General features: G+C 57.4%; 52 protein-coding genes and 1 tRNA gene. 25 read left to right on the top strand and 28 right to left on the bottom strand.

Annotated elements, in window-relative coordinates; all coding sequences use genetic code 11:
- Window positions 1-26: 26 nt before the first annotated feature.
- The 4 genes from HZS81_RS18160 to HZS81_RS07480 all read left to right on the top strand — a co-directional run bounded on the left by HZS81_RS18160 (window position 27) and on the right by HZS81_RS07480 (window position 3,268).
- On the top strand, window positions 27-152 hold the full coding sequence (locus tag HZS81_RS18160; protein ID WP_277814978.1) for a hypothetical protein: 126 nt from the start codon (window positions 27-29) through the stop codon (window positions 150-152).
- A 602-nt stretch (window positions 153-754) separates the two neighbouring features.
- The gene (locus tag HZS81_RS07490; RefSeq protein ID WP_179929938.1) at window positions 755-1,846 is read left to right on the top strand and encodes a 3-deoxy-7-phosphoheptulonate synthase; all 1,092 of its coding nucleotides are present in this window, start codon (window positions 755-757) and stop codon (window positions 1,844-1,846) included.
- Window positions 1,847-1,979: 133 nt separating this feature from the next.
- Window positions 1,980-2,495, top strand: a complete 516-nt coding sequence (locus HZS81_RS07485) for a DUF3087 family protein (protein WP_179929937.1) — start codon at window positions 1,980-1,982, stop codon at window positions 2,493-2,495.
- 41 nt (window positions 2,496-2,536) lie between these two features.
- Complete coding sequence (locus tag HZS81_RS07480; protein WP_179929936.1) at window positions 2,537-3,268, top strand: MliC family protein; 732 nt, start codon at window positions 2,537-2,539, stop codon at window positions 3,266-3,268.
- A gap of 28 nt (window positions 3,269-3,296) precedes the next feature.
- Here the strand turns inward: HZS81_RS07480 and HZS81_RS07475 are convergent, their stop codons facing one another.
- Window positions 3,297-4,364 carry a metal-dependent hydrolase gene (locus HZS81_RS07475; protein ID WP_179929935.1) on the bottom strand — a complete coding sequence of 356 codons (1,068 nt, stop codon included), beginning with the start codon at window positions 4,362-4,364 and terminating at the stop codon, window positions 3,297-3,299.
- A 139-nt stretch (window positions 4,365-4,503) separates the two neighbouring features.
- Here HZS81_RS07475 and HZS81_RS07470 point away from each other — a divergent pair, with 139 nt between their 5' ends.
- From HZS81_RS07470 to HZS81_RS07460, 3 genes are all read left to right on the top strand, one after another.
- Window positions 4,504-4,908, top strand: a complete 405-nt coding sequence (locus HZS81_RS07470; RefSeq protein ID WP_241697418.1) for a DUF411 domain-containing protein — start codon at window positions 4,504-4,506, stop codon at window positions 4,906-4,908.
- A gap of 27 nt (window positions 4,909-4,935) precedes the next feature.
- Window positions 4,936-5,376 carry a VOC family protein gene (locus HZS81_RS07465; RefSeq protein WP_179929933.1) on the top strand — a complete coding sequence of 147 codons (441 nt, stop codon included), beginning with the start codon at window positions 4,936-4,938 and terminating at the stop codon, window positions 5,374-5,376.
- Window positions 5,377-5,448: 72 nt separating this feature from the next.
- Window positions 5,449-5,856: an META domain-containing protein gene (locus HZS81_RS07460; RefSeq protein WP_179930050.1), complete on the top strand. Its 408-nt coding sequence runs from the start codon at window positions 5,449-5,451 to the stop codon at window positions 5,854-5,856.
- On the opposite strand, the gene HZS81_RS07455 is transcribed toward HZS81_RS07460, so the two are convergent.
- From HZS81_RS07455 to HZS81_RS07415, 9 genes are all read right to left on the bottom strand, one after another.
- Window positions 5,853-6,995 carry an FAD-dependent oxidoreductase gene (locus tag HZS81_RS07455; protein ID WP_179929932.1) on the bottom strand — a complete coding sequence of 381 codons (1,143 nt, stop codon included), beginning with the start codon at window positions 6,993-6,995 and terminating at the stop codon, window positions 5,853-5,855. The two genes, HZS81_RS07460 and HZS81_RS07455, sit on opposite strands and share 4 nt — an antisense overlap.
- Window positions 6,992-9,148, bottom strand: a complete 2,157-nt coding sequence (locus tag HZS81_RS07450; protein WP_179929931.1) for an FAD-dependent oxidoreductase — start codon at window positions 9,146-9,148, stop codon at window positions 6,992-6,994. Before HZS81_RS07450 ends, HZS81_RS07455 begins: the two co-directional genes overlap by 4 nt.
- Complete coding sequence (locus HZS81_RS07445) at window positions 9,145-9,765, bottom strand: TIGR04282 family arsenosugar biosynthesis glycosyltransferase (RefSeq protein ID WP_241697416.1); 621 nt, start codon at window positions 9,763-9,765, stop codon at window positions 9,145-9,147. The genes HZS81_RS07450 and HZS81_RS07445 overlap by 4 nt, the downstream gene beginning before the upstream one ends.
- Window positions 9,755-10,474, bottom strand: coding sequence for a TIGR04283 family arsenosugar biosynthesis glycosyltransferase (locus tag HZS81_RS07440; protein WP_179929930.1), 720 nt, complete (start codon window positions 10,472-10,474; stop codon window positions 9,755-9,757). The genes HZS81_RS07445 and HZS81_RS07440 overlap by 11 nt, the downstream gene beginning before the upstream one ends.
- Window positions 10,471-12,150 carry an ABC transporter permease gene (locus HZS81_RS07435; protein ID WP_338401827.1) on the bottom strand — a complete coding sequence of 560 codons (1,680 nt, stop codon included), beginning with the start codon at window positions 12,148-12,150 and terminating at the stop codon, window positions 10,471-10,473. Before HZS81_RS07435 ends, HZS81_RS07440 begins: the two co-directional genes overlap by 4 nt.
- A 3-nt stretch (window positions 12,151-12,153) precedes the next feature.
- The gene (locus HZS81_RS07430) at window positions 12,154-13,371 is read right to left on the bottom strand and encodes an ABC transporter substrate-binding protein (RefSeq protein ID WP_179929929.1); all 1,218 of its coding nucleotides are present in this window, start codon (window positions 13,369-13,371) and stop codon (window positions 12,154-12,156) included.
- 24 nt (window positions 13,372-13,395) lie between these two features.
- On the bottom strand, window positions 13,396-14,430 hold the full coding sequence (locus HZS81_RS07425; RefSeq protein ID WP_179929928.1) for an aminoglycoside phosphotransferase family protein: 1,035 nt from the start codon (window positions 14,428-14,430) through the stop codon (window positions 13,396-13,398).
- A gap of 159 nt (window positions 14,431-14,589) precedes the next feature.
- Window positions 14,590-17,553 (bottom strand): valine--tRNA ligase, encoded by a 2,964-nt coding sequence (locus HZS81_RS07420; RefSeq protein WP_179929927.1) that lies wholly within the window; start codon window positions 17,551-17,553, stop codon window positions 14,590-14,592.
- Window positions 17,554-17,655: 102 nt separating this feature from the next.
- A complete protein-coding gene (locus HZS81_RS07415; protein WP_179929926.1) occupies window positions 17,656-18,831 on the bottom strand; it encodes an MFS transporter in 1,176 nt (391 codons plus the stop codon).
- A gap of 162 nt (window positions 18,832-18,993) precedes the next feature.
- Between HZS81_RS07415 and HZS81_RS07410 the strand changes: the two genes are divergently transcribed.
- Window positions 18,994-19,467, top strand: coding sequence for a Spy/CpxP family protein refolding chaperone (locus tag HZS81_RS07410; RefSeq protein WP_179929925.1), 474 nt, complete (start codon window positions 18,994-18,996; stop codon window positions 19,465-19,467).
- 148 nt (window positions 19,468-19,615) lie between these two features.
- Here HZS81_RS07410 and HZS81_RS07405 read toward each other — a convergent pair whose 3' ends face one another.
- From HZS81_RS07405 to HZS81_RS07395, 3 genes are all read right to left on the bottom strand, one after another.
- Complete coding sequence (locus HZS81_RS07405; RefSeq protein ID WP_179929924.1) at window positions 19,616-20,047, bottom strand: DNA polymerase III subunit chi; 432 nt, start codon at window positions 20,045-20,047, stop codon at window positions 19,616-19,618.
- A gap of 62 nt (window positions 20,048-20,109) precedes the next feature.
- The gene (locus tag HZS81_RS07400) at window positions 20,110-21,234 is read right to left on the bottom strand and encodes a branched-chain amino acid aminotransferase (protein WP_179929923.1); all 1,125 of its coding nucleotides are present in this window, start codon (window positions 21,232-21,234) and stop codon (window positions 20,110-20,112) included.
- A gap of 148 nt (window positions 21,235-21,382) precedes the next feature.
- Entirely contained in the window at window positions 21,383-22,903 is a 1,521-nt protein-coding gene (locus HZS81_RS07395; protein ID WP_179929922.1) for a leucyl aminopeptidase, read from the bottom strand.
- 178 nt (window positions 22,904-23,081) lie between these two features.
- On the opposite strand from HZS81_RS07395, the gene lptF reads away from it, so the two are divergent.
- The 5 genes from lptF (at window position 23,082) to bfr (ending at window position 26,721) form a co-directional block, all read left to right on the top strand.
- Window positions 23,082-24,158, top strand: coding sequence for an LPS export ABC transporter permease LptF (gene lptF, locus HZS81_RS07390; protein ID WP_179930047.1), 1,077 nt, complete (start codon window positions 23,082-23,084; stop codon window positions 24,156-24,158).
- Window positions 24,158-25,237, top strand: coding sequence for an LPS export ABC transporter permease LptG (gene lptG, locus HZS81_RS07385; RefSeq protein ID WP_179929921.1), 1,080 nt, complete (start codon window positions 24,158-24,160; stop codon window positions 25,235-25,237). The genes lptF and lptG overlap by 1 nt, the downstream gene beginning before the upstream one ends.
- A gap of 28 nt (window positions 25,238-25,265) precedes the next feature.
- Window positions 25,266-25,745, top strand: a complete 480-nt coding sequence (locus tag HZS81_RS07380; protein ID WP_179929920.1) for an RDD family protein — start codon at window positions 25,266-25,268, stop codon at window positions 25,743-25,745.
- A 135-nt stretch (window positions 25,746-25,880) separates the two neighbouring features.
- The gene (locus HZS81_RS07375) at window positions 25,881-26,087 is read left to right on the top strand and encodes a (2Fe-2S)-binding protein (RefSeq protein ID WP_179929919.1); all 207 of its coding nucleotides are present in this window, start codon (window positions 25,881-25,883) and stop codon (window positions 26,085-26,087) included.
- Between the two features lie 151 nt (window positions 26,088-26,238).
- Complete coding sequence (bfr, locus tag HZS81_RS07370) at window positions 26,239-26,721, top strand: bacterioferritin (RefSeq protein WP_179929918.1); 483 nt, start codon at window positions 26,239-26,241, stop codon at window positions 26,719-26,721.
- Between the two features lie 73 nt (window positions 26,722-26,794).
- Here the strand turns inward: bfr and sodC are convergent, their stop codons facing one another.
- Window positions 26,795-27,349, bottom strand: coding sequence for a superoxide dismutase family protein (sodC, locus tag HZS81_RS07365; protein ID WP_179929917.1), 555 nt, complete (start codon window positions 27,347-27,349; stop codon window positions 26,795-26,797).
- A gap of 162 nt (window positions 27,350-27,511) precedes the next feature.
- Here sodC and HZS81_RS07360 point away from each other — a divergent pair, with 162 nt between their 5' ends.
- From HZS81_RS07360 to HZS81_RS07350, 3 genes are read left to right on the top strand one after another with little or no spacing between them, the layout of a single operon-like run.
- Entirely contained in the window at window positions 27,512-28,285 is a 774-nt protein-coding gene (locus tag HZS81_RS07360) for a pseudouridine synthase (RefSeq protein ID WP_179929916.1), read from the top strand.
- A 10-nt stretch (window positions 28,286-28,295) separates the two neighbouring features.
- Window positions 28,296-29,189 (top strand): tRNA cyclic N6-threonylcarbamoyladenosine(37) synthase TcdA, encoded by an 894-nt coding sequence (gene tcdA, locus HZS81_RS07355; protein WP_179929915.1) that lies wholly within the window; start codon window positions 28,296-28,298, stop codon window positions 29,187-29,189.
- A complete protein-coding gene (locus HZS81_RS07350) occupies window positions 29,186-29,404 on the top strand; it encodes a DUF1653 domain-containing protein (RefSeq protein ID WP_179929914.1) in 219 nt (72 codons plus the stop codon). The genes tcdA and HZS81_RS07350 overlap by 4 nt, the downstream gene beginning before the upstream one ends.
- 9 nt (window positions 29,405-29,413) lie before the next feature.
- Here HZS81_RS07350 and HZS81_RS07345 read toward each other — a convergent pair whose 3' ends face one another.
- The 3 genes from HZS81_RS07345 to HZS81_RS07335 all read right to left on the bottom strand — a co-directional run bounded on the left by HZS81_RS07345 (window position 29,414) and on the right by HZS81_RS07335 (window position 36,576).
- Complete coding sequence (locus tag HZS81_RS07345) at window positions 29,414-31,039, bottom strand: ShlB/FhaC/HecB family hemolysin secretion/activation protein (RefSeq protein WP_179929913.1); 1,626 nt, start codon at window positions 31,037-31,039, stop codon at window positions 29,414-29,416.
- Window positions 31,039-35,493 (bottom strand): two-partner secretion domain-containing protein, encoded by a 4,455-nt coding sequence (locus HZS81_RS07340; protein ID WP_179929912.1) that lies wholly within the window; start codon window positions 35,491-35,493, stop codon window positions 31,039-31,041. The genes HZS81_RS07345 and HZS81_RS07340 overlap by 1 nt, the downstream gene beginning before the upstream one ends.
- A 90-nt stretch (window positions 35,494-35,583) precedes the next feature.
- The gene (locus tag HZS81_RS07335) at window positions 35,584-36,576 is read right to left on the bottom strand and encodes a helix-turn-helix transcriptional regulator (protein ID WP_179929911.1); all 993 of its coding nucleotides are present in this window, start codon (window positions 36,574-36,576) and stop codon (window positions 35,584-35,586) included.
- A gap of 204 nt (window positions 36,577-36,780) precedes the next feature.
- On the opposite strand from HZS81_RS07335, the gene HZS81_RS07330 reads away from it, so the two are divergent.
- The gene (locus HZS81_RS07330) at window positions 36,781-38,793 is read left to right on the top strand and encodes a RecQ family ATP-dependent DNA helicase (protein ID WP_179929910.1); all 2,013 of its coding nucleotides are present in this window, start codon (window positions 36,781-36,783) and stop codon (window positions 38,791-38,793) included.
- A gap of 7 nt (window positions 38,794-38,800) precedes the next feature.
- Here HZS81_RS07330 and zigA read toward each other — a convergent pair whose 3' ends face one another.
- The 4 genes from zigA to HZS81_RS07310 all read right to left on the bottom strand — a co-directional run bounded on the left by zigA (window position 38,801) and on the right by HZS81_RS07310 (window position 42,020).
- Complete coding sequence (zigA, locus tag HZS81_RS07325; RefSeq protein WP_179929909.1) at window positions 38,801-40,027, bottom strand: zinc metallochaperone GTPase ZigA; 1,227 nt, start codon at window positions 40,025-40,027, stop codon at window positions 38,801-38,803.
- A gap of 97 nt (window positions 40,028-40,124) precedes the next feature.
- On the bottom strand, window positions 40,125-40,400 hold the full coding sequence (locus tag HZS81_RS07320) for a TIGR03643 family protein (protein WP_179929908.1): 276 nt from the start codon (window positions 40,398-40,400) through the stop codon (window positions 40,125-40,127).
- A gap of 11 nt (window positions 40,401-40,411) precedes the next feature.
- Entirely contained in the window at window positions 40,412-41,053 is a 642-nt protein-coding gene (locus HZS81_RS07315; RefSeq protein WP_179929907.1) for a class I SAM-dependent methyltransferase, read from the bottom strand.
- A gap of 22 nt (window positions 41,054-41,075) precedes the next feature.
- Window positions 41,076-42,020 carry a helix-turn-helix domain-containing protein gene (locus tag HZS81_RS07310; protein ID WP_179929906.1) on the bottom strand — a complete coding sequence of 315 codons (945 nt, stop codon included), beginning with the start codon at window positions 42,018-42,020 and terminating at the stop codon, window positions 41,076-41,078.
- Window positions 42,021-42,229: 209 nt separating this feature from the next.
- Between HZS81_RS07310 and HZS81_RS07305 the strand changes: the two genes are divergently transcribed.
- The 6 genes from HZS81_RS07305 to HZS81_RS07280 all read left to right on the top strand — a co-directional run bounded on the left by HZS81_RS07305 (window position 42,230) and on the right by HZS81_RS07280 (window position 49,187).
- Window positions 42,230-43,645 (top strand): ethanolamine ammonia-lyase subunit EutB, encoded by a 1,416-nt coding sequence (locus HZS81_RS07305; RefSeq protein ID WP_179929905.1) that lies wholly within the window; start codon window positions 42,230-42,232, stop codon window positions 43,643-43,645.
- A complete protein-coding gene (eutC, locus tag HZS81_RS07300) occupies window positions 43,635-44,471 on the top strand; it encodes an ethanolamine ammonia-lyase subunit EutC (RefSeq protein ID WP_179929904.1) in 837 nt (278 codons plus the stop codon). Before HZS81_RS07305 ends, eutC begins: the two co-directional genes overlap by 11 nt.
- A 118-nt stretch (window positions 44,472-44,589) precedes the next feature.
- A complete protein-coding gene (eat, locus tag HZS81_RS07295; protein ID WP_179929903.1) occupies window positions 44,590-46,026 on the top strand; it encodes an ethanolamine permease in 1,437 nt (478 codons plus the stop codon).
- 85 nt (window positions 46,027-46,111) lie between these two features.
- Window positions 46,112-46,606 (top strand): CIA30 family protein, encoded by a 495-nt coding sequence (locus tag HZS81_RS07290; RefSeq protein WP_179929902.1) that lies wholly within the window; start codon window positions 46,112-46,114, stop codon window positions 46,604-46,606.
- Between the two features lie 71 nt (window positions 46,607-46,677).
- Window positions 46,678-48,444 (top strand): bifunctional isocitrate dehydrogenase kinase/phosphatase, encoded by a 1,767-nt coding sequence (aceK, locus tag HZS81_RS07285; RefSeq protein WP_179929901.1) that lies wholly within the window; start codon window positions 46,678-46,680, stop codon window positions 48,442-48,444.
- 29 nt (window positions 48,445-48,473) lie between these two features.
- Window positions 48,474-49,187, top strand: a complete 714-nt coding sequence (locus HZS81_RS07280; protein WP_179929900.1) for an SIR2 family NAD-dependent protein deacylase — start codon at window positions 48,474-48,476, stop codon at window positions 49,185-49,187.
- 4 nt (window positions 49,188-49,191) lie between these two features.
- Here HZS81_RS07280 and bioA read toward each other — a convergent pair whose 3' ends face one another.
- The 6 genes from bioA to bioB are packed head-to-tail and all read right to left on the bottom strand — an operon-like array spanning window position 49,192 to window position 54,870.
- Complete coding sequence (bioA, locus tag HZS81_RS07275; RefSeq protein WP_179929899.1) at window positions 49,192-50,463, bottom strand: adenosylmethionine--8-amino-7-oxononanoate transaminase; 1,272 nt, start codon at window positions 50,461-50,463, stop codon at window positions 49,192-49,194.
- Window positions 50,460-51,149 carry a dethiobiotin synthase gene (bioD, locus tag HZS81_RS07270; RefSeq protein WP_179929898.1) on the bottom strand — a complete coding sequence of 230 codons (690 nt, stop codon included), beginning with the start codon at window positions 51,147-51,149 and terminating at the stop codon, window positions 50,460-50,462. Before bioD ends, bioA begins: the two co-directional genes overlap by 4 nt.
- A complete protein-coding gene (locus HZS81_RS07265) occupies window positions 51,146-51,949 on the bottom strand; it encodes a methyltransferase domain-containing protein (RefSeq protein ID WP_179929897.1) in 804 nt (267 codons plus the stop codon). Before HZS81_RS07265 ends, bioD begins: the two co-directional genes overlap by 4 nt.
- The gene (locus HZS81_RS07260) at window positions 51,946-52,668 is read right to left on the bottom strand and encodes an alpha/beta fold hydrolase (RefSeq protein ID WP_179929896.1); all 723 of its coding nucleotides are present in this window, start codon (window positions 52,666-52,668) and stop codon (window positions 51,946-51,948) included. The genes HZS81_RS07265 and HZS81_RS07260 overlap by 4 nt, the downstream gene beginning before the upstream one ends.
- Complete coding sequence (gene bioF, locus HZS81_RS07255; protein WP_179929895.1) at window positions 52,650-53,822, bottom strand: 8-amino-7-oxononanoate synthase; 1,173 nt, start codon at window positions 53,820-53,822, stop codon at window positions 52,650-52,652. Before bioF ends, HZS81_RS07260 begins: the two co-directional genes overlap by 19 nt.
- Window positions 53,809-54,870, bottom strand: coding sequence for a biotin synthase BioB (gene bioB, locus HZS81_RS07250; RefSeq protein ID WP_089704289.1), 1,062 nt, complete (start codon window positions 54,868-54,870; stop codon window positions 53,809-53,811). The genes bioF and bioB overlap by 14 nt, the downstream gene beginning before the upstream one ends.
- Window positions 54,871-55,055: 185 nt before the next feature.
- Between bioB and HZS81_RS07245 the strand changes: the two genes are divergently transcribed.
- Window positions 55,056-55,142 (top strand) — tRNA-Leu (locus HZS81_RS07245).
- A 64-nt stretch (window positions 55,143-55,206) separates the two neighbouring features.
- Here HZS81_RS07245 and HZS81_RS07240 read toward each other — a convergent pair.
- Window positions 55,207-56,235: a tyrosine-type recombinase/integrase gene (locus HZS81_RS07240; RefSeq protein WP_179929894.1), complete on the bottom strand. Its 1,029-nt coding sequence runs from the start codon at window positions 56,233-56,235 to the stop codon at window positions 55,207-55,209.
- 393 nt (window positions 56,236-56,628) lie between these two features.
- On the opposite strand from HZS81_RS07240, the gene HZS81_RS07235 reads away from it, so the two are divergent.
- Window positions 56,629-56,976, top strand: coding sequence for a hypothetical protein (locus tag HZS81_RS07235; RefSeq protein ID WP_179929893.1), 348 nt, complete (start codon window positions 56,629-56,631; stop codon window positions 56,974-56,976).
- Window positions 56,977-57,081 lie beyond the last annotated feature (105 nt).

The following is a 57,081-nucleotide window of genomic DNA, read 5'->3' as shown; positions in this document are numbered from 1 at the left end:
ACGTCACATACGATAAGGAGGCCATCATGGCCCATGATGAAAACTTTAAAGATACCTCGGGATTTATTTCCATTGTAACGGGATTGATCGTGCTCGTCAGTATGAGCGCGCTTCCAGCCACTATTGGTTGGGTTCAGTACTTTAGCGGCTAATGGCTCTACCGCGTTGTTGATAACCAAAATTGCACGACAAGGGCTTGTCAACGAAGCCTAAAGCAGGCACGATTCAAACCATTGATGCATTACAGCAAGACGTAACCGTAAAACGCGGCACATAGAGCGCCTTCTAAACCAACGGAAATAGACGATGAACATGACTTCGCTTACACGCAATGTCGTAATCGCTCCAGCGAAAGCTGGCGTCTATTTTGGGTATTGGTTTAGCCAAGGTGTGCCCGTGGCCGACGCTTAACGTCGCGCCGACAGGCACACCCCACGGGTTGCCTGCCGCAAAGAAAGCCCCGGTTGGTAACCCCAGCCGGGGCTTTCGCGTTTTTGTCATCTGTCTCGACGAGACTGACAGACCTCAAACTATCAGCACGATCTCTCAGAGGAGCAGCACCATGACCTATCGCGAGGATTTTTTTGCCAGCGCAAACGGCGATGCATACAACAACGATGTATACGCAGGCGATGGCTGGCGATTTAACGCCGCGCGATCGGTCATCGCTGCCACCTCCGATCGCGTTCAGCTGGGTGGTGAATCACTCACACGATGTCATCTACACTGTTCCGCAAACACGGAGAGTTGATCCATGAATGCCCCTGCTAAAACGCTCGATACCGCGACAACACCTAAGACGACTTGTCAGTCAGCCGCTTCGCCGATAAGCGATGCCTCTACGGTGCCGCTCCCAACGCCTGCCGAGCTACGCGCCACCCTTCCGCTGGATGCCGCGCTAACATCAAACATTGCCGAACACCGAGAAGCGATCAACCGTATTCTACGCGGCGAGGATGATCGTCTGCTGGTCGTGGTGGGCCCGTGTTCCATCCATGACCCCAGTGCTGCCCTTGAATACGCCGAGCGCTTGGCGGCGCTGAGCGACGAAGTGAGCGAGCAGATCGTGCCGGTGATGCGGGTCTATGTGGAAAAACCGCGCACGACCGTCGGTTGGAAAGGGCTGGCTTACGACCCGGACCTAAACGGCAACGGCGATATGGCCAAAGGGCTTGCGCTTTCCCGTGAGCTAATGGGCCAAGTCGCTCAGCTGGGCCTTCCGGTTGCTACCGAGATTCTTCAACCGATGTTAGCGCCTTACTTGGATGATCTGCTGAGCTGGGTAGCGATTGGTGCACGCACGACGGAGTCGCAGCTTCACCGCGAGCTGGCCAGCGACTTGAGCGCCGCCGTTGGGTTTAAAAACGCCACTAGCGGGGATGTGCAAGTTGCGATCGATGCCATGCAAGCGGCGGCGCATCCGCATCAGCGCTTTGCGTTAGACACTCACGGACGCCCGGTAATGCAGCAAAGCGAGGGTAATCCGCATACACATTTGGTGCTCCGCGGCGGCCACGGTGAGCCCAACTACCAAGCAAGCCATGTGCGTGCGGCCACGGCAGCGCTACGCGACGCCGGGCAAAATCCTCGCCTAATGGTGGACTGCAGCCATGCCAATGCGCGCAAAGACCACCGCCGCCAGAGTGAAGTGATGCTTGACGTGCTTGCCCAGCGCCAGGCCGGCGATAACAATCTCGTGGCGCTGATGCTCGAAAGCTACTTGCATGAAGGTAAGCAGCCGCTTAAACCCAGCGCGCTGCGCCATGGCGTCTCGGTCACCGATGCCTGTATTGGCTGGGACTCTACGGAGCACTTACTGAAGACAGCTGCCGAACGCTTGGCTTAACGGTTTGCGTCAATGCTTGTGCGTTGTGGCCGGCCACGTATCATAGGCCAATACCGTCGCCAATACTTTCGCTAAGAAGGTCATTAAAGAAGGTCATTAAAGATAGTTAAATCGCCACGATAAGAGGTCGGCCATGGCAGTGTTTCAATTAGACAATTACGAGCCCGAAGTGTATCGCCGCAAAGCGCGGATGATCAGCTTTGCGATGGCAGGGCAGCTGATTATTTTCGGGATGCTGTTTGCCATGCTGCTTACCTCGGCGTTGGGCAATAGCATTTGGCTGAATGCGTTGGGCGTTTTTCTTGGGTTGCTTGCCACCAGTGCGCTTTTTGCCGTGCTGAAAGATCGCCCCTGGATGAACGAGGTACGTTACGTCTGGCAGCTTAAGCATCATCTTTCGCAAATTAGCGGCTACCTGCCGACGCTGCGCAAAGCCGTGAAAGAAGACAACCGAGTCGCGCTGGATATCCTGACCTTCTACCATCAGGGCATGACCCAATTAGCCGAGCTTAACGGACGTACGACCGATGACGACGCCGAGCGGTTGGCCGAGAAGATGGAAGTCAAACTTAAGCGTGAAGCGCTAGAACTACCTGAGACGGTAGATCAGTTTGACCCACAGGATTTGCATGCGTTTAAGCGCCGTTAGCCTATTTGTTAGTTCATAGAAAAAACAACAGGGAGCGTGCTATGCGTCACTTACTTACCCGAAATCTACTTGCCCTGAGTCTTGCCCTCCTGCTAGTGAGTGGATGTGCAACGACATCAGCGCCAATCGAGCCGTCGGAACAACGCGCGTCTGAAGGCAAAGCAACCGCGCCATTACTGCCCTCGGCACTCTTTGCAGGCGGTGCTGACAAGTTTGAGGCGTGGCGTTGTGAGCCGGCGAGCCAACATTTGGTGACAGCCTTTAATGACGAGACACTACGCCTGTGGTCGCTACATGGCGCATGGCAATTGCCCCAAGCGGTCGTGGCGAGCGGTGCGCGTTATCAAAATGGCAAGATCAGTTTCTGGAATCGCGGCGATAAAGCCCAGGTCGAGACGCCGCGCGGTCAGCTTCAGTGCCAACAGGCCATAACGCGCGAAACCTTAACCCGTGAAGCGCATCCGGGCGTTATGTTCTTAGGGCGCGGTAATGAGCCAGGCTGGTCAGTGGCACTTTCCAGCCGTACGCCAACGCTTACGCTTACCACCGACTATGGCGAGAAAACCCAACAGCTGCCGTATATGATGAGCGTAATGGATAACGACGCTGGCCGGGTCGTGCTCGAAAATGCGAACGCGGGCCGATTTTTCCGTGTGCGGATCGAAGCGAGCGCCTGCTTTGATGACATGAGCGGGCACCCTTACCCAGCGCGGGTCACGCTTTCCATCGATGGTCAGCAATATAGCGGCTGTGGCCAGGGCATCGCGCCCTAGTTATTTTGCTAACCGTCTTTGCTAAGCGCTAGCAAGCATGCGGCGCTAAGCGCCAGTGAGGCTCAACAAAGGCGGTGGCGCAAAGCGCGCGGCTATCGCCTAGCGCGCGCGCCGATAAACGCTTGAGCGTTGTTTGATCAACGCCACGCTCGCTATCTTGCTGTGTTGATACGCCAAGCGGGTTCCAGGCGGCTTGTTCGTTGTGGCGGTTGGCAACGGCATAGGTGAAAGGGTAAAAACCCGGGAATCCGAGGCGCACATCGGTGACTAGCAGCGTTTGCGTGTCGCTCTCAGGCTGAACGTCGTAGCGTAAAAATGGCCCGGCAAACCAACGTAGTCGCTGTACGTGGCGGCCGTTAACGGCGCTTCCGGCAAGGTCGGTTTGGCGGGTGAGCGGCTCAAGTACGGGCGGTTTTTGATCTAATAGGCTGATTAAGCTCTCATATTGCGTGTCGCCATCAATCACGGTGGCACGCCAGAGTAACGTCGTAAACGGGGCGGGCTGTACCAGCCGCGGCGCTTCCTCAATGCCTTGTGTGGCGAGTACCGGCTCAAGACGCTGTAGGACGAGGCCTTTTGCGCCAAGCGCAAACATCAGATACGCACAAGAAAGCGCGAGCCCCCATACGCAGCGGCGTTTAACGTTCGGAGTGAAAAGCGCGGCCACCAACGCAACCAGCAAGCAAAGCGAGTAGATCGGGTCGATAATAAAGACGATGGGCCAAGCCACGGGAGGCGTGTTCAGTGGCCAGAAAAGCTGAGTGCCGTAAGTGGTGAGCGCATCGAGCAGCGGGTGCGTCAGCAGTATCAGCAGAAAAAATGTCAGCCACTGCCGCAGCGAAATATCCCGCGCGTGGACAAAACGGGCACAGAGCCATGCGAGCAGCACGCCCAAGCCAGCGAGGACAAACAGCGAGTGGCTAAAGCCGCGATGCTGCGTGACATTGGCGACGGCATCGCCATAGTCGATCACCACATCCAAATCGGGCAGGGTACCTACTACGGCGCCGAGCAAGATCGCCTTACGCCCTAGGCGCTTTCCGAGTACGGTACCGCCGATGGCCGCGCCCAGTGCTGCTTGCGTGATAGAGTCCACCGCTTTCTCCTATCGATAAAGACAGCTAAGATATCGGTAATGTTAGTTGCTATACCCAAACGATTAAGAGGGTACCCAAATGTTACGAAGTTGTATAAGTAAAAAATGTCTTGGTCAGCATGTGTTGGGACTATCGCTTTTGTTTGCTGCTCCTTTTGCTTTTGCCGCGCCTGCGATTGATGTTCACAGTGATCCTAATTGCGGCTGCTGCGGCGCTTGGGTGGCGCACCTGGAAGAAAACGGCTTTGACGTCAATCACCATCGCGATGGCGATGTGCGCCAGGTCAAAATCGAACAGGGTGTAACGCCTAAGCTTGCCTCCTGCCATACCGCCATCATCGATGGCTACGTGATCGAAGGCCACGTGCCCGCAGACGATATCAAAGCGCTTTTAGACGAGCGCCCGGACGTGGCGGGCCTAGCCGTACCAGGGATGCCCCACGGCTCGCCGGGCATGGAAACGGGCCGTGTGGATGACTTTGCGGTGCTAAGCTTTACCCGTGATAACCGCGCGCCGGAAATTTTCCGCGAGTACACGCAGTAATTTTTATCTATAGCGACAGGAGTCGGCATGCAGTATCTACATACGATGGTTCGCATCAGTGATCTTGATGCTTCGCTACATTTCTACTGTGATCTTTTAGGCCTGAAAGAGGTGCGTCGCAAAGAGAGCGAGAAGGGACGTTTTACGCTTGTCTTTCTCGCTGCACCGGAAGATGAAGCACGCTCGACTGAACTCCAAGCACCGGAACTTGAACTGACTTACAACTGGGATCCTGAAGAGTACACCGGTGGGCGTAATTTCGGTCATTTGGCTTATCGAGTGGAGGACATCTACGCACTGTGTCAGAAGCTTCAAGACAACGGCGTGACGATCAACCGCCCGCCACACGATGGCCACATGGCGTTTGTGAAATCCCCCGACGGTATTTCCGTTGAGCTACTGCAAAAAGGTGACGCGCTGCCGCCCAAAGAGCCCTGGGTATCTATGGAAAAAACGGGAAGCTGGTAAGTGAAAAGAGCGATAGCTGAAGGCGCTAAAAGGGTAGGCATTAAGTGGCTGGGCCTTATCGGCTTGGCCGTGATGCTTGCCGCTTGCAGTAGCGCCCCCAAAGACACGGCAGAAACACCGGTGGCAGATGACGCGAAGCTATATGGGCCGGTGGTAGGTGAGCGCTGGAATTTACTGCTCGTGGGTACCAACGAGCGCCTCTCGTTACCTGAAACACCGTTTTTTCGTATTGGTAAAGACGGACGCGTTAGCGGTCATGATGGTTGTAATCGTTTTACGGGTCGCGTTCAGCTAGGTGATAACGAGCGCATCGCGTTCAGTGAGCTTGCCTCGACGCGAATGGCGTGTCCGGATCAGGAAAGCGTTCAGCGCGTGACCGCTATGCTGGAGAACGCTTACCGTTACCTGATTGACCATGATCGCTTGGTGTTTTTCGGGCCGGATAGCCGCGTGCTCGGTGGCTGGCGTCAAGCGAACTAATCTATTTCGTTGGAAAAAGGCGGATTGAAGCGGGCAATAAAGCGCGCATCAATCCGTTTTTTCCATTGCCAGACCCATTTACCTGCAAACCCTACCACCCCTCGGCTGGCAATGGCGCGACCATCGCCGGTGCCTATCAGCGCGAGCACCCGTTTGGGTGGCTGCCATTCATCCAGCGGTTGGCAACGGCAGGCAGCGCGTAGGTTATCGGCCAAGTGTGGCCCCATGCGTACGGCGTAAACCCCAGCATTGGGCAAGGGCGGGGTGAACGCCGCGCAGTCACCCGCCGCGAAGATGCCGGGCACTCCCTTCACCTCTAATGTTTTTTCTACCTGGATAAAGCCGAGTGAATCGAGTGGCAGTGCGGTATCGGCTAGCCAAGCGTGTCCTACGGCACCTGTTGCCCAAAGCGCGATATCTGCTGGAAAGTGACGGTTTGCGGTATCGAGTACGCCACCCTCAACCAGCGCTTCTCCTCGAACGCCGTTATGCACCGTGATGTTCGCCCGACGTAACGTGCGCTTTGTTAGCCAACGCGGCAGCCGTCCTGCACCGGGAAGTAGCGTATCAGAGGCACTTAATATCTCTCCCCGCCAGGTAATATCCGCTCGCTTTTTGCGTAGCTGGGCCAAAACGCTCATCAGCGTTTCGCAGCTGGCGGCACCGCTACCCACGCTGACCACGCGCTGTTCTCTCCCGGCGGAAAGTTGCGCCACCCTGTCTTGCAGCGCTTGCCAGCGTTCATGCAGCGAGCTTAACGGGCGCATGGCGAGCAGATAGGGCGCCTTGTGACTGCGAAGCGCCGGGAGCGCGAGCGTCGATCCGATATTGAGTGAGGCAATATCGAACGCGAGCTTATCACCGCTTGCCAGCACGACGTGATGCGTCTCAACGCTCAACGATGTCGCGGGCGAGGTGATCAAACGCGCTCCGGCTCGCTGGCACAGCGCCGCAATATCAATCTGTGTTTCACGCAGTGTGCATTCCCCTGCAAGCCATGCGGGGACGCTACCCGAGTACGCCGCATAGCGGCTATCACTGACCACGGTGATCTCGACCGACGGCTCGGGCTTTTCTGCCAAGGCTTCGAGCACGAACGCATGGGCGTGCCCGGCGCCGATAAGCAGTAGACGCTTCATTTGTGCTCCTTTTTGCCTTCACTCCGCCGCCAGGCGAAATAGCGCTTGAGCAGGGCCAATACTCGCTCGGGTTTGTGGGCGTTCTTCCACACCCCGGCCGTGGCCTTGGCGGCTTCGCCGAGGGTGGGATAGGGGTAAATAGTGCCGAGTAGTTTGTTCAGCCCAAGGCCATGCTTCATGGCCAACGTGAATTCACCAAGCCATTCGCCAGCATTCTCGGCGACGATGGTAGCCCCGAGTATCTTATCGCGCCCCGGCACGGTGAGCACCTTGATAAAGCCTTCCGTCGCGCCTTCGGCAATGGCGCGGTCGCTTTCTTTCATGGCGTAGTGGGTAAGCTCATAATCAATGCCTTGGGCCTTGGCCTCTTTTTCGTTTAACCCGACGCGCGCCACTTCGGGCTGAGTGTAAGTCACCGCAGGCATGAAGCGATAATCCACGGTAAAACTTTTTAGCTCGTCAAATAGCGCATTCACGGCGGCGTGCCAGGCTTGGTGTGCCGCAGCATGGGTTAGCTGATAAGGCCCGGCCACATCGCCGCAGGCCCAAATATTGGGTAGGCGCGTTTGTAGTCGCTCGTTAAGCTCCAGCGTGCCCGCATTCGTGGTGGTGACCCCCAGCGCTTCAAGACCCAAACCCTCGACGTTAGCGTGGCGGCCGACACTGACCAGCAGTTGGTCAAAAGGCAGCAGAATGCGCTCGCCCTGGTGCTCCACCGCAAGTTGATGACCGGTTTCATCGCTAATAACTTCCAGCGCTTGTGTGCCCGTCATCACCGTAACACCTTCACGCACGAGTGTGTCCTCGACGTGTTGGCCGACGTCATCGTCTTCACGGCCCATGAGGTGAGGTGTTCCTTCCACCAGTGTCACCGCCGTGCCGAGACGGGCAAAACTTTGGCTGAGCTCGCAGCCAATCGCGCCGCCGCCCAATACCACCAAGCGCTCGGGCTGCGCGGTAAGCGACCAAAGATTTTCCGAGGTGAGCACCGGGGCGCTCTCAATCCCGGGGAGCGCGGGAATACGCGGCCGTGCGCCGGTGGCGATCACAATATGGCGCGCGGTCAGGTTTTGCCCGCCAACGTGCACCTCCCATGGCGAGGTGAGCGTGGCATGGTCTTGATACACTGCTACGCCCAGCTTGGTGTAACGCTCGACGCTATCGTAGGGCTCGATGTCGGCGATGGCCTGATGGACGTGGCCCATGACCTGGGCAAAATCGATCTTGGGTTCGCCTGCAGACACACCAAAGCGACGCGCCGTGCGAATTTCATGGGCCGCGCGAGCCGCGCGAATCAGCGCTTTCGACGGCACGCAGCCAGTGTTCAAACAGTCGCCGCCCATTTTATGTTTTTCCACTAGGGCCACTTTCGCCTTAACCGCGCTGGCGATATAGCTGGTGACCAGGCCGGCGGAGCCGCCGCCGATAACCAGAATGTCATAATCAAAGCTGGCGGGGCGCTTGAAGGCTTGGTATGCCTTGCGTTTTCGCACCAGCAGCACGATGCGCCGAGCGATCCAGGGAAACACCGCTAACAGCGCAAACGAGGCGATCAGCGACGGCGATAGGATACCGCTTAAGCTTTCCAGTTCACCCAGCTGGCCCCCCGCATTGACGTAAATCACCGTGCCGGGAAGCATTGCCACTTGGCTCACCCAGTAATAGGTCACGGTTTTTATCCGCGTGAGCCCCATGACCAGGTTGATCATGAAAAACGGAAAAATCGGCACCAGGCGCAGGGTGAAGAGGTAGAGGGCGCCGTCGCGCTCTACCCCGCGATTGATGCGCTCGAACCGGCGCGGGAAGCGCTTTTCGATCGGCTTGCGAAACAGAAAACGCGAGATTACAAAGGCCAGCGTCGCGCCTATCGTGCTGGCGAACGAGATGATCAAAAGCCCCCACCCGAGGCCAAATAGCGCACCGCCGAGCAAAGTGAGAAGCGTCGCGCCGGGCAGTGACAGTGCCGTCATCACCACGTATACGGCGAAGAAAATCCCCGCAACTCGCCAAGGCGATTGGAGAAATATGGCCTGGAAATCGCTGCGATACGCTTGCATTGTCTCAAGGGTAAAGTATTCCGGCGCACCGCTGAGGTAAAACAGCGCCACCACAGCGGCCAAAAGGGCAATCAATAAAAGGCGTTGTCGGTTCACGGCAGGCTCCAGCGTTGCCAATCTTCGGGACGATCAACGTCCCAAATGGTCTTTGGGTAGCTAGCGGTTAACTCGCAAGCGGTAAGACGCGCACGGGTCTCGGCGAATACGTGCTCGCTGCCCCACGGCATATCGCTAAATAGTGTGGGATAGTCGTCTTGAGTGCCGATCAGCCCGTAGCCGCCATCTTCAGCGGGAAGTATCACCACGTTGTGGTGGGCTAACTGCGTGGCACAAAGGCGAATTAACGCGGGCGTGATGCGGGGGCAGTCGCTGCCCATCACCATGGCGGGGCCAGGCGCGTCGCCAAGTGCGTGTCGCATTCGTGCGCCTAAATCGCCCTCTGACTGAGGTTTAAGCCCGATGCTGTAATCCGCACGGAGCTGGGTAAAGAACGGGTGCTCGTGTTCCAGTGCGGTCCAGAGCGTCACATTTTCTGCTGGGAGTGCTTGGCAGGCGTGATTCACGCAGCAGCGCACTAGCTCAGCATGGGCATCCGCCGCGCCTTGTTCGCCTAAAAGCGGAATCAACCGCGTTTTGGCAACGCCTGCAAGCGGTGCCTTGGCGAGCAGATGCAGCGTGACAGGTGGGTGCGTCATACAAGGCTTAGCGCACATGGCGATACTCCTTCGCGAGATCTTTAGCGCTAGCCCCGCGCCAGTAGCGATAGCGCAGCCGCCACATCAATACCATCGTGCGCCAAGCGCCGTACTGATCCCAGCGCCTGCCAGAGCTGACGACTTTGGCGCGCAGGCAGGTAGGGCGGCTAAGGCGCTTGAGCCGTTTCGTGATTTCGATGTCCTCCATCAACGGTTGCTCGGGGAAACCGCCTACAGCATCGAAAGCGTCGCGGCGTATAAACAGGGCTTGATCGCCGGTGGCGATGCCAGAAAGGTGCGAGCGCAGATTCATCATCGCGCTAATGACCGGTAGCCAGTGACTCCTGCCGTCCAAGTGAATATCAAACCGCCCCCAGAGTCGCGTTGCCAGTGCCTGCGTGATCAGCGTCAGTGCGTTGGGCGGTAAGCGCGTATCGGCATGGAGAAACACTAGCGCATCGGCGCGGGCTTGCGCGGCACCAAGGTTCATCTGCCGCGCGCGACCCGGCGGGCTTATCAGTACGCGATCCGCCAACGGTCTCGCAAGCTTTGGGGTGCCGTCTTGGCTTTCGCCATCCACCACGATCACTTCCGCCCCCTGGGCGCGCAGGGGCTGAAGGGCCGCGAGTAGGATCGGCAGCGCGTCGGCCTCGTTAAGTACGGGGATAATGATGCTTAACGGCGTGCCAGGGGGCCTATGTTCTTGCTCAAGAGGAAAAGCGCTCATGAGACGCCTCGTCGAGGGTTGCGTTTCGCCCGGAGCAGCCGCGGTATGAGCAGTGCCAGGGCAAAACCGATAAACGGCAGTAGCGCTTGAAGTAGCGCCCACACCCCGATCAGACGGCGATTCCCCCCGCTCGCCAGCGCTACCGCCTCGGTGGTGACCGTCGGCACGCGTCCGGCGCCGAGCAGCAGTGTAGGAAGATACTGGCTAATGCTAACCGAAAGCCCGACGGCGCACGCCGTGAGTAGCGGTGCCAACAAAAGCGGTACGCGCACCCGCCAGAACGCGCGCCACTTAGATGCGCCCAACGAGTGCGCTACTTGCATCCAGTGTGGGTCAAGCCGTCGATAGGCTTCCGCCAGAGAAAGATAGAGGTAAGGCACGACAAACAGCAGATGTGCCGCGATGACCAGCGAGCGCTGTGGGCGCAACCCCAAGCTTTCGGCGGCGACCACCACCCCAAACAAAAAGGCGACCTGCGGCACAAGTAGCGGCAGGTACAAAAGCCAGAGGGCGTGTTTGGGGTGAAGTTGACGCTGCACCTCGTTTTCAAGACATGCGACCACCAGCACGAGGGCAATGAGGGTGGCGGCGACGCCAATCACCAGCGTATTCGTGAGTGGCAGTGTCAGGCTGGAAAATGCGCGTTGCCAGTGTTCCAACGTGAAACTGGCCGGCAGCGCATCGGGAAAGTGCCAATAGCCAGCGAGGGAAAAAAGCCCCAGCCCCACCATGGCCAAAAGCGCGGTAACGGTTGTGAGCGTCAGGCCCACGCGCCCAGCCGCTGCCCACACACGGCGGCCTTGCGTTCGCTGGCCGTTGAGTAACCAGCGCTTGCCGAAAGGCTTTACCAGCTGCTCACCCAGCCACCATAGGATAAGCGCACTAAGAGTAACACCCAGTTGTAAGAGCGCCCCTGCCGAGGCCATTAGGCGGCGCGAGAAATCCGGGTCATTGAACCAGGAAAGCACCGCTACGCTCAAGGTGGGCGGGCGCGTAGGGCCGAGAATGAGGGCCATGTCCACCACTGAGCTTGAGTAGGCGATAACCGCATATATCGGTAGACGAATCAGCGGGTAAAGCGCAGGGAGCACCGTCTTCAACCAGGCCAGAGATGGGGTATAACCTAGCGAACGGGCAAGCTCGATTCGCCGCTCGGGCGACAGCTGCGGGAGCACGGCGAGGCTCATCAGCAGAAGAAAAGGCACCTCTTTGAGCACTAAACCGGCGATAAGCGCCACGCCCCAGGGGTCGTTGACGATCAGCCAGTCGGGTGGGCGCTCCCAGCCGGTGACGCCCGGCGAGATAATCCGCGCCAAGAGTCCCGAAGGGGCAATCAAAAAGGCTAATCCAAAAGCGACCGCTGCATGAGGGATCGCCAGCAAGGGCGAGACCAACCGATGCAGGGCGCGATCAAGCCGGGTGCCTTGATTCGCTGCCAAGAAAAGGATGACAACAGTGAGGGCAATCAATGGCGCAATAAGCCCCGTAGAAAGGCTGAGTAACGCTGATTGCGCTATTCCCGGCCAAGCCAGTAGCGCTTGCCAGGGCGCTAGTGTGAAGGTGGTGGCACCCAACCCCGGGTGCACGCCAAACGCCGGCATCACCAGGGTGGCAAGCCCTGCCCCAACCGGCACCACCAATACCGCAATTAACAGCCAGGGGGCGAGCCTCAGCACGGTTTAACGGGTTCCGTAACGCTCACGCCAAGCATCCTGTAGCGCGGTCATCCAGCTCGGGTGTGGCTCGGGCAGCGTTTGCGAAAGTGCATCGGCAGGCAATTCGGCGGGATGCGTATCGCCTTGTTCAAAGCGCGCCTTGTCTTCTTCGTCCAGGCGGTTGACGTCTAACACGGTGCGATCCCCCCACATATCGAGCGACTGTTTTTGCGCTTGGGCCTCAGGCGACAGCAGAAAGTTGGCCAGCGCCATTGCGCCCGCTTTATGCGGCGAGTTATACGGGATAGCCACAAAATGCACGTTACCAAGCGTGCCGCCTTCAAGCACGTAGCTGCGCACACTCTCGGGTAGCTGGTATTCGCGCACGGCCACGGCCGCTTCCGAGGGGTAAAAGGAAAACGCCAGGCTCAGTTCGCCATCGCTCATCAACGTGCGAAGGGCGGGGCCTGAATCGGGGAAGCTACGACCGCTCCGCCACAGGTGCGGGTGCAGCGCATCCAAATAGGTCCAAAGCGGCTTAGTGACGGCATCAAAGTCGCTTTCCGATACTGGCTGATAGAGCGCGTCGTCTTCCTCGCTAAGTTCAATCAGCGCCTGCTTGAGAAAGGTGCTGCCGGTGAAATCGGGAATACGTGGGTAGGTGAACTCCCCCGGGTTTTCCTCGGCCCAGTCGAGGAGCGCGTCCATGCTGCGCGGCGGGTTTTGGGTGTAGGCGCTATCGTAGTAGAAAGTGATCTGCGCTTTGCCCCAGGGCGACTCATAGCCGTCGGTGGGTAGCGTGAAATCGGTCACCACTTCCGGGTTGTCGTCGGGGTAAGTAAGGGCGAAATTGGGTAAGGATTCGGCAAAGGGCCCAAACAGCAGGTCGCGTTCGCGCATGGCGGCAAAGTTCTCGCCGTTGATCCAGATGAGATCGACGCTTCCTTCATTGTCATTGCCTGCCTGCTTTTCTGCCAGCACACGGGAGACGGCGCTGCCGGTGTCGTCGAGCTTAACGTGGCGCACCTCGACCCCAACGCGGCGCTGCATTTCATCCGCGACCCACGCGATATAACGATTGGTACGCGTATCGCCGCCCCAAGCGTTCCAGTAAACGGTTTGGCCTTCGGCTTCATCCAGAACGGCCTGCCAGTCGCTTGGTTCGGGGCTAGCCGCCGCAGGCAGCGCTAGAGCAAGCAGGGTGGTAGCCATAGTGGCCGCTAAGGTTAAATACGGTTTCATCGCATACCTCATGAAATCAGTGAGTTACAGAGCCGTTTTTAAACGCTGAAGTTCATTTTGAACATGCTCAATAATAGGTGGCGACAAATAGTGTTCGACCCGGTCGCGTACATGGGCAATCACGGCAGCATCGGTGAGCTCTGCCGACCAGTCTTCGCCCCGGCGTTCGGCATCCTGAGCGTGCAAGTGCTGGGCACGCCACTTGGCGCACCAAGTCAGTGACCACAGCCAAGTAGCGCGGCGGCAAGCCACTAAGGTTTCCGCGCTGGGAGATTTGCCCATGCAGGCCTGCCAGCGCTGATAAAAGGCGACCACGTCTTCAAGGGTGAGCACCGCTTGGCTATTAACGTCCCAAGTGGTGGAGGTATAAAGCGAGGTATGGGCCAGGTCAATGCCTGGCAAGCCGTAGCGGCACTTCTCTAAATCCACCAGCACTGCGCGGCCATCCTCGGTGATTAAGAAGTTACCGGGGTGGGTATCAAAGCTGATCAGGCAGCGCTCGGCATCCGGTAGCGTGGTAGGTAGGGCATCGAGTTCGGCGCGAATCCGTGTCACCACCGCTGCGCTTAAATCCGCTTTTTCCAACCACTGCGCTTGGCTGCTGACTTCCTCGCGCATGGCCTGCCATGGGTTACTTGGGGCGAAAAGCGGAGCGGGCTGATTTGGCAGCGCTAGCCGGTGCAGGCTGGACAAGGTTTCAGCGATGCGTGGCAAATCCTCCGGCAGCTGGGCCAGCCGACCTTCAATGGCATCGACCAGCAACCCGCCACGGGGTAGAGCGTCGCTCACGGGCAACAGGCCATGCAGCCGCGGCACGTGCCCGCCCTGGCTGGCGCGCTCGTAACACGCGGCCTCGTAGGCGAGATTATCCGCTGGGCAAAGATTCATCTGGCTCTGCTTTGGCAACCGCGCCACCCAATCATCGCCTTCGCGATGCATCCACACGTGGTCGTGGGCGAGCCCGGTGTCCGCCATCGGCGAAAGCTCGCGGTACGTAATATTCTCCCGCCGGAGTTCGGTCTCAAGCGTTGTCAAACGTTGCTCGGCAGGTGTCGGCATGGTGAATCCTTATCCTTGCACAGAAGTGGTGCCAGTAAGTAGCAACAATGCGTCAAACCTTACACGTTTTGTACAAGAAAAGTGAAGCCAGCAGTTAACGCCGGTGGCAACGCAAAACGCCCGCATAAGCGGGCGTTTAGGTAAAGATAAACGGTGAGGTTAAAGCGCCTCAATCTTCGCTCGCTGCTCTTCCAAGAGCTTTTTGGCGGCTTGGAATTCGGCCAGCTTGCCGCGTTCTTTTTCCACCACGGCTTCCGGGGCTTTGGCGATAAAGCCTTCGTTGCCGAGTTTCTTCTCGATGCCGCCGATCAGCTTATCCTGCTTTTCGATCTCTTTGTTCAGGCGTGCAAGCTCGGTGTCCTTGTCGATCAGGTCCGCCATCGGTACCAGCACTTCCATATCGCCTACCAGTTGCGTTGCCGAGAGCGGGGCATCATCTGGGTTTTCAAGCCAGGTGACGCTTTCAAGCTTCGCTAACTTGGCAAGGAACAGGCGGTTTTTCTCCAAGCGCTCGGCGTCTTCCGGCTTGCCTTTGGTGAGCAGTACGTCCAACGGCTTGCCGGGGGCGATGTTCATCTCGGCGCGGATGTTACGCACCGCGATAATCACGCCTTTGAGCCATTCGATATCGCGCGTGGTCTGCTCGTCGACTTTGCTCTGGTCGGCCTCCGGCCACGGTTGCACCATGACCGAGTCGTTGTCACCAGCGTGAGTGCCAGCCAGCGGCGCGATGCGTTGCCAAATCTCTTCGGAGATAAACGGCATCATCGGGTGGGCAAGGCGCAGAATCGCTTCCAGCACGCGCACTAGGGTGCGGCGTGTGCCTCTCTTAGATGCGGCACTGGCATTTTCATCCCATAAAACCGGCTTGGAAAGCTCCAAATACCAGTCACAGTATTCGTTCCAGATAAACTCATACAGCGCCTGGGAGGCGTGGTCGAAGCGGTACTCGTCCATCGCCTTGGTGACTTGGGCTTCGGTTTTCTGTAGCTGGGAGATAATCCAACGGTCGGCCAGAGAGAGCTCGACTTGTTCTCCGTTGACACCGCAGTCCTCGCCGTCAGCGTTCATCAGCACGTAGCGCGAGGCGTTCCACAACTTGTTGCAGAAGTTGCGGTAGCCATCCAGGCGGCTCATATCGAACTTGATATCGCGCCCGGTGGTGGCCTGGGAGAGGAACGTAAAGCGCAGCGCGTCGGTGCCGTGAGGCTCGATGCCGTCCTTAAAGTCGTCGCGGGTCGCCTTGGCAATCGCTTTGGCTTTCTGCGGCTGCATCATATTGCCGGTGCGCTTTTCGATCAGGGTATCCAGTTCGATGCCGTCGATGAGATCGATGGGGTCGAGCACGTTGCCCTTGGATTTGGACATCTTCTGACCCTGGCCGTCGCGCACCAGGCCATGAACGTAAACCTGCTTGAACGGCACCTCGCCGGTGAACTTGAGCGTCATCATGATCATCCGGGCGACCCAGAAAAAGATGATGTCAAAACCGGTGACCAGCACGCTGGAAGGGTGGAAGGTCTCAAGCTCCGGCGTTTGTTCCGGCCAGCCAAGGGTGCCGAAGGTCCACAGCCCCGAGCTGAACCAGGTGTCCAGCACGTCTTCGTCTTGGGTCAGCGTAACGTCCGCTGCCAGGCCATTTTTCTCGCGGGCCTCTTGTTCGCTGCGGGCAACGTAGATATTCCCCTCGGCGTCGTACCAAGCCGGAATGCGGTGGCCCCACCACAGCTGGCGGGAAATACACCAGTCCTGCAGGTCGCGCATCCAGGCGAAGTACATGTTTTCGTAGTTTTTGGGCACGAACTGGATATCGCCGTTCTCGACCGCCTCAATGGCGGGCTTGGCAAGCGTCTCCACGGCCACAAACCACTGGTCGGTGAGGTAGGGCTCAATGACGACCCCGGAGCGATCCCCAAAAGGCTGCATCAGCTTTTTGTGCTCGACGAGAGGCTGCTCGTTACCCTCGGCGTCAGCCGCCGTCACCGCTAAGCCTTCTGCGGTGACGACCTCCACGATCTGGCGGCGGGCGTCGAGGCGATCCAGCCCCCGTAGTTCGGTAGGCACAAGGTTAACCTCGTCCACGTTACCGATATCTTCTCCCTTAGCCGCCTTTGCCGCCAAGGCGGCACTCTCCTCGTAGGAGAGACCATCGTTGCGCATGTGCGCTTTACGATCCATTAAGTTATAAAGCGGGATGCCATTGCGCTTGGCCACTTCATAATCGTTGAAATCGTGGGCACCGGTAATTTTGACCGCGCCTGAGCCGAAGTCGGGATCGGGATATTCATCGGCGATAATGGGAATCAGGCGCCTATGTTCCTTGGGGCCCACCGGGATTTCGCATAGCTTGCCGATCAATGCGGCATAGCGATCATCGGCAGGATTCACCGCCACGGCACCGTCGCCTAACATGGTTTCCGGGCGAGTGGTGGCGATGGAGATGTAGTCTCGATTCTCGCGAAAGGTGATATTACCGTCGGCATCTTTTTCGATGTATTCGTAGCTTTCCCCACCCGCCAACGGGTACTTGAAGTGCCACATATGGCCATCGACTTCTTTGTTTTCCACTTCAAGGTCGGAGATGGCGGTCTCAAACTTCGGGTCCCAGTTGACCAGGCGTTTACCACGGTAGATCAACCCTTCGTCATACAGGCGCACAAAGACTTCCTGCACCGCTTTGTAAAAGCCATTGTCCATGGTGAAACGCTCGCGGCTCCAATCCACGCTGGCGCCCATGCGGCGCAGCTGGCGGGTAATATGGCCGCCTGACTCTTCCTTCCACTCCCACACCTTATCGATGAATGCTTCGCGCCCCAGGTCATGGCGGCTTTTGCCTTCTTCCGCCGCGACCTTGCGCTCCACCAGCATTTGCGTGGCGATACCAGCGTGGTCGGTACCGACTTGCCACAGGGTGTTGTTGCCCTGCATGCGTTTCCAGCGCGTCAGCGTATCCATGATGGTGTCTTGGAAGGCGTGGCCCATGTGTAGGCTGCCGGTGACGTTAGGCGGCGGAATCATGATCGAAAAGGGCGTGCCCTGCCCGGAGGGCGCAAAGCGATTGTCGGCTTCCCAGCGTTCGTACCAGCGGGTTTCGATCTGTTCGGGTTGGTAGGTCTTTTCCATGGAATGGCTCACAGCAGAGATGCCCCGCCAGCGCGAGGCATCGAATACATTGATCAGGATTGCAAAATTGGCGCCAAGTATAGCGCGCGAAGGGGGAGGGCGTCAGGTCCTTCCCGCAGGTCGCAACAAGCTGCGCATCGCCATCAGGCCTAACACCGGCCCAGGGAGTAACCACCAGATCACCCCTAGCCCTTGGTTGGCCCAGAGCGAGGTCACCAGCGCAATGGCAGGGATGGTAAGTGTAAAGCCGATGGCGTTCATCATGGCGAGCGCTGAACCTAAGCGGTCGGCGGGTGCGGTCGCCGAGGCTAGGGCGGAGAACTGTGCGGAGTCTGCGATCACGCTAAAGCCCCATATCAAGAGTAATGCCAGCAGAAAAAGCGGTGGTGTGCTGCCGAGCAGCGGGTAGAACACACACAGAGCGCCCGAGGTGGCTAGCGCGACAAACGCGACGCGGGCGCTGCCGTAACGGCGGCTGGCGCGCCCGGCGAGAACGCAGCCGGGCATACCAACGGCGATGGTGGCAAAGCTTAGCCACGGCTGAGCGCTGTTAGCGGCTTCCAAGCGCTCAAGCTCCCGTGCCACCAAAAACGGCACCAGCGCCCACAACGCATACAATTCCCAGCAGTGGCCGAAGTAGCCCAGCGCGGCGGCCCGGAATTCTTTGTGTTTAAACGCCGCCAGCCCCGCCCAGGGGCGCCCGCTTTTGGCGGTGGCTGGCAGATGTGGCCCAACGCCTAGCAGATAAATCATCAGCGCGGCGATCAGCGCCAGCAACGAGGCAAGTAGCAGCGGCCACTGCCAGGGCAAGTTCAGCGTTAAGCCGCGCAGCAGGTGCGGCGAGGCGATGCCCAACGTGAGCATACCCACTAGCCAGCCGAGCGCCGCGCCGGCGTGATTGGGTGTCCAGCTCACGACTAACTTCATGCCCAGCGGGTAAATCCCTGCCAAGCAAAGACCTGTCGCAAAGCGGGCAACGGCGGCCAACGTGACGTTATCCGCCACCATGATAAACGCCGCGTTGATCAGCGCGCCGAGCACGGCGGAAAGCGCAAACAGATGGCTGGCGCGAACGCGGTCGGCAAGGCCCGTGGTGGCAATCAACAGCGTGCCGGTAATAAACCCCGCCTGAACGGCGATGGTAAGCAGGCCTAAATCGCTTTCGGTAAGGCCTACTGCACCCTGAAGCGCCAAGCCAACGCCGTTAACGCTAAACCACAGCGAGGTGCCGAACAATTGGGCGATAACGATGGTGACAAGCGGGTGGCGCGTGAGCACGTTCAAGCCTCCATGAGTGCGAATAGCGCGGCAAGGACCCGCTAATGGTAATCAACAATTTGCCGTTACGACGAATTTTTTGAAAACAGCATTGTCGGACCGAAGGACCCGCCAGGATTTCGTCGGGCAGGAAATACAAATTTGTACGAAATTGGAGTCTTTATGCACGTAGCCAAGCTTTTCGTTCCGGCAGTCGCAGCACTGGCATTCAGTGTCCCCACCATGGCCCAGCAAATGGGTGGTGGTGCACCCAGTGTCGATGATCAAGTGAATCAACTCGACGAAATGGTGGATCTGGATGAAGGCCAGAAAGAAGAGATGAGCAACCTCTTGACCCAGATGCAAGATGAAAACAGTGCCAAGGAAGAGGAAGCCCGAGAGCTGCAACAGCAACTCGGCGAACAGGTTCAGCCCGATTACGATGAAGCGGCGATTCGCGCAAACGCGGAGCGTCTTGGTGACCTGACGGCCGAGATAATCGCTGATAGCGTCATCATGCAGTCCAAGATCGAAGGCGTGTTCACTCAGGAACAACGCGATCAGCTGGATGAAGCCATGGCTCAGCGGCAGGAGAAAATGCAACAGATGCAGGAGCAGATGCAGCAACAGCAACAGCAACAGCAACAGGGCGGATAAAGCGAAGACGCCTTGCAGTGACGGAGAGCAGTGATGGAGAACCGGTCAGGCAGACTGCCTGACCTCATTGATAGCGACTGCCTACCTCTGTTGACGGCCCCGCCACGTGCGGGGTCTCGCGTTTATGGCGGATGATCTCCTTGGTTATTTACCCTAATTTATGCGGCACCACCTCATGGCCCATTTCTTTATAGCGCTGCCAGCAGGCGCGCTTGGCCACCAGAACCTCTTGGTGTTGGTTGATGATTTCGGCCACGCGGGCGTAGGCATCAATGCCGTCGGGGATGTCCGGGTGCAGGTTAAGAAGCGCTGTCTCCGTTGCCGGTTTGGGCAGCGCGTTCCAGCCTAGTGTTACCGGCACTTGCGTCGCCATATCGCTTGTTTCGAGTGCGTGGGGCACATAGGCGTCGGGGCGAAATGTCCATAGCGCTTCATCGGCCTGTTCGGCGAGCGCTTGGTCTTCGCAGTGCAGGTGAAGGCGGTACCCTTTGCGCCAGATCGTTTCGGCCAATTTACAGGCGAAAGCGAGGCGGGCGTCGAGCGTGGTGTCGGGAAGAATATAGAAGTCGATGCGCGCCATAAACGGCTCCAACGCCCGCCGCTAACCCAGATGATAGGGCTAACGGCGGGCAGGCCTGTGGGTTAAACCAGCTGGGTCAGCCAGCCATATTGATCTTCGCTGCGGCCGTACTGCAAATTCAGCAGCTTGGTGCGAAGTCGCTTGGCCACTTCATTGTCGCCGCCTGCGGTGAGTCGAATACGCTCATCCTCGCTGACAAGCTCGCCCACTGGCGTGATCACCGCAGCGGTACCGCAGGCGAAAACTTCGGTGATCTCGCCGGAGGCGGCGCCGTCGCGCCATTCGTCAATGCTGATGGCGCGTTCTTCGGGCGTCAGGCCTTCGTCTTTCGCCAGCGTGAGCACGGAGTTGCGGGTCACGCCTTCCAAAATGGTATCGGTCAGGCGCGGGGTCACTAAGCGGCCGTCTTTATAGACGAAGAACAGGTTCATGCCGCCGAGCTCTTCGATCCACTTGTTTTCCGCCGCGTCTAGGAAAGCCACCTGGCTGCAGTTGTTGGCGCTGGCTTCTTTTTGCGCGGCAAGTGAGGCGGCGTAATTGCCGCCGCACTTGGCAAAGCCGGTGCCGCCGGGCGCAGCGCGTTTGTAGTGGCTGGAAAGCCAGATCGACACCGGATCAATGCCGCCTTTGAAGTAGGCTGCCGCCGGGGAGGCAATAACGTAGTAATCGACTTCGTGCGCCGGGCGTACGCCGAGAAAGGCTTCGGAGGCGATCATGAACGGGCGTAAATACAGGCTGCACTCGTCTGAGGCGTCCTTTGGCGTCGGCACCCAGGCGTTATCTTGCGCCAACAGCGCTTTGAGTGAGCCGATAAAGTCTTCGTCGGAAAGCTCTGGCAAGGCCAAGCGGCGGGCGCTACGGCGAAAACGTTCGGCGTTTTTCTCCGGGCGGAAGGTCCAGATCGAGCCGTCGGCGTGGCGGTAGGCTTTAATACCCTCAAAGATTTCCTGGCCGTAGTGCAGTACCGACGCGGCGGGGTCCAGGGTCAACGGGCCGTAGGGGCGCACTTCGTGGCCATGCCAGCCAGCATCGTTGGTCCAGCGAACATGGGCCATGTGATCGGTAAAGTGAGTGCCAAAGCCGGGGTTTTTGAGGATGTTGTCGCGGATCTCGTCAGACGTCGGCTGGTTGGACGGTAGAATAGCAAAATGGTCGGTGGACACGGTTTTCTCCACAGTGATCACCATGCGCTGTCAGCTAGGACAGTCGCCGAGGCGATCTCAATCAAGTGAATAAGGCAGTGCCCCTGGCGAGTGCCGGGGGCACAAATAACGCAAAAATTTGCAATGGTTCAAGGTGTAACGGTTGCCGAGCCGAAAGGCAACCGTTGAACGGTTAGCTGTCGCTATTTTCTACCTGGGCGTCGGTTTCACGGTCGAGCAGGTACTGGGTTAATAGCCCCACTGGGCGGCCGGTCGAGCCCTTCTGCTTACCTGAGTGCCACGCGGTGCCGGCGATATCCAAATGCGCCCAGGGGAAGTGGTCGGCAAAGCGCGACAAAAAGCATGCGGCGGTAATCGTACCTGCCGGGCGGCCGCCGATGTTGGCTAAATCGGCAAAGTTAGAGTCGAGCTGTTCTTGGTATTCATCCCATAGCGGCAAGTGCCAAGCGCGATCCCAGGCGGTGTCGCCAGCTTCAAGAAGGTCCAATGCCAAATCGTCATCATTGGATAATAGCCCGGTGGCGTGATGACCAAGGCCAATAATGCAGGCACCCGTGAGGGTGGCAATATCCACCACGCTCGCCGGCTCGAAACGTTCGGCATAAGTCAGCGCATCGCACAGCACCAAGCGGCCTTCGGCATCGGTGTTGAGCACTTCAACGGTCAGGCCTTTGAGGGTTTTGATGATATCGCCCGGCTTGGTGGCGGCACCATCGGGCATGTTTTCCGCCGCGGCAACGATAAACACGAGGTTAAGCTTCGGCTTAATACCCAACACGGCTTTGACGGTGCCAAACACGCTGGCGGCACCGCCCATGTCGAACTTCATTTCGTCCATGCCTTCGCCCGGTTTGAGCGAAATGCCGCCGGTATCAAAGGTAATGCCTTTGCCCACGAGCACATGGGGCGCCTCTTTGGGATCTTCCGCACCCTGGTACTTCATGACGATCAACCGCGAAGGCTCACGGCTTCCGCGGCCAACGGAAAGTAGCGAGCCGGCACCCAGTTTTTCCAGCGCGTCTTCATCGAGAATATCGGCGGTGAGGGCGCCCTTCGAATCCGAGGCAAGCGTTTCGGCTTGCTCGGCCAGGTAGCGTGGCGTGCAGACGTTGCCGGGCAAGTTACCTAGGGTGCGGGTGAAGTTGATACCGTCACCAATAGCAGCCCCCACGCGCGCGCCCTCTTTAACGGCATTGGCTTCGTCGGCGTCGCTCAGCAGTAACGTTAATGTTTGCAGGGCGGGTTTAGGAGCGGGCGTTGATTTAAATTGATCGAATCGATAAAGCGCACGCTCGGCAGCTTCCAGGGTTTTGCGCGCTTTCCAGGCGCCGTCGCGATCCTCAAGCGGTACATCGGTAAAGGTGATACCGGTTTCGTCGAGGGGGAGGGCCACTAAAGCCGTGAAAGCAGCATCGAGCGCTTTCAGAAAGGCCGCTTCTTGACACTTTTTGCGCTCACCTAAACCCACCAGAAGCAGTCGCTCGGTACCCAGCCCCGGGGCGAAAGGGATCAATTGCACGTTGCCAAGCGCGGCATCGAAGTCGCCGCGCTCAAGCAGCTGGCCGATTAGCCGCTCGCTGGCGTCATCCAGTTTCGCCACTGCGGGCAATAGTTCGCTATCTTTAAATATGGGTACGATAAGACACGCCGTTTCGACTTTGGCAGGATTAGCGGTCTGAACGGAAAATTCCATGACGTCTCCAACAAGACAAGCATCGAGGGATTCGGGATAATGCCCCGTTTCGTAGATGTAAATTGTGCTATCTGTGATGAGTGTACCCAAGCCCTTAGTACATTGCATGAGTACATTACATGAGTACATTGCGTGAGTGCTATTGCATGGCATCCTGCACGATTGGCTGGAGAGTGCGTTGATTTTATTTCGCTATTTGACCCGTGAAGTGTTGCTGACCATGTCGGCGGTGGCCGGTATTTTGCTATTGATCATCATGGGTAGCCGCTTTATTCGCTACTTTTCTAGCGCGGCGGAGGGTGACTTTCCCATCACTATCCTGGGTAACTTGATGCTGCTTCATTTGCCGGGGTTTATGGAGCTAATTCTGCCCTTGGCATTTTTTCTGGGCATCCTGCTTGCCTACGGGCAGTTGTATATGAACAGCGAAATCACCGTCATGGTCGCTTGCGGCGTTAGCCCGACACGGCTGTTAAAAGTTACGCTGCTGCCGGCCATGCTGGTGGCGGCGCTGGTGGGTCTTTGCAGCCTGTGGCTGACGCCGCTGGGCACGCTTAACACCGAGACGATGCTGGAGGAGCAGCGCAGCCGTTTAGATGTTTCCGTGCTGGCGCCGGGGCGTTTTCAGGAGTTTGGCCAAGGACGCACGGCGTATATCAGCGAGTTTTCTGACGATGGGAAGAAGATGGAAAACGTCTTTGTCCATGAACTGGGCGACCGGGGGGAGAACGTGCACAACTATGTCACCCGCGCAGCCTCGGGGTATCAGGAAATTCGCTCGGATACCGGCAGCCGCTTTTTGGTGCTGCAAGACGGTGAACGCTACGGCGTAACGCCAGGGCGTTTAGAGGCCGAGCGATTAACGTTTGAGCGCTACACCTTGCGCCTAGGGGCTACGAGAGAACGCCAATCGTTTGATTCGTTTGAAGTCGCCTCCACGGCAGCGCTCTTTGCTAACCCAGACCCTCGGGCCCAAGCGCAGTGGCAGTGGCGGGCAGGGCTTCCGCTGATGGTGTTTATTCTCGCGCTAATGGCGCAGCCGCTTTCCAAGGTGAATCCCCGCCAGGGGCGCTTCGGGAAGCTTCTGCCGGCGGTGTTTCTTTATGTGGCGTATTTAAGTCTGCTGTTGGCCGCTGTGGATACCATCGGTAGTGGCGCCTGGCCCGTAGCGGTTGGCGTGTGGCCCGTGCACGGGCTGTTTCTCGGGCTCGGCTTACTGCTGTTGTGGCACTCGCAACGCAAGGGGATGCGCTAATGCTGAATGTGCTAACAATAGCGGATCGCTTAGACCGCTACATCGCGCGCAACGTGCTCGCGGCCATCGTGGTGGTGCAAATTGTGCTGTTAGGGCTGGATATCACCATTGCCTACCTGGATGACTTAGGCGACGTGCAGGAAGGCTACAGCGCCCTGGATGTGCTGTTTTATTTGATCATGCGTATGCCGTGGCGTTTTTATCAGTACGCGCCGGTGGCGGTGTTAATTGGCGCGCTGATTGGTTTGGGCAGCATGGCGTCTAACAATGAGCTCACCGTGATCCGCGCTGCAGGACGCTCGCTAACGCGTATCGTTTGGAGCGTGATGAAGCCCGTACTTTTGGTCGTCATTGTGGTGCTACTGGTGGCCGAGTACGTTAGCCCGCGTACCGAGCAGTTCGCCGAGGCGTGGAAGCTGGAGCAGCGTCAGGGCGAAGGGGCGGTGCTCACCAGCCGCAGTGGGTGGCAAATTGAAGGCGATACTATCTACCGCTTTGGCGCCATTCGCGCCGATAACGTGGTGCTTGACCTTACCCGTTACCGTTTTGATGAGCGCCAACTCGTTGAAGCGGCGCATGCTCGGCGGGCCTATTGGGACAACGGCGAGTGGCGACTGGAGAACGTGACGGTAACTAAGCTGTTTGATGATCACACTGAAGCGCAAAGCTACCAGCAGCTACCGTGGAAAACAGAGCTAACGCCGGTACAGCTGGAACGTTTGCTGCGCGATATCGAAACCCAGTCACCCAGCGAACTGCGTGCCTATGCACAATTTTTGCAGTCTCAAGGGCAGCAAGCCGATGAGCCGCTACTCTACTTCTGGCAAAAAATGCTAATGCCGCTCACCATGGCCTCGTTGGTGCTGATTGCGACATCGTTTGTTTTCGGCCCGCTTCGTACCGTCGCCGCCGGCACCCGGGTGTTTTACGGTGTGGTGACGGGGCTTTTGTTTAAGTACACCCAAGATTTACTCGCGCCGGCATCGACGATTTTTGGCTTTTCGCCGGTGTGGGCGGTGCTGATACCGACACTCGCCTGCGCGGCGGCCGGTATCTACTTTTTGCGCCGTAACGGCTGAATCCACTGAATGATGATGAACAGACACCATGTCACAACGACGTTTTACCCAGCTTGATTGCGTATGGCCGGCACCGTTGGCACGCCGCCTCGGCGCACTGATCTATGACGGTTTTTTGCTGGCGGCCATTTGGATCGCCGTGGCAGTGACACATGTTGCCTTTTTTCGTTTTGTCGTGGGGCAGAGTGCTGAGGAAATAGGCACTAGCGCACTCGAGGTCTGGACGCTGCGGCTACTCTTGGTGTTCTCAGCGATGGTTTTTTTTGCTTTCTCATGGACGCGCGGCGGCATGACATTGGGCATGCAGTCTTGGCGCTTACGTGTGGAGACCGTCGATGGTTACAGCATTACGTTACGACAGAGCGTTGTCCGCTGCCTGGTGGCGTGGATTTCGCTTGCCGCACTGGGCTTGGGCTATTGGTGGGTGCTTTTTGATAGCGAGCGCCGTAGCTGGCCGGACCTTGTTTCCGGTACGCGCACGGTCGTAGTGCCCAAAGAAAGTGCATAGAAAAGAAAGCGCGTAAGAAAAAGAAAGAAATTAGACCAAAGATTTAGACGGATAGGTTCAAAAGAATGCGATTCTGACTTGCAGACATGTATGCGAATCATTTACATTTGTCTCATGCTTTCATGAGGTGCCGCCATGTATGTTTGCGTGTGTAAAGGAGTCACAGATCATCAGATTCGTCAGCAAGTGAGCGACGGAGCGCGCAGCTGGCGCGATGTCCGCGAAGCCACCGGCTGCGCCACTCAGTGCGGTAAATGCGCGTGTTTTGCCAAATCGGTGACCCGTGAAGCCGTGCTAGAGGCGCGTGCAGAAGCGGATATGAGCCTTGCTTACGCGGTTTGACGCGAATCGATATCGTTGTGGTTTCTTTTAGCAAGCTTATGATTTATTTGAGTTTTTCGTCAGTCTCCCTATACTCCCACTAACACTGGGAGTTTCGCCTTGTTGTGGCCTATACTTCTAGTTGTATTTTTAATAGTAAAAGGGCAGATATATGAAAGGCGATCCAAAAGTTCTTGAGCACCTCAATATTGCACTAGGTAATGAGCTGGTGGCGATTAACCAGTACTTCCTTCACGCCAAAATGTACAAAGATTGGGGCCTCAAGGCGTTGGCGAAGTGGGAGTACGACGAATCCATTGAAGAGATGCAGCACGCCGACAAACTAATCGAACGTATCCTGTTCCTTGAAGGTGTCCCTAACCTGCAGGATCTCGGCAAGCTGTATATCGGCGAGAACGTAAAGGAAATGCTCGAAAGCGATCTCAAAATCGAGCATGACGGGCGCAACGACTACATCGAAGCGATCACCTACTGCGAAAGCGTTAAAGACTACGTAACGCGCGACCTGCTACGTGATCTGCTCGCCGATGAAGAAGGTCACATCGACCATATCGAAACCGAGCTGCATCTGATTGACCAAGTGGGTATTCAAAACTACCTGCAGCGTCAAATGCAGATGGCTGGCGACGAGTAATAAACACCGCGAATCAGTTAAAGAAAACGGGCAGCCATTAGGCTGCCCGTTTTCTTCATGTTACGCGTTAAGGTTACGATTCAACCACGCCGCAGGCCATACGTGCGCCGCCGCCGCCAAGATGAGGCTCATCCGCGTAGGTGTCGCCACCCGCGTGAATCATCAGGCTGCGGCCTGACATATGTTCCATGCTTAGGCGCGGTGCGAGCACCGGCACGTTGGCGTCACCATCTTCATTGACGGTTAGCACCGGTAGATCGCCTAAATGACCTTCGGTATACGGGCCAAGGTGGGTGCCGGTGTCCTCAGGGTCATAGTGGCCACCTGCCGATAACGCGGCGGTCATCTCGCCGCTGTCATTCTCTGCAGGGTCGCAGCTGGCATTTTGGTGGACGTGAAACCCGTGTCCGCCGGGCTCAAGGCCACTCAATGATGGGGTGAACAGTAAACCGTACTCGGTCTGCTCCAGGGCGACACTACCGATTGGCTCGCCCACGCCATCGGCACTGACGTTATACATCCCAACGTCAAGCGTTTCATTGGCCTGCGCCGCCGATGTGGCGAGTACTAATGAGGCCACCATTGCGGTAAGTAATGTCGTTGAATGGTGAATAGTTGAAGAGCGCATACATTGATCTCCTGCCATGCTCCATGGAAACACGGATTTAGCATTGCCTATTCAAAGTAGTTGTCACCAAGCCACTCTGCCAACTTATACGATGATGACATCTCGCTGCCAAGTCGCGACAATAGCACCTTGTTTTCACCAAGCGCTTCGCGGGGGGCCGCCATGACGCCACTCAACATCCTCTACCAGGATGAGCATATTGTTGCGGTGCATAAACCGTCGGGGCTTTTGGTGCACCGCTCGGCGCTGGCGCGTGGCGAGACCGAATTTCTCCTTCAGCGGTTGCGTAACCAGCTTGGCAAGCGCGTCTATCCGGTGCATCGGTTGGACCGGCCCACCTCAGGCGTGATGGTGTTTGGTTTATCCTCTGAGGTCGCCGCTCTGCTCAGCGACACCTTCAGCGAGCGCCAGGTGGAAAAGCGCTACTTGGCCGTCGTGCGCGGAGTTGCCCCTTCCGAGGCGCGTTTGGATTATCCGCTGCGCGAGGAAGACGGCACACGGCCCAAGGCAGACATGCCCGCCATGCCAGCGATGACCGATATTCGCTGTGTGGATAGCGTCGAATTGCCGGTACAGGTGGATCGCTACCCAAAAGCCCGCTATTCGCTGGTGGAGGCCAGGCCGCTAACCGGTCGGCGCCATCAAATTCGCCGTCATCTCTCACGGCGCGGCTATCCGATTATTGGCGATGCCAAGCACGGCAAAAGTGTCCATAACCACTTTTTTGCTGAAAAACTGGGGGCGCCACGTTTGTTGTTGGCCGCTACCTACCTAACTTTTGATCACCCGATGGGTGAAAAGCGTATACAACTAAGTTGCGCGCTTGATGACACCATGACGGCGTTATTTCATCATCTCGGTTGGGCAGGGCACTTGCCCTTGGATAGCGTGCGCACGCCGCCCCACACCACGCCTTCAGCCCTTAAAGCGCTATGAGTCCGTTTCTATGTTATTGAACGAGCCATCAACACTGCCTGCAGCGGCCTCTGCAGGCTCAGTTTCTAGCGGCAATGTTTCTAGTGAAAATGTTTCTAGTGATTATGACCTACGCTTTGGTGGGATTCGTCGCCTTTACGGCCAGCGTGCCTTTGATGCGTTTCGTCATGCCCATGTGGTGGTGGTGGGTGTCGGTGGGGTGGGCAGTTGGGCGGTGGAAGCGCTGGCGCGCTCGGGCATCGGCAAATTGACGCTGATCGACCTGGACGACGTCTGCGTGTCTAACGTTAACCGCCAGCTCCACGCCCTGGATGGCACTATCGGCAAGCCCAAGGTCGAGGTGCTGGCCGAGCGCTGCCGCCTGATTGCCCCCGAGATCGAGATCGTCGCCGACACCGCCTTCGTCACGCCCACTAACCTGGCCGAGCGTATACCCGATGACGCCGATCACGTGGTGGATGCCATCGACAGCGTGATCGCCAAGGCCGCGTTGATCGCTTGGTGCAAGCGGCGTAAGCTTCCCATCACCGTGACCGGCGCGGCAGGCGGGCAAACTGATCCCACGCGTATTCAGGTGGCGGATCTCACCCGCACCGAGCACGATCCGCTACTATCCAAAGTGCGCTCGCGGCTACGCCGGGATTACGGCTTTTCCCGCAACCCCAAGCGACGCTTCTCAGTGGAATGCGTTTACTCTGACGAGCAGTTGGTTTACCCCCGAGCCGACGGCGAGGTATGCCTGCAAAAGCCCGGCAGTGGTGATGCCACGCGGTTGGATTGCGCCTCGGGCTTTGGGGCGGCGACCTTCCTGACCGGCACCTTTGGCTTTGTCGCCGCTTCAAAGGTGCTTGAACGGCTCACCAAAAAAGCCAATCAGCCCGCTATTCAAAAGGAAAACAAGTGACCGCCCCCGTTCCCGGTATTTATCGCCACTATAAAGGCAGCCTTTACGAAGTGCTCGGCACCGCCCAGCATAGTGAAAGTGAAGAACCGCTGGTGGTTTACCGTGCCCTCTACGGCGACTACGGCCTCTGGGTGCGTCCCCTGGAGATGTTTATTGAAACGGTGATCAAAGACGGCCACACCCAGCCGCGTTTTGCGCTGGAGAAAGCGTTTTAAATTACACGACTAAAACGTGTAACGCCCTGACAACCAGAACCGTGGGTCTTTTTGCTCGTCTTGCGAGGCAACATCGCCGGTCGTTTGCGTTGCCACTGCGGTATCAAGCGTCCAATTGCCGTTTGAGTAGCGCACGCCCACGCCGCCACCGGCTAGGGTCTCACTGGGCTCATCGGCATAGGATAACCGCGCGCCGTGGTCATAAAATACGTAAGGTGCCAGTTCAGCGGTGGCCTGGTAGCGAACTTCCAGTTGCGTGAGCCAGGCGCGGCTACCGCTGGTCTCGCCTTGCGGGTAAGCCCTAACACCACGGGCACCGCCCAGGCTCATACCTTCAGAAGAATCCAGCGGTGAGTCGGCCCATTGCATATCACCGCTTAGCAAGAGTGAAATGCCCTGGCCAAGGCGCTGAAGGCGTGACAAGCGAAGGTTGGCCTTGGTATAGCCCCCGTCCACCTGGGGATTTGCCGCGTGGTTAATTTGGCCACTTTGCAGCCGGGCCTCGCCAAACGTCACGCCCCCCTGGCCGAGGGCGTCGCGGTGGTCAAACTGCAGCGCCAAGGGCCAGCTATGCCCGTAGCGTTTCTGGTAGCTCACCCCTTGAAAACGATCATTCAGCTCGGTGTACTCGCCGCCAACCGATGCCGTTAGGTTGGTCTGCTGCTGACGAACCAGCGGGTAGCTTAGCCCGAGACGCGTGGTATCCGCCGTGCCGGTAAAGCCGTTAAACGGCGCGCGTAAATCATACTCAGTGCGTGCATACGACACGTCACCGCGTAAGCCTTGGTAGCCCATGGGCAGTGAGTAGGCCACGCGGCCCAGCCATAAATCCTCTTCCGAGTAGAGGGCGGTGGCGCTGAGTTCGTCACCGACTTTTAAAACGCGGTTGGCTTGCACGCCCAGCGTTGCGCGTCCTCTGCCGGAGGAATGGCTGCCATGGTTATCTACCCCGACATAGCCTTGAACGCGCTGTGTGGGTTCGACCTCCGCCACGAAATCCCCCGTGCCGGTCTCATCGCCCGGCTGCATCACCGGGGTCACGGCGATCCCCGGCAAATCGCCCAGTAGCAGCGCGGTGCGCTCTAGCTTATCGCCCTGGATCACCTCGCCGGGGCGCAAAGCGGAAAGGTAAGGCGTGACGCTCTCTTCTAGAGAAGAATCATCGCTGCTGACTGAAACGTCGCCATAACGGCCTTCGATAATCCGGATCTTCAGTATGCCCTGGCTGACATCCTGCTTGGGAAGAAACGCCTGGGCAAACGGGTAGCCGTTGTCGCGATAGAAACGGCTGATGCGATTGCTGAGGTTCTGCAAGCCTGCCATGTCATGGTCTTGAGCCATGAAATTCGTTAATTGGTTTAACAGCGTTTTATCATCAAAGACGGTATTGCCGTTGAGCGTGATGTCGTTGATACGCACTGCTTGACTCTCTGCATCGCTTTGCGTGAGCGGAGCCCCCTGAAGGTGGAGTTCAACCGATGACTCACGAGGCTGATAGTCACGTTCAGGTAGCGTATCTTGAAGCAGCCGCCCGGCATCCGGCGCGGTTTGCGCGTAACCTACGGTGGAAAAGGTACTTAAAAAACATACCGTCATCATGGCTTGCGAAGACTTGGTAAGTGGTATATAGCGCATTAGTCATCTCCCTCCGCGTCGTTATCCTGGTTGGTATTGATACCACCATCTTCAATTCTGATGCCGCCAGGTAATGTTTGTGTGCTAGGTATCTCAGTGTTTTGAACACTAAAGCGCGGCTCACCATCGTTTGATGTGGCCGCCTGCAACGTCTGGTTGATGACGGAAGCGACATTGTTGGCTGTGTCCAGCTGAGTCTCAGGCTGTGGTTCCGGCTGCGGCTCTGGCTGGGGTTCGGGTTCTGGCTGCGGTGTTGGAACCGGTGTTGGCTGTGGTTCGGGTTCGGGTTCGGGTTCGGGTTCGGGTTCCGGTTGTGGTTCCGGTTGTGGTTCCGGTTGTGGTTCCGGTTGTGGTTCCGGCTCGGGTTCCTCTGGCGTTGGTGCAGGCGGCGGCGGTGGTGGGACAGCGGCTATCACCAGCTCGCCCGGCTCGAAGGAAATGGAGTAGTTGGGATTTTCGGTGTCATTCACCGTGCCTTGCTCGATAGCGTAGCTAGCGACGCTTTCACCCATTTCACGGGTCAAATCTCCCGACAGGCTTTCATCCGTCACCAAGCCGCAATCCTCGGTCAGGGTGCCGCAACCAGTTTGGTAGGTTAGCGTAGGGTCGACGTCGCCTTGGGTTTTCTGCTTATCATCGGCGGTAACGGTGACTGGACGCGGATCGATGGTCAGCTCGCCACCGTAGCTGATATCGAAGCCCTGCTGGTCGGAGTAGAGGCCAGACAACGTCAGGCTGCTATCATTGGTGCGATAGGTGCCCGCATCTGCGGCATCCGTTGTATACGCGAGACTGCCTTTCAGAGCCTGCGCCGCACCGCTTACGTTCGTGTTATAAGTGGCGGAGGAGCTACTGGCGACACTACCATCGTAGGTTTTATCCGAAACGGAAGGCGTAATGGTCACCGGCGTGAGAAAGCTACGCAGCAGCGGTGTGGTCTGGCCGTCATAAATTCGCCAGGTTGCATCGGTGCCTCCCTGGTCGTCGATATCGCTTCCCCAGGCACTGAAGGTGCTGAGTTTGGTCAGCTCAATACGGGTGAGGCCTATGCCTTTACCGGAGTCATTGGTTGAGTTAATCGCATTACCATCCGCATCAGTAATGGCGTAGTAGCTGCCGGCAGCGCCATTCTGGCTATTAAAATCGAGACCGATTAGACCGCCAACATCGCTGCCAGTTACACTGCCAGTGGCGTAGGAATCAGACACCACGGCACCAGGACTCTCATTAAAACCCACTAGCCCACCGGCATAGCCCCTGATCGCACTGGCCGCCTCCACATTGCCCGTAGCGTAAGTATTAGTGATCTCGGCATCAGTGTTTAAGCCTACCAACCCGCCAACACTAGAGTCGCCCGTGACCTTACCTGTAGCATAAGCATTGGCAATCGGTTTGTTGTTCCAACCAACCAACCCGCCAGCATTGCTTCTAGTAGCGGTTACCTTGCCCGTAGCATAAGCCTTGGTAATTTCATTGTAGTTATAGCCAACTAACCCTCCGACATCGCCTTGACCCGTTACATTGATCGCTGCGAAAGCGTTATTAATAACGCTTTCACTAGAACCCGCAATTCCGCCAACATTTCTATCGCCTACAACGTTACCGCCTACCACACCGATATTGGAAATACTGCTACCTGTTTGTGTCCGTCCAAACAGGCCAACATGACTCTCATTCTGTCGGTTGATGGTCAGATCGCGAATAGTGTAGCCAAGGCCGTTAAACGAACCATTGAAATTCTTAGAGCTATCCCCTAGCGGATCCCAGCCCTTGCCATCATTCGCGTTGGTGCTCGCCAGTTGGTTATACCCATTGGTGGTGCTATCCAGGGAATTCTCTAGGGCATAATAATTATTATTCGTCAGCACATCGGTGTTGAAGTTAATGTTTTGCAACTGTTGCCAGTTGGTGAGGGTAAACGGGGCAGCTTGAGAACCGTGCCCTGCTTCAAACAAAGTGGCTTTCTGGATGTCCTCTGGGCGAGTGACGTCTTTCAGATAAGGCAAGCTGACTTGGTAACCGGCCACATCCGCATCGGTGGCAAACGACCATGTCGGCGCACTAAGTTCACTGACGTCCGCCGGGTTCATCAGTTCGAGACGGGTGAGACTCGTGCCTTCACCGGAGCTATTGGTTGAGTTAATCGCATTACCATCCGCATCAGTGGTGGCGTAATAGCTGTCTGAAGCGTCATTAGGGCTATTATTGCGACCTATCAAGCCGCCGACATCGCTGCCGCCGTTTACACTACCAGTGGCGTAGGAATGAGAGACAACACCAAATTGTACTTCCCCCACTAGCCCACCAGAGTCGCCACGGGTTCCTTCCACATTGCCCGTAGCGTAGGTATTGGAGATATTACCAGCATCGTTATAACCCACCAGGCCACCAACCCAGTAATCACCGGTTACCTTGCCTGAAGCATAAGCTCTGGCAATATTGCGACTGTTTGAGCCGGCCAATCCGCCGACATAAGCACCTGTTGCCGTTACCTCGCCTCCAGCATACGCCTTGGTAATATCGCCTAAGTTTGAGCCAACCAACCCACCGACACGGGTTTGACCTTTTACATCAATCGTGGCGTAAGCATTAATAATATTGCCATAGCTTGCGCCCGCCACTCCGCCAACAAGGTATTCCCCTTGAACGCTGCCGCCCACCAGACCGACATTGGCGATTGTGCTATCACTAAGAGCAGAGCCAAACAGCCCAACACCGTATTCATTTGGCCGATGAATAGTCAGATCGCTGATGGTATGACCAAGACCGTCAAAGCTGCCAGAAAGGCCATTAATGACATTATGATCCCCAAGCGGATCCCAACCCTCGTAGATTGAATTACCGTTGGCATCTGTACCGTTCGGATTCCACGTCGCGGTTGCTGAAGCATCAATATCCGCGCCCAGCGCGTAGTTTCCACCTTTATCATCGTGCATGGCTTGCAGGGTGCCTGCCTCGTAGCCGGACTCTTCCCCCAGCTCGGTGATGACAGTGAATTCCAGCACATCGCCTGTGCTGCCCAACTGCGTTGAGAAATTCTTCCCCGCTTGCAGGTTGACCGGGGCATTGATGCGATAGTCACCGCTACCGCCGCCCTGGCCGTACTCCAGCGCCAGCTTGCCGCCATTGCCTGCACTGGCATCCATTTCTTCATTGATCTCGATATTGCGATAGGCATTAAGGGTCAGTTGGTTACCGCTGCTCCAATTCACCTCGTCGTTAACGAAAATATCGCCGTTGCCGCTGTCGTCACCGTTGCCGCAGGTTACGTTAGTGCAATTAACCTGTGAGTCGGTGGTTTCGATTTTGACATCACTATTCCCCAGCGCAGTGGAAAGCGCTGAACCGGATAGGTCACCGCCGCTGTCAGCAATGGTGAAATCATAGGGGTCGATTAACCACTCGCCAGCTTCACCCTGGACGGCCCGAGTGGTCACCGCCGCTTCATCCATAATGCTGACTTTCGCCGCACTGGTTTCAATAAAACCACCGTCACCGCCTTCCGGTGCTGATGCATCCAGCGTGCCAGCCACCCGGGTTTCGCCGTTTTCCATATCCCCCATCAGCCAGATTTCACCCTGCTCGTTTTCGGCGAGGGTCTGGGCCTGGGTCACACCGGTGTGGTTGATCACGCTGGCGGCGAGGTCGCCAGCGGCTTTGGCGGTGAGGTATACGCGGCCGCCGTCGGCCTTAATCGCACCACCTTGTTCGATATAGGTCTCCAGTAGGGCTTCCTCGACCTCGATCTTGATCGGGCCGCCCATGTCCAACCGCACGCGGCTGCCTGCGCCCATTAGCGTATCGCCACGAGGGGTATTGATGCTGCCCTGGTTGATGATCTCGGCGGCGATCAGGGCGACATAGCCCTCATCTGCGGCGCGAATATTGCCCTGGTTAACAATCGCGCTGCTGCTGTTGCCTTCAAAGGTGAACTCCCCGGCCATAAAGTCTTCCGGGCTAATATCCAGTGTCGAAGCAACCAGGCCGCCCACATCGACCTGGGCGGTATCGCCAAACACAATGCCGTTGGGGTTGACCAGGAACACCTGGCCGTTGGCGTTAATCGCGCCGCGAATCTGCGAGAGCTGATCGCCGGTGACGCGGTTAAGCGCCGCACTGTCGCGACCGGGCTGGTTGAACTCAACGCGATGGCCTTCTTCTACCGAGAAATTATCCCAGTCGATGGCCATGCGATCTGTGCTCTGGTTGATCCGCATGGTGTTGCCGGACTGCTCGATATTGCCACTGCCGGCGCGTATCTCACCGCCCGAGGGTAGGCCGCTGGCGAAGGCGCTTAGCGGGAAAAGCAACAGGCTGCCGGTGGCCAAAGCGGCCACCGTGCCGACGGTGCCTTTGCGTTGGGCGGTGGTTTTGCCCTGGCGTTTAACGGTTTCGGGTGCGACCTGCCACTGGTTTTTGGCCGCGTTCCAAACGGTGCGATAGATTCGGTTCATGGGTTGCCCCTTGCGCGTAACGGTTTTCTTTTAGCCTACGCGTTGGCAAAGGGAGGGTCTTCCACTCAGCGTTACACTGCGTGGGAAAATTTATTTTTTTGGGGGTAAGTGATCGTTATCGTCGGGAACGAGGGTTATATCGCGCGCTTCTCCTGGAGGAACTCCAAAACGGTTTTTGAAAGCGCGATAAAACCAGGAGAGATGGTTGAAACCGGTACTAAAAGCGATATCACTAATGGGGCGTGGCGGTGCGTGGCAGTTGGTCAGAGCGTCAAACGCAAGCTGCAGCCGTTGCTCAAGCAAATAGTCGGTAAATGACGTGCCTTCGCTATTAAATAGCGCCCGGATATAGCTAGGCGATACGCCGTGCCGTATCGCTAGATCCTCCAAGCATAGTGAAGTGCGCGCGTTATACTTAATGTCAGCTTTAATGGCTTTCAAGCGAGCCTCTCGCAGGCCGCCACGCTGAGAGCGGACAGCAGCATCAGGAGTAGCGCCTAACGCAAGACAGGCCAGGTCGAACAGCTGGCCTTTTAGCTGTTCAGTGAATGCTGCCTCAACGGTATTGTGGGATTGCGTGAGTTCTAAGGCGATACGGGTAAGATGCTGAAGTGGCTCGCCCGGTGGCAGCAACTGATTGGGCAGGTGATCCAGGTTGCGAATCAACGGCGCGAGCTGGACACGGTCAAACGCGATGCTAACAAAATTGACTTGCTCGCCGTGAAAATCAACGCTGCCTGATTGATGGTTGAGCACAATGCGGGCACGGCCTGGCGTGCAGGCTAGCGAATCGTGGGCTTGTAGGTGAGAAAGCCAACCGCCCTGGCCACCGGGGTGAATCAAGAAGGTAATGTCGTCGTTACCATCGGCCACTTGAGGCGATTTGCGCGACGCACTTAATGAGGAAGCCGTTACATTGGCAATCGACACCCCAGGCAGCAGCCTAATGCGTGTTTCCACGTGTGGCGTCTGCTTTTTTGCCGAGTGGAGTCGCACTTGTGCCATTGTGCTATAGATTTCTTGGGCGGCTTCAAGGCGATCACTCGGCGCAAAATCATTGGTAGAAAATGAAAAAAAGGCCATGGCGGCTCGTTGTTTTCAGTAAAAAGTTATCAGGGAGTATGGATTTAGTCATACGCTCAGAAAGCGTTCAAGACAAGAAGTTTTTCAACATCTGCTTCATTGAACTCTGTCGTTGCGACTTTAACCCAACGCGTTGGAGAAAATGCTGCGAACGCGTTAGGTTGTTGCTCCTTCTACGTCATTTATCCCATTTCAGGAGTGCCCATGCCCCCCGTCTCACCGCAGCAAACGCTTAAAGCCGTGTTTGGTTTTGATGACTTTCGTGGCGGCCAGCAGGCGGTGGTATCTCGAGTGCTGGAGGGGCACTCCACGGCGGCGATTTTTGCTACCGGCGCGGGGAAATCCTTGTGTTATCAGCTTCCAGCGCTGCACCTGCCGCATTTAACCCTGGTGGTGTCGCCGCTCTTGGCGCTAATGCAAGATCAACTGGCGTTTCTGGCTCGCCACGGTGTCGCTGCGGCGAGTATCGATTCCACCCAGGACCGCGAGACGACCCGTGAGGTGATGGAGAGCGCCAAGAGCGGCGAGCTGAAAATCCTTATGGTCTCGGTGGAGCGACTCAAGAACGAGCGCTTCCGGCATTTTCTCCGTCAGGTGGCCATCTCGCTGCTGGTGGTCGACGAAGCCCACTGCCTCTCAGAGTGGGGGCATAACTTCCGCCCCGATTACCTCAAGCTGCCGGACTACCAGCGCGAGTTTCATATTCCCCAGGTACTACTGCTCACCGCCACGGCAACGCCCGCGGTGATTGACGATATGGGCGAGAAGTTTGCCATCGCGCCGGAGAACGTCATTACCACCGGCTTTTACCGGGCCAATCTTGAGCTGCTGGTGTCGCCCGCCATGGAAGACCGCCAGCAGCAGCTGATTGATTGGCTGAAACCACAAATGCAGCCGGGTAGCGAAGCGCCGACGATTATCTACGTGACCCTGCAACAAACCGCCGAGCAGGTAGCCAATGCGCTAGCGGCCCAAGGTATTGCTGCCCAGGCGTACCATGCGGGGTTAGATTCAACCCGGCGTGACGAGATTCAGCACCAGTTTATGAGCGGCGAATCGCCCTGCATCGTGGCCACCATCGCCTTTGGCATGGGCATCGATAAGGGCGATATCCGTAACGTGGTGCACTATGACCTGCCCAAATCCATCGAGAACTACAGCCAGGAGATTGGTCGGGCGGGGCGCGACGGCCTGCCTTCCACCTGCCTGACCCTGGCCGGGCGGGATGGCCTGCGGGTGCTGGAAAACTTCGTGTACGGCGATACCCTTGAATACGCGGGCATCTATCGCCTGTTGGAAGAGGTCGCGACGGCAGGCCAAGCGCCGGATCGCCAGTGGGAAGTGCTGCTTTTTACGCTTTCCAGGGAGACCAATATTCGTCTGCTGCCGTTGAAAACGCTGCTGGTGCGGCTGGAAATGCACGGCGTGATTGCGCCGCGCTTTGCGTTTCTGGCCGAGTATCGGCTGCGCTACCACATCGAGCCGGATGCCCTGGTGAGTCGCTTTCAAGGCGAGCGGTCGGCCTTTGTGCGCCTGGTCGTCGACAACATACCTATCGCCCGCACCTGGGGCACGGTGGATTTTGACCGCCTGCACCAGGCAGGCCAGGCGCAACAGATCGACGCCTCCCGCGCTCGCATCATTACCGCCCTTGAGTACTTTCAGGATAAAGGCTGGCTGACCCTGGAAGGCAAGCGGATGACCGACGTGTACGAGGTTTGTCAGCCTGATTTCCCCCTTGAGACGCTGGCGAGCCAGCTGTATAACGACTGTCTCACCCGAGAGCGCGCCGAGATCCAGCGGCTGCACGCCATGCTGGCGCTGTTTGAGTCAGAGGACTGCTTGACCAGAAGACTAGCCGAGTACTTTGGTGACAGCACCTTTGATACACCATCCAATGCCGCGCAGGGTTGCTGCGGGCACTGCTCAGTGTGCTACGGCCGCCCCGTGCGGTTGCCGGAAGCACCGCCCGAGCCATCGCTCACGGCGGCCGATTTCCAGCGTTACGCCACGCCGCTCATCGAGCGCCACACCGAACAGCTCGGCCAGCCGCCCAATGCCCAGCGGCTGGCGCACTTTCTATGCGGCTTGACCATGCCGGTGTTTACCCCGCTTAAAGCTCGCAGCCTGAACGGCTTCGCGGTGTTTGAACAGCGTGCTTATCCCGAGGTGCGCGAGTGGGCTGAAAGTCACCTGGGCAACTTTGCCCGCTTTTAGCGTACGTTCATTCCCAAGCAGGAAACGGATCGGGCAGTTTTTCCCACATTTCCATGCCTTCCAGCAGCTCGCCTTCACTTAACAGGCAGTCGTCCAGGGCTTCGCGCATCTTGGCTTGATCCAGGTCCTGGCCAATAAAGACCAGCTCCTGGCGCATATCGCCAAATGGCTCCTGCCACTTCTCCATAATAAATTGGCGGGTTTCAGGTTCTTCCGGCCACTGGTGTTCAGGGATGGCTTTCCAGAACACCCCGGCCATGCCGTGGTGGGCGATACCGCCTGCCTGGCTCCACTGGCCTGCGTAGCGCGGGCGCGTGGCGAGCCAGAAAAAGCCTTTCGAGCGTAACAGGCCTTCCCCAAACCACTCTGAATGGAGTAGGTCGTGGAATTTCTGAGGGTGAAAGGGGCGGCGGGCGTGGTAGGCGAAGCTGCCGATGCCATACTCTTCGGTTTCCGGCACGTGCTCCCCACGCATTTCTTTCAGCCAGCCCGGTGCCAATTGAGCGCGTTCAAAGCTGAACTTGCCGGTATCCAGCACCTTGTCCAGCGGCACGCCGCCTTGAGTGATAGGCACCAATTCTGCGTCGGGGTTCAGCGAGCGCAGAATCGCCTTCAGCGACGCCAACTCTTTTTCACTGATCAGATCGGTTTTGCTGATCAGCAGGACATCGCAAAATTCGACCTGATCGACCAGCAGGTCGGCGACGTTTCGCTCGTCGTCTTCACCCAGGCTTTCGCCCGCTTCGGCGAGGCTTTGTGCTTTACGGTACTGGTCAAGAAAGTTGGCACCATCGACCACCGTCACCAGCGTATCCAGCCGCGCGACATGGGAAAGGCTCTGGCCGCTTTCATCTTCAAAAGTGAAGGTTTCCGCCACCGGCAGCGGCTCAGAAATCCCGGTGGACTCAATCACCAGGTAGTCGAACTTGCCTTCCTGGGCCAGTTGGCTAACTTCTTCCAGCAGGTCTTCGCGCAGGGTGCAGCAGATGCAGCCGTTGCTCATCTCCACCAGGCGCTCTTCAGAACGGTTCAGCGCCACCTCGCCATCCGGCGCGGCTTCGCCAGGAACGCCACGCACCAGCGCGCCGTCGATATTCACCTCGCTCATATCGTTGACGATCACCGCCACCCGGCGACCTTCACGGTTGGTGAGAATATGATTGAGTACGGTGGTTTTTCCAGCACCTAAAAAACCCGAGAGCACGGTCACGGGCAAAGGGGAAAATGCAGACATTGCTAGCACCTCTAAACGGGTTTGTGTTATGTAATAATATAACATTAAATAGCCATTTAAAAAGCACCTTGTCATTAACCTGATGGTCGGTAAGCGTTTAGCGCTTATATTGCGTCGGGCAATATCCGCGTAACACATCCGGTGAGCGCAGGGCGCGATGCTTGGTAGCGCGGCCGGTGACGCGTTGGCGCCAGAGCCGAAATGAGGCTGGCTTGAGCTGATGACGCATGATCTTGATCACATCTGGCTCGCTCATGCCAAACAGGGTTTCAATGGCCTCAAAAGGCGTGCGGTCTTCCCAGGCCATTTCGATAACGCGCGACTGTTCATCGTCTGGCAAACGGCGAAAACGTTTGACGGCAGCATTTGGCATGGCTTGTTTCCTTACTCTTTAGCGGTTGATTCGGTAGGCATTTTAGCAGCGAGTAGGGCGCGAAAAAGCGACCCCATTAACACCGGCTCATCGTGGCGAATCCAGAATCCCGTCTCACTTAGCAGCGGGTATGCCTGGCGGGTAATATCACTGGCAAGCGTTGCTGTAATCACGTTCAGCGCTTTGCGCCCGGCCCCCGCTGGCTGGTCGTCGGGCTGAAACTTATCCATCACGCAGAGCTGGCCATCATCTTTCAGCACGCGGTGTGCCTCAGCTAGCCCGCGTTGGGGGCTAGGCATCACCGCCAGTACCAAGTGCATCACCACGACATCAAAGTGTGCGTCGGGGTATTCGAGTGCCTCGGCATCCATCACTTGGCACTCGACATCGCGTCGAAGGTGCTCTGCGCGTTGTGCTGTGCGTTTCACCATCGCCTCACAGAGGTCGGTTGCGTGCAGCTCAATTTCCACCGGCAGAAAGGGTAAGTCTAACCCAGTGCCCGCGCCGACAAGCAGCACACGCATACCCGGCTCCCAATCGACTTGGCCCAGTGCATACTGGCGGGGTTTGCGAAATGCCCGGTTAGCGACAAGATCATATATCGGTGAGTAGACGGTATAACGCAGGCGGTTCCAAGTGGTTGTATTGATCATGAATCACCTCGAGTGGGTGCATTTAATAAACCCTACTTAACGTCTGCGAAGGGCACTCACCAAATTGCTGCTTATAATCATGCGCAAACTGCCCTAAGTGCCAAAAACCCCAGTAAGTGGCAATGTCCGTCACCGTTTGGGTTGGCGCGGCGGCGCACAGAGCGCGGCGAACGCGGTTGAGCCGTGTAAGGCGCAAAAACTGCAGTGGGCTAATACCTAGGATAGTCGTAAAACTGTACTGCAATGTGCGTCTACTTACATGGGTAAGCTCGCATAGCATTTCCATAGTAACGGGGTCTTCCTCGTGCTCGTCAACGTAGCGCTTAACTTGATCAACGACTTCCTTACGGTGAGCATAGCTGGGTGATAGCTCAGCGTCAGGTTGGTCGACCTGCAGCAGCTCAAGCAACGCTATAAGCAAAATATCTTTATGAATTTTTTCAGCAATGGCGCCCTGCTGATGCGACAACAAACGATCAAGTAAAAACGACACCGCATGCAGCGTTTCAGGCGTAACGCGTCGACGCGGTGAGCACTGCCATTCTTTATCCAACGTCACCCCTTGTTGTTGGGCAGCGGTTTGCAATATCGGCAGGCGGATCACCATTCCATAAATATCGAAGGCGTCTGGCGTTACCAGCTCAAAGTCATGCCCGCCGGGCCTGCACATGACTTCATGCTCGACCAGCGTTTGTCCGTTGATGCGTGAGCCTAGCGCCCGCGTCGGAATACCCAGCCATAGTGAATCAGGCCATACCCGGCAATCTTGACGCAGCGCTTGGTCGGTATGCTCTTTAAAAACCTGCATGCCGGGCAGTTCGATCTCATCTAGGCGCCCATAGAAGCGGCCAGGGCTTATTTGATCGTACTGCTGCTGCCAGCGGGTGAGATTTTGGGCGTGCTCATCGGCATCAAGCGCCTCATGAATGCGCTTTTTTGGTGCAGTGTCTAGGTTCGTCAAGGTCATGGGAAGCTCCTGTGGGCATTATATTAGCGCTGCCACATCCCATTAGATTATCTAACTTTTTGTAATTATTTAATTTTTTGGCATTAGGGAAGGTTTGCCAAAACTTGATACTCCTTATCGATTGATAGCGCTACGGTAATTAGAAGCAAGTTTTGTTCCGCAATGTGCATATCGCCGCGTTGTATTTGAATCTAACAAAGGAAGGCTCCATGGCGAAGACTTATCACACCACGGTGGGCAGCCGCCGCTACCGCTTCGTGAGCCTGGCCGAGCTGATGGCCAAAGCCACCCCGGCTCGAGCCGGCGACCGCCTGGCGGGGGTGATGGCAGACACTGCCGAGGAGCGGGTGGTCGCCCAGATGGCCCTGGCAGAACTCCCGCTGACCACCTTTTTAAACGAGGCGTTGATCCCCTACGAAGCGGACGAAATCACCCGGCTGATCATCGACACCCATGACGTTGAGGCCTTTGCGCCCATTCGCCACCTCACCGTGGGCGATTTTCGCAACTGGCTGCTGTCTGACCACGCCACCAGCGACGTGCTGGCCCAGGTGCGGCCGGGGATTACCCCCGAAATGGCCGCTGCGGTCAGCAAGCTGATGCGTAATCAGGACCTGATTCTGGTGGCCAAGAAGTGCCGGGTGACCACGGCGTTTCGTAACACCATCGGCCTGCCGGGAAGACTCTCCACACGCCTGCAGCCCAATCACCCCACCGACGACGTCACCGGCATTGCCGCCAGTATTCTCGACGGGCTTTTGTACGGCAGCGGCGACGCGGTGATTGGCATCAATCCGGCCACCGATAATGTCACCCAGAGCGTCAAGCTGATGCGCCTGATGGACGAGGTGATCCAGAAGTATCAGATCCCCACCCAGTCCTGCGTGCTCACCCACGTCACCAATACGCTGGAGGCGATCGAGCAGGGCGCGCCGGTGGACCTGGTTTTCCAGTCAATCGGCGGCACCGAGGCAACGAATCGCAGCTTTGGCTTCGACTTGAGCATCCTGGCCGAAGCCGAAGCGGCGGCGCAGTCGCTCAATCGCGGCACGGTGGGCCGCAACGTGATGTATTTCGAAACCGGCCAGGGCAGCTCGCTCTCCGCCGATGCCCACCACGGGCTCGACCAGCAAACCTGCGAAGCGCGTGCCTATGCCGTTGCACGCAAGTTTCATCCCTTGCTGGTGAACACTGTGGTGGGGTTTATCGGCCCCGAATACCTGTTCGACGGCAAGGAAATCACCCGCGCCGGGCTCGAAGACCACTTCTGCGGCAAGCTGCTGGGCGTGCCCATGGGTTGCGACGTCTGCTACACCAACCACGCCGAAGCCGACCAGAATGATATGGATAACCTGCTGACGCTGCTTGGCGTGGCGGGCTGCAACTTTGTAATGGGCATTCCCGGTTCTGACGACATCATGCTCAACTACCAAACCACCTCCTTTCACGACGCGCTCTACGCACGGCGGGTGCTGGGTTTGAAAGCAGCGCCGGAATTTGAGCGCTGGCTTGAAGAGATGCAGATTTTCCAGGATGTCAGCACCCACCGGCTCAACGACCAGCTTCCGGCCGCCTTTGCCAACAGCCTGCGCCACCTGCCGAAGGAGCCACATCATGGCGCATAACGAACCAACGCCCATTGTGGTGGAGAACCCCTGGGAGCGGCTGAATGCCTTTACCGATGCGCGAATTGGGCTTGGTCGCGCGGGCGTTAGCCTGCCAACCAGCAAACACCTTGCCTTTCAGCTGGCGCACGCCCAGGCGCAAGATGCCGTTCATTGCGCGCTTGATGGCGACAGCCTAGAAGCAGCGCTAACCGACACGCTTGGGCTCACCACATCGCCTATTCGCCTGCACAGCCACGCTCAAGGCCGCGCCATGTATTTGCAAAGGCCCGACTATGGCCGCCGCCTTAACGAAGAGAGTCGCGAACACTTGCAGCAAGCCGCGGCTTCTCAGCAGCACTATGACTTGGCGGTGGTGATTGTCGATGGCCTTTCTGCCCTGGCGGTGCAGCAGAACAGCGCGCCGTTTCTTAGTGCGCTCCATCAGATGCTGAACAACGATGCTACCGACTGGCAGCTCGCGCCGTTAACGATGATTGAGCAAGGGCGTGTGGCGATTGGCGATGAGGTGGGCTCGCTGCTTAACGCCGATGCCGTGCTGGTAATGATCGGCGAGCGGCCGGGGCTCAGCTCGCCGGACAGCCTCGGGCTGTATATGACCTGGGCGCCGGAACCAGGCCTCAGGGATGACCGGCGCAACTGTATTTCCAACGTGCGCCCGGCGGGGCTGACGGTCGAGGAGGCCGCCAGGCGCTTCTGCCTGCTGCTGAAAGATGCTCGCCAGCGAAAGCTGTCGGGCGTGCAGCTCAAAGATCGCAGCGAAGAAGACGTACTGGAAGGCGACGCAGCGCAAGGCTCTACACGTAACTTTTTAGTGGCCGATTAACGAAACAGCCTCAAAAAGCTAAGCCCCATAACAACGGTCACATAACAACATGGAAAAACGTAGGTAAAAAAGCACGCCGCTTGCGACGACTACGTTCCACACTGAAAAGGGTAAAACGATGAAACAACCTTCTGTCGATCAGGCGTATCTGGCCAAACGCCAACTGCGTAAGGGCACTGCAGGCTGGCTATTGCTAGCTGGGCTTGGGGTGTCTTACGTTATTTCCGGTGATTTCGCCGGTTGGAACTTTGGTATTGCCGAAGCAGGCTGGGGCGGTTTTGCGATTGCCGCTTGTTTAATGGCGCTGATGTATCTTGCGCTAGTGCTTTCACTGGCAGAAATGTCGGCGGCAATTCCGGCTGCGGGCGGTGGCTACAGCTTTGCCCGCCAAGCTATGGGACCAGCAGGCGGCTACTTAACCGGGCTTGCGGTGTTGATTGAGTACGCTCTGGCCCCGGCCGCCATCGTTATTTTTATCGGTGCGGCGGTGGAGTCATTACTGGGGATTAACGGGCCGCTGGTTTACATGATTTTCTACGCGGTGTTTATCGGTATTCACCTAGCGGGCGTAGGGGAAGCGCTAAAAGTCATGATGGTGATTAGCGGTTTGGCGGTGTTTGCTATTCTGGCCACCGCCGTGGCGCTAATAGGCAGTTTTGACGCCGCCAACCTGTTCGATATTGCGCCTACCGACGCAGCGGGTGCGAGCACTTTTATGCCGTATGGCTGGTACGGCATCTGGGCGGCGCTGCCGTTTGGCATGTGGCTGTTCCTGGCGGTGGAAGGTGTACCGCTCGCGGCGGAAGAAGCTAGGGACCCGGCGCGGGATATGCCTAAAGGTATTATCGGTGCGATGTTGTTCTTGCTGTTTACCGCACTATTAGTCGTGGTGCTGCTGGCGGGGGCAGCGGGCGCTGAAGTGATTGGCCAAAGTGGCGTGCCGCTGGTGGACGCACTGAACACAGCGGGCAATCCGACGCTGGCGACCCTGGTGAATGTATTGGGCCTGGCCGGGCTGATTGCCTCCTTCTTTTCGATCATCTACGGCTACAGCCGCCTGGTCTTTGCGCTTTCCCGGGCGGGGTATCTGCCCAAGCCGCTCTCCTTGACCAGCGGGCGCAAGGTGCCCCACCTGGCGCTGATCGTGCCTGGGGTGTTCGGCTTTTTGATGTCACTCAGCGGCGAGGGCGACTTGATCCTGGGCATGGCCGTGGTGGGCGCCACGATCTCTTACGCGCTGATGGCGCTGAGCCATATCATGCTACGCGTCCAGCAGCCCGACCTGCCGCGTCCGTATAAAACCCCCGGTGGTGTGTTCACATCGGGCATCGCGCTGCTGCTGTCACTGGTCGCGCTAACGGGCGTGTACGCCTTTGATCCCCGCGCCTTTAATTACACTATCGTGCTGTTTATTGCCGGGGCGGCGTACTTCTTCCTCTACAGTAAACACAAGCTGGTGGCGAAAACCGCCGAGGAGGAGTTTGCCCTGGTGGAGGCATCGCCTGAAGAGCTGGAGCCCGGTCAAGCCGAATCACCGGCCGCCGCTAAACTGTAAGCGGGCCGCTGATTGGTCTACCGTGATAACCCCCCGGCTAAAGTGCCGGGGGTTTCTTGTTTATACACAGTCGCGAGGTGGTCGAATGACGTTGACCTTCGAGGAAGCAGGCGAACAGCAGCGCTGGTATGCTGTCGATGACGGCGTAATGGGTGGCGAGTCACACAGTACGTTCAGCGTGTCGGACGAAGTGGGGCGTTTTCACGGCGACGTGTCGCTGGATAACGGCGGCGGCTTTGCCTCGGTGCGCCGCGAGCCCAACGGGTTTGAACCCACGCTCACGGATGCCAAGGGCATCGCCTTGACCGTGCAGGGGGATGGGCGCACCTATCAGTTGCGCTTGAAAAGCACGTCACTGGGCGACGCCTCCGCTTATCGGGTGAAGTTTACGCCGTCTCAGGATCGCTTCGAGACACTTCATTTTCCATGGCACGCCTTCGAAGCCGTGCGGCGCGGCACGGTGTTAAACGATGCGCCACCCCTCAAGCCCTCGGACCTCACCCAGGTGGGGTTTTTGATCGCTGATCGAGCCGCAGGGCCGTTCTGCTTGCGCGTTGCTTCATTAAAGCCACTCAACTGAATACCCACCAAGGTCGCCTCGTATGTCGTCGCACAATCGTGGAAGCTAGGGAAAACTTAGAGGAGTCTGTTGTGAAACTGTCACCCGCTTACCGCTTGGCCACTACCATTTTGCACGGCTTTGATGAATACCGCGCCCGCTTTAAAGATATTACACAAGACGCTAGCCGACGCTTTCGTGACGCGGCGTGGCGTGAAGCGCAGCAAGCCTCGGCCGAGCGTATCAACCTCTATGAAGAAAAGGTGGGGGTGACGCTTGCACGAATGCAGCGCACCTTCGATCACGACGTGCTCTCCCATTGTGAGTGTTGGCGCGAGGCCCGCACCCACTACGCGGACCTCATCAGTCAGCGGCTTGACTACGAGCTTTCAGAAACGTTTTTTAACTCGCTGTTCTGCTCTATTTTTCATCATCGTCACATTCGCAATGACTGGATGTTTGTCTATAGTTCGCGAGACAGTGCCGCGCACCACTCAGGCATTGAGTTGAGTCGACGTCAGCCAGTGAATGGCGATTGGCAGAGCGCGTTGCGCTGGGCGCTAGAAGAGGCGCCGTTTGAAAATCCCTTCACCGATATACACCGCGATACGCAGCTAGGGGCGGAGTTTTTAGAAGCAAACTTGCCTGATGCGATTAAGCATGCGCCTGATACTGAGATTGAGCTGCTTAAAAACGTTTTTTATCGCAACAAAGGCGCTTATCTCGTCGGGCGGATTTATGGGGGTGGCGAGCAGGTGCCGCTAGTGCTGCCGGTACTGCATGGTGAGGGTTTTGGTGAGGAAAAAGACGCCGACTCACGCCTGCACCTTGATACCGTGCTGATTGAGTCCGACGAAGTCTCGATCATTTTCTCGTTCACCCGCGCGTATTTTCAGGTCGAGGTCCCGGTGCCAGGGGAGTTCGTTGCCTACCTGCAGGAGCTGATGCCGCAAAAACCGGCGGGGGAGCTCTACGCCTCGATTGGCTTTTTCAAACACGGTAAAACCGAATTTTTCCGCGCGCTCAATCGTCAGGTCGCCAAGCGTGAAGATCAGTTTATTATCGCCCCCGGGGTGCGCGGCATGGTGATGGCGGTGTTCGTACTGCCCTCGTTTCGGACGGTGTTCAAAATTATCAAAGATAAATTTGATCCCACCAAAGAGATGAGCCGCGAAAACGTGCGCGAAAAGTACCGGCTAGTCAAACGCCACGACCGCGTTGGGCGCATGGCCGATACCCAGGAGTTCTCCAACTTTATCGCCCGCCAAGATCACTTCTCGCCGGAGTGTCTGTCGCACTTGTTGGAAGTATGCCCCTCCACGGTGTATCTCAAAGATGACAAAGTGATCATCAAGCATTGCTATACCGAACGGATGATGACGCCGCTGAATATCTACTTGGAAGAGTGCAGCGAAGAAGAGAAACCCACCATCCTCAAAGATTACGGCAACGCGATTAAACAACTGGCGGCGGCGAACATCTTCCCCGGCGATATGTTGCTGAAAAACTTCGGCGTCACGCGCCACGGTCGCGTGATTTTCTACGACTACGACGAAATCTGCTATTTGACCGAATGCAATTTCCGGCACATCCCAGAGGCGCTTTACCCCGAGCAGGAAATGTCCAGCGAGCCGTGGTACTCCGTCGGGCCTAACGATATTTTTCCGGAAGAATTTGGGCCGTTTCTTTTCGCCAATATGGAACTGCGTAAGCTGTTTTATCAGCTGCATCCAGAACTTTTTGACGCGGACTACTGGCAGGGCTTGCAGCAAGCGATTATTGATGGCCGGGTGATCGATGTGTATCCCTACCGCAACAAGCAGCGCTTTGCAGGCAGCGCTGGGCAGTTAGTATATTAAGTGCTGCAAAAGCCAAGCGAGGGGGATACATGGCAAACACGCCGCATCTTGTGGTGTTTACCGGCTCGGGCATTAGTGCCGAAAGCGGGATTAAAACCTTTCGCGCCAGCGACGGGTTATGGGAAAACCATCCGGTCGAAGATGTCGCCACGCCTAGTGCCTGGCGGCGCGACCCTGAGCGGGTGTTGGATTTCTATAACCTACGCCGCGAGCAAGTCCGCAAAGCGAAACCCAATGCCGCTCACAAGGCATTGGCCAGCCTGGAAAAAGAAGGCTTCAAGGTAAGTATCATTACGCAAAATATCGACGATCTACACGAACGTGCCGGTTCCCGGCATGTGTTGCACTTGCACGGCGAGATTCTAAAAGCGCGCTCCAGCGTCGATGTGCGGATGCAATATCCCTTGCCGAAAGGTGGTATCGAAATCGGCGATTTGTGCGATAAAGGCAGCCAGTTGCGCCCGGACGTGGTGTGGTTTGGTGAGTCGGTACCGCTATTTCCTGATGCCTGCGATCTCGTCGCCGAGGCGGATTTCTTGCTCGTGGTGGGCACATCGCTCGCCGTGATGCCCGCTGCCTCACTCTTGAGGCATGTGGATGACGATACGCCTTGTGCGGTAGTCGACCCCAACGCCGATGAGCTAAGCCCTGCTGGCGTGCTGGCAATCAATGCCTCGGCGGGAGAGGGTGTGCCCGCCTTGGTGAATCAGTGGAAGAAACAGGGCAACTTGCTACTGCCCTAGGTTTTTAGCGTGCTAAAAACCATGCCTTCATTACGTCGGTAATTTGGGTCATTTCACTTTCAGAGGTGATGTAGGCGGGCATGGTATACAGCCAGCGGCCGATGGGCCTTAGCCACACGCCCCGCTCGCGGGCAAAGCTGCCCACGCCTTTCAGCGCCTCGGCGGAGTGCGCTTCAATCACGGCGGTGGCACCCAGTACGCGCACATCAGCCACGGCGGGGTGGGCATTAAGGGCACCATCGTCGAGCAGCTCGCGGCTAAGAATTCGGCTGAGCGCGGCGATTTTGCCCAGATAATCCTCTTCCTCAAACACACGCAAACTTTCCAGTGCCACGCGACAGGCCAGCGGATTACCCATAAACGTAGGGCCATGCATAAAAGCATGGTGTTCGCTATCGCCGATAAAGGCGTCGTGGACGCGATCCGTGGCCAGGGTGGCGGCGTGGCCCAAATAACCGCCGGTCAAACCTTTAGAGAGCACCATGATATCCGGCGTGACGTCCGCATGGTCGGCGGCAAACAGTTTTCCCGTGCGGCCAAAGCCGGTGGCCACTTCGTCAAAAATCAGCAGCACACCAAACTCATCACACAACGCCCGCGCGCCGCGCAGATAGTCCGGCGAGGTCATATTGAGCCCGCCCGCCGCTTGTAGCAGCGGCTCCATGAGTAGCGCTGCGATCTCGCCATGATGGTGCTCAAGTACGTCACGCAGAGCACTGAGATCGTGGTCTACCTGTGGCGGCGTGGCGTCAAACGGGGCCGTGGGCGCCGGGGCGAAATGGTGCTGGGGCAGCAGGCTGGCGAACAGGCCATGCATGCCTTCTTCCGGGTCGCAGACTGCCATGCAGCCGGTGGTATCACCGTGGTAGGCCTTCATCAGCGAAAGCATTTTTTGCTTGCCGGGGTGGCCGGTGAGCACTTGATATTGCAGGGCCATTTTCATGGCCACTTCCATGCCCACCGAACCGCTGTCGGAGTAGAACACATGATTCAGCCCGTCCGGAGTGATTCGCACCAGCTCATGGGCTAATTGATCGGCGGGGTTGTGGGTTAGGCCGCCGAGCATCACATGGCAAAGCTCACCTGCCTGCTCACGAATAGCCGCGACTAGCCGCGGGTGGCTGTAGCCGTGAATTATGCACCACCAGGAGCAGGTGGCATCCAGCAAACGCTCGCCGCTCTCAAGCACAAAATGAACGCCGTCACCGCCCACCACTTTGGGTGCGGGCGTTTGGGTTTTTAAGTTCGCATAGGGGTGCCAAACCGGCGTGTTCATAACGGCTCCAGAGAAAGATAGGGGTGGGCAGCAGCAGCGTTGGGGGCATCAAGGTGGGGGATTACGCCCAAACAGGGGGCTGCGAGTTTGGCGTTTAGATGCGCAATGTTGGCCTCAAAGCGGGCTGTGTCAGCGGCAAAGGCGGGATCTACCACGCTACCCACCCAGCCCGCCAGCGTCAGGCCGTCGGCGATAATAGCTTCCGCAGTGAGTTGTGCATGATTAAGACAGCCCAGTTTAAGCCCGACGACCAGAATGACTGGCAGGCGCAGGGCGCGGGGAATGTCGCAAAAATCCTCACGTTCGTTGAGCGGTACGCGCCAACCGCCTGCCCCTTCAATCAGCGTTAGATCACGCGGTGTGTGGTTAAGTGTTTCGCGTAAAATATCCGTGATAACGCCGATATCCAGCGGCCGGCCTGCCTCTATCGCGGCTAAATGGGGCGCAATAGCGGGCTCAAAGGTGATTGAGTTAACCGTGGTGTAGGCGACCGGCGGAACGCTTTGCGCTTGCAGGGCCAGGGCATCGCTATTGCGCAGCCCCTCAAACGTCGCCTGGCTACCCGAGGCGATGGGCTTTAAGCCCAGCGTGCTGAGCTGCTGGCGTTTGGCGGCGTACAGCAACGCACTGGTGGCCAGGGTTTTGCCTGCATCGGTATCGGTGCCGGTGACGAAATAGACGCTCATGCCGATTTTTCCAGCTGCAGGGTAAAGCAGTGGTAGCTGACGGGCAGGCCTTGTGCTTCGCGAAGGGTTTCAAATCGCTCGCGGGCGTTTGCCACCTCTGCGCGGGTAATCCGGGCGTTGGGTCTTGCCACTTGGGCGCCTACTCCCTTGATGGAGGCCATCACGGCTTTTAGGTCGGGGTAGTAAAACGTGCGCCACTGGGCAGACTGACGCAGCAATCTTAGCCCGCTATTGATTACGGCGCGCTTCAGCTCGGCGGCGCTAGGTGTGGTGAGCAGTGCCTCCGGGCGCTGCCAGGCATCGGCGACTTCGCTAAGCGTGCCGGGCAGCAGCGTGGTGATATACGCTTGACCGGTATCGCTAAGCACGCGCTGTATTTCACCCATCACCGCGTCAATGTCGGGGCACCATTGGATCGCCAGGTTGGAAAACACCAGATCAAAACGTTGCCCACTAAACGGCAGTGCGGCGGCATCGCCTTGCTGCCAGTGGATAGTGTCGCCATAGCGCTGGCGCGCCTCCTCCAGCATCCCGGGGGCTAGGTCCAGGCCGGTAAGTCGAGCGCTGGGGTAGCGTTTCGCCAGCCGCTGAGTCCAATAGCCGGTGCCGCAGCCCAAGTCCAAAATGTTCAGCCCCGCAGTGTCAGGTAAGTGGTTCCAGAGTGTTGCGCCGATATGTCGCTGGGCGCTAGCCAAGGCATCGTATTGCGGGGCTGCCCGGGAAAAAGCGCGGGCAACGTTTGCCTGCCAGCTAGACGTCACTGGGCAGCGCAGCGCTGGGGTCGCTGTGGTGGTGCTCACACTAGCTCCTTAGCGGCGAACGCTGATGCTTGCTCAGCCAAGACGGTGGCCAGCCGTGCCGGCTGAGAGAGCATGGGGCAATGGCCGCTGTGGGTAAGCGGCACCGCCTGAGCATGCTGGCTGGCGCCAATCAGGGGGTCGTGCTCTCCGATCAGGCGAATCACTGGGCAGGGCGCCTGTTGCAAACGCTGGGTATTATCCACATTGGCAAGCCAGTCAAGGCCTTGGGATAGCGTAGTGTGATCGGCGCTGGCGTGGTCGCCGAGGAGCGCGCGCAATTGCCGGTGGGCGTGGCGTGGGTTGGGCTCACCCTGGGCCTGCCAGCGTAAAAAGTGCTGCCAGGTGATATCTGGCTCCCGGGTAAAGGCCCGGCGGAAGCTGGCAAGTTCGCGCTCGCTAACGCCGTCATCGCTACAAAACCGCTCGCCTGCGCCAATCAGCAAAAGACCGCGCGGCGCTGGGAGCTGATCGAGTAGCGCGGAGGCCAATAGCCCGCCCAGCGACCAGCCTACCCATACGGCATCTTCGGGAAGTTGATCGGCCATGGCGCTGGCAAGCTGTTCGAGTGTAGCGTTTTCGGGCAATGCCGGTGTATTGCCATAGCCCGGCCAGTCAACTGACTGCGCTTCTATATGCTCGGGCCAAAAGTCATCGAGCGGTTGCCAGATGCGCCTATCCACGCCCCAACCTGAAAGCAGTATTAAGCGGTGGCGTGGCATGCGGCCTCCTCGCGCTGACAACTGTTCAGCCCTTCCAGCAAGCGGTTGATGTCGCTGTGGCTATGTTTGGCGCTAAGCGTAATGCGCAGGCGTGCCTCACCGTTGGGCACCGTGGGCGGGCGAATGGCGCCGACGTAAATACCTTGCTGGGCGAGCCTGGCAGCCCAGGTCATGACGCGGGTCTCGCTGCCGAGTAGCAGCGGCTGAATGGGGGTAGCCGAATCGCTAAGCGGTAGTCCCAAGGGCAGCGCCGCACGGCGAAAGTAGGCGATGTTGGCGTTTAGCTGGGCGCGGTGTTCCGGCTCTCCCTGAACGATCTCTAGCGCTTTAAGGGTGGCGGCGGCAATCGCCGGGGGCTGGGCGGTGGTGTACACATAGCTGCGTGAAAACTGAATCAGATGATCGATTAACTCGGCATCCCCGGCCACAAAGGCGCCCGCCGTGCCCAGCGCTTTGCCCAGGGTTCCCACCAGAATCGGCACGTCCTGGCTAGTGACGCCGCCAGCACAGCCACTGCTGTTCTCGCCCAGCACGCCGACGCCATGGGCATCGTCAATCATCAGCCAGGCGTTGTGCCGCTGGCTGACGTGAGCAAGCGTGGCGATCTCGGCGACATCGCCATCCATGCTAAACACCCCGTCGCTGACCACTAGCTTGTGCTGGCGCTCACTGCGCTCCAGCAGGCGGGCGAGATCATTGCTGTCACGGTGATGATAGCGCCGTGAGCGAGCACCGCTTAGCGTCGCGCCATCGATTAACGATGCGTGGTTTAGGCGGTCTTGAAAGATAGCCGTATGGCGGTCAGCCAGCGATTGCAGCACGCCGAGATTGGCCATATAGCCGGTGGAAAACAACAGCGCACGTTCGCGCCCCGTCCACTGTGCCAGGGCGTCTTCCAGTGCGTCATGAACTTCCAGGTGGCCGCTGACTAAATGCGAAGCGCCTGCACCCGCACCGTAACGGCGCGCGCCTTCTGCTTGGGCTTCGCAGACGCGAGGGTCTTGGGCAAAACCCAGGTAGTCGTTGCCGGCAAAGTCGAGAGCGGAACTGCAAGAGCCGCTTGCTACTACCTGCCGAGTTCGCCAACGATGTGCCTGTTGGCGATCAGTACGGGCATCGGTTAAGCGTTGTTGCCACGCTTCAGACACTGGCATCCACCGCTAGCTCGGCGACGCGCTCGGCGTTTACCTGCTGCTGGGCCTGTTGGGCGAGGCGAGCCGCTTCAGCATCATCGCTTTCGCAGGTCTCGATCTTTTCAGGGTGTAGGCCCAGCTTGGCAAACAGGGCACGGTCGCGATCGGCCTGGGGGTTGCCGGTTGTTAGCAGTTTATCGCCATAGAAAATCGAGTTGGCCCCGGCCAAAAACGCTAACGCCTGGGTCGATTCATTCATTTGCTCACGACCCGCGGAAAGCCGCACGTGGCTTTGAGGCATCATAATGCGGGCCACCGCAATGGCGCGGATAAACTCGATAGGATCCAGATCCTCAACGTTCTCCAACGGCGTGCCGGGCACCTTGACCAGCATATTGATCGGGACGGATTCGGGATGCGGCGAGAGCTTGGCCAACTGCTGCAAGAGCGCGCTGCGATCCTTGGGGTCTTCTCCCATACCCAGAATACCGCCGGAGCACACCTTCATGCCCGCTTCGCGAACGGTGGCCAAGGTATCCAGTCGGTCGCTGAAGGTGCGGGTGGTGATGATTTCACCGTAGTAATCGGGCGAGGTATCCAGGTTATGGTTGTAGTAATCGAGCCCTGCGGACGCCAGGCGGCTGGCCTGGTCGCCATCAACCATGCCCAGGGTCATACAGGTTTCAAGCCCTAAGGCTTTGACCTGGCGAACCATCTCTTCCACCAACACCAGGTCTTTATCCCGGGGGCTGCGCCACGCCGCGCCCATACAAAAACGGCTCGCGCCCGCCTCTTTTGCCGCCTTGGCTTGCTCGACGACTTTTTCAATTTCCAGCAGCTTCTCTTTTTCTAGTTGGGTATTGTAGTGGCCGGATTGGGGGCAGTATTTGCAGTCTTCCGGGCAGGCGCCGGTTTTAATCGACAGTAAAGTAGAAACCTGCACTGCGTTAGCGTCGAAGTGGGCGCGGTGAACCTGCTGGGCTTGGAAGAGTAAATCGTTGAACGGCAGCGCAAAAAGCGCGTTAATTTCGTCAAGCGTCCAGTCGTGGCGTTGGGTGGCGGTGGTCATGGGTAAACCTTAATGATTTTGAAAGTTGACGAGACTTTATCGACGTTGCCTTTTTGTTGTCAACTTGGTTTTTCCATACAGTTTACGTTAGTGAGGTTAGGCTGAGTGCATCGGCGCTTTTATCCTTGTCAGCGTCACCAATGTGATTGACCTTGAAGGCAAAATACGTATAATACCCAGCCATTGCCGGTGTGGCGGAATTGGTAGACGCAGCGGATTCAAAATCCGCCGCTGTAAAAGGCGTGCCAGTTCGAGTCTGGCCACCGGCACCACTTTAGATTTCAGGGGCTTAGGCCCCTATTTTTTTGTCTAAACGTTGGCTCTTGGCGGCCTCATTTAGTGGGTGGTCGCAGTTTGGTCGCAGATAGCCGCGCCAAACGCTCCATTAAGGCTCGGCAATTTGCTGCCGACCGCGTCCAATCCTCCGTCAAAAATGTGGCTGTAACGGCTGGTGACCAGCAGGCTCGAATGCCCCAACAGGTCGCGCACCGTCGTCATGTTTTCACCCGCCTGAGCCAGCAAACTTGCGTAGCTGTGGCGCAGGTCGTGAAAGCGGAGATCCTCGCGCCCAATCGCCTTGCGGGCTGCACCCCACGTCCAACGCAATGTGTACTTATCGCTGGCAAACGGCAGATCTCGCAGCCATGGTTGCGCATCTTCCGGCACCGGCACTACTCGCGTTTTGCCGTTCTTGGTTTGATCTGGTCGCAGCAGAATGCGACCGCCTTGCACGTTAGACGGATCCAGCGAAAGCAGTTCGCCTTGGCGTAGGCCTGTCAAAGCCGCTAAAGCGATCAGCTTTTTATCGTCGCCGCGTTTATCGGGTATGGCCTGCAGTAGCCGCTGCAAGTCACCCACAGCCAGATAAACGTGGCGCTCGTTTTTCGGGTTGGGTTTTTTCAGCTTGTCGCCAAGCGGACGGTCTAGCCACTCCCATTCCCGATACGCCAAATTGAGCACGCGCTTCACAATCTGAATGTGATTATTGATCGTGCTCTGGCTCCTGCCCTTCAATTTGAGATCGCGCGCCATCCTGCGCGCTTTGTCGACCGTCTCCATCCCTAGCAACACATCCTCGCCCATGTACATGATCACTGGCCGGATCGCCTTGATCTGACTGCTCACGTCATACTCATCTATCCAGCGTTCAACGGCCTCAAGAAACGTGCGCCGTGGCTGACGACCCATTGCCTCACCGTTAAACCGGGCATCGTTCAATGCAGCCCGGCGGGCTGTGGCGTACTCTTTCGCTTGCCGCTCGCCCTCGCGTGTGCCTTCAAACGAGCGTTGATGTCGTTGACCGTTGTGCGTTTCCGTAACGATCCAGCGCTCGCGTTTTTCCCTGAATCTGACTGTGATTCCCATTTTGGCTCCTCAATGTGAGGGCCGCGCTTGCAGCGCGAAGCATAGCCCTCAACCGCCTCTTTCTCAAACCGTACTGCGGTACCGATCTGGAGGAATCCGATGCTGTGCTTGTTGCTATATACCCAGCTCAGGCTCATACCTAGCCTTTCTGCGACTTGTTCAGGCCGCATTAGCGCTCCAGCCATCATCTGCCCCTTGATTCGTTGTCTTGATGGCCAAATTTTCGCAACATGCTGTAAGACCTACACCGTCGCTGCTTAATCTGCTTTAAGGATTAGGTTTTGATCTTGACTAAGGTTGGGTGATTGTGGTAGCAGAGTTGACAGGAGAGGGTATGAGCGCTGAAGCTCACTGCACATTGGCCTGACTATTAGGTAGGAGTAAGGTGAAGTGGTGACTGTAGATTCTTGGCAGATAATTTATGATCAAGCAGGTGATCTTGTTGATGCTATGTTACATGAGCAACCGAAAAGTGAATTTGACGCGATTGATTTTAACGATGCAATAAATAGTAAAATAGAGGAAATTATTTGGCGGGGAATCGAACCCGAAGAAGATTGGTCTGTAACTATACGGCCAGTTAAGATAGGAAGTAAGCTTGATGATAAAATCGAAGAGCACTTCCAAATTGCCTTGCGTCAGGGGGTATTCGTTCGTCTGCTTTACGAAGGTGATATGCGAAGAATAATAAAACATTACACTGAAAGTTCACAGTCGGGCGAATTGTTCCTGAATTCATAGAATAACTGCAGCACTTTGGATCATACGGTAGAGGCAGGAGGGCCAGCAGCGGTACCCTCTCCGCCTTACCGACCAAAGTGAAGCAGAGTATGGGATACCGACAAC

The sequence above is a fragment of the Vreelandella salicampi genome, from assembly GCF_013415105.1.
Lineage (GTDB): Bacteria > Pseudomonadota > Gammaproteobacteria > Pseudomonadales > Halomonadaceae > Vreelandella > Vreelandella salicampi.
This window is presented reverse-complemented; position numbering and strand designations above follow the sequence as displayed.

Bases quoted from the DNA above. Each gene is read 5' to 3' on its own strand.
- HZS81_RS18160 (WP_277814978.1), top strand. From the start codon at position 27: ATGGCCCATGATGAAAACTTTAAAGATACCTCGGGATTTATTTCCATT.
- HZS81_RS07490 (WP_179929938.1), top strand. From the start codon at position 755: ATGAATGCCCCTGCTAAAACGCTCGATACCGCGACAACACCTAAGACG.
- HZS81_RS07485 (WP_179929937.1), top strand. From the start codon at position 1,980: ATGGCAGTGTTTCAATTAGACAATTACGAGCCCGAAGTGTATCGCCGC.
- HZS81_RS07480 (WP_179929936.1), top strand. From the start codon at position 2,537: ATGCGTCACTTACTTACCCGAAATCTACTTGCCCTGAGTCTTGCCCTC.
- HZS81_RS07465 (WP_179929933.1), top strand. From the start codon at position 4,936: ATGCAGTATCTACATACGATGGTTCGCATCAGTGATCTTGATGCTTCG.
- HZS81_RS07460 (WP_179930050.1), top strand. From the start codon at position 5,449: ATGCTTGCCGCTTGCAGTAGCGCCCCCAAAGACACGGCAGAAACACCG.
- HZS81_RS07455 (WP_179929932.1), bottom strand. From the start codon at position 6,995: ATGAAGCGTCTACTGCTTATCGGCGCCGGGCACGCCCATGCGTTCGTG.
- HZS81_RS07445 (WP_241697416.1), bottom strand. From the start codon at position 9,765: ATGTGCGCTAAGCCTTGTATGACGCACCCACCTGTCACGCTGCATCTG.
- HZS81_RS07440 (WP_179929930.1), bottom strand. From the start codon at position 10,474: ATGAGCGCTTTTCCTCTTGAGCAAGAACATAGGCCCCCTGGCACGCCG.
- HZS81_RS07430 (WP_179929929.1), bottom strand. From the start codon at position 13,371: ATGAAACCGTATTTAACCTTAGCGGCCACTATGGCTACCACCCTGCTT.
- HZS81_RS07425 (WP_179929928.1), bottom strand. From the start codon at position 14,430: ATGCCGACACCTGCCGAGCAACGTTTGACAACGCTTGAGACCGAACTC.
- HZS81_RS07420 (WP_179929927.1), bottom strand. From the start codon at position 17,553: ATGGAAAAGACCTACCAACCCGAACAGATCGAAACCCGCTGGTACGAA.
- HZS81_RS07410 (WP_179929925.1), top strand. From the start codon at position 18,994: ATGCACGTAGCCAAGCTTTTCGTTCCGGCAGTCGCAGCACTGGCATTC.
- HZS81_RS07405 (WP_179929924.1), bottom strand. From the start codon at position 20,047: ATGGCGCGCATCGACTTCTATATTCTTCCCGACACCACGCTCGACGCC.
- HZS81_RS07400 (WP_179929923.1), bottom strand. From the start codon at position 21,234: ATGGTGATCACTGTGGAGAAAACCGTGTCCACCGACCATTTTGCTATT.
- HZS81_RS07395 (WP_179929922.1), bottom strand. From the start codon at position 22,903: ATGGAATTTTCCGTTCAGACCGCTAATCCTGCCAAAGTCGAAACGGCG.
- lptG (WP_179929921.1), top strand. From the start codon at position 24,158: ATGCTGAATGTGCTAACAATAGCGGATCGCTTAGACCGCTACATCGCG.
- HZS81_RS07380 (WP_179929920.1), top strand. From the start codon at position 25,266: ATGTCACAACGACGTTTTACCCAGCTTGATTGCGTATGGCCGGCACCG.
- HZS81_RS07375 (WP_179929919.1), top strand. From the start codon at position 25,881: ATGTATGTTTGCGTGTGTAAAGGAGTCACAGATCATCAGATTCGTCAG.
- bfr (WP_179929918.1), top strand. From the start codon at position 26,239: ATGAAAGGCGATCCAAAAGTTCTTGAGCACCTCAATATTGCACTAGGT.
- sodC (WP_179929917.1), bottom strand. From the start codon at position 27,349: ATGCGCTCTTCAACTATTCACCATTCAACGACATTACTTACCGCAATG.
- HZS81_RS07360 (WP_179929916.1), top strand. From the start codon at position 27,512: ATGACGCCACTCAACATCCTCTACCAGGATGAGCATATTGTTGCGGTG.
- tcdA (WP_179929915.1), top strand. From the start codon at position 28,296: ATGTTATTGAACGAGCCATCAACACTGCCTGCAGCGGCCTCTGCAGGC.
- HZS81_RS07345 (WP_179929913.1), bottom strand. From the start codon at position 31,039: ATGCGCTATATACCACTTACCAAGTCTTCGCAAGCCATGATGACGGTA.
- HZS81_RS07340 (WP_179929912.1), bottom strand. From the start codon at position 35,493: ATGAACCGAATCTATCGCACCGTTTGGAACGCGGCCAAAAACCAGTGG.
- HZS81_RS07335 (WP_179929911.1), bottom strand. From the start codon at position 36,576: ATGGCCTTTTTTTCATTTTCTACCAATGATTTTGCGCCGAGTGATCGC.
- HZS81_RS07330 (WP_179929910.1), top strand. From the start codon at position 36,781: ATGCCCCCCGTCTCACCGCAGCAAACGCTTAAAGCCGTGTTTGGTTTT.
- zigA (WP_179929909.1), bottom strand. From the start codon at position 40,027: ATGTCTGCATTTTCCCCTTTGCCCGTGACCGTGCTCTCGGGTTTTTTA.
- HZS81_RS07320 (WP_179929908.1), bottom strand. From the start codon at position 40,400: ATGCCAAATGCTGCCGTCAAACGTTTTCGCCGTTTGCCAGACGATGAA.
- HZS81_RS07315 (WP_179929907.1), bottom strand. From the start codon at position 41,053: ATGATCAATACAACCACTTGGAACCGCCTGCGTTATACCGTCTACTCA.
- HZS81_RS07310 (WP_179929906.1), bottom strand. From the start codon at position 42,020: ATGACCTTGACGAACCTAGACACTGCACCAAAAAAGCGCATTCATGAG.
- HZS81_RS07305 (WP_179929905.1), top strand. From the start codon at position 42,230: ATGGCGAAGACTTATCACACCACGGTGGGCAGCCGCCGCTACCGCTTC.
- eutC (WP_179929904.1), top strand. From the start codon at position 43,635: ATGGCGCATAACGAACCAACGCCCATTGTGGTGGAGAACCCCTGGGAG.
- eat (WP_179929903.1), top strand. From the start codon at position 44,590: ATGAAACAACCTTCTGTCGATCAGGCGTATCTGGCCAAACGCCAACTG.
- HZS81_RS07290 (WP_179929902.1), top strand. From the start codon at position 46,112: ATGACGTTGACCTTCGAGGAAGCAGGCGAACAGCAGCGCTGGTATGCT.
- HZS81_RS07280 (WP_179929900.1), top strand. From the start codon at position 48,474: ATGGCAAACACGCCGCATCTTGTGGTGTTTACCGGCTCGGGCATTAGT.
- bioA (WP_179929899.1), bottom strand. From the start codon at position 50,463: ATGAACACGCCGGTTTGGCACCCCTATGCGAACTTAAAAACCCAAACG.
- bioD (WP_179929898.1), bottom strand. From the start codon at position 51,149: ATGAGCGTCTATTTCGTCACCGGCACCGATACCGATGCAGGCAAAACC.
- HZS81_RS07260 (WP_179929896.1), bottom strand. From the start codon at position 52,668: ATGCCACGCCACCGCTTAATACTGCTTTCAGGTTGGGGCGTGGATAGG.
- bioF (WP_179929895.1), bottom strand. From the start codon at position 53,822: ATGCCAGTGTCTGAAGCGTGGCAACAACGCTTAACCGATGCCCGTACT.
- bioB (WP_089704289.1), bottom strand. From the start codon at position 54,870: ATGACCACCGCCACCCAACGCCACGACTGGACGCTTGACGAAATTAAC.
- HZS81_RS07240 (WP_179929894.1), bottom strand. From the start codon at position 56,235: ATGGGAATCACAGTCAGATTCAGGGAAAAACGCGAGCGCTGGATCGTT.